35 protein-coding genes and 2 pseudogenes are annotated in these 40729 nt (G+C 59.7%); 23 read left to right on the top strand and 14 right to left on the bottom strand.

Annotated elements, in window-relative coordinates; all coding sequences use genetic code 11:
- Nucleotides 1-1189 precede the first annotated feature (1189 nt).
- Nucleotides 1190-2467: an NAD(P)/FAD-dependent oxidoreductase gene (locus N181_RS06680; RefSeq protein ID WP_037400004.1), complete on the top strand. Its 1278-nt coding sequence runs from the start codon at nt 1190-1192 to the stop codon at nt 2465-2467.
- Nucleotides 2468-2606: 139 nt separating this feature from the next.
- Here the strand turns inward: N181_RS06680 and N181_RS06685 are convergent, their stop codons facing one another.
- From N181_RS06685 to N181_RS06695, 3 genes are all read right to left on the bottom strand, one after another.
- On the bottom strand, nt 2607-3290 hold the full coding sequence (locus N181_RS06685) for a GntR family transcriptional regulator (RefSeq protein ID WP_037400000.1): 684 nt from the start codon (nt 3288-3290) through the stop codon (nt 2607-2609).
- A gap of 104 nt (nt 3291-3394) precedes the next feature.
- Nucleotides 3395-4765 (bottom strand): aspartate aminotransferase family protein, encoded by a 1371-nt coding sequence (locus tag N181_RS06690; RefSeq protein ID WP_037399997.1) that lies wholly within the window; start codon nt 4763-4765, stop codon nt 3395-3397.
- 8 nt (nt 4766-4773) lie between these two features.
- On the bottom strand, nt 4774-5775 hold the full coding sequence (locus N181_RS06695) for a phosphotransferase (RefSeq protein ID WP_080577730.1): 1002 nt from the start codon (nt 5773-5775) through the stop codon (nt 4774-4776).
- Between the two features lie 612 nt (nt 5776-6387).
- Here N181_RS06695 and N181_RS06700 point away from each other — a divergent pair.
- Nucleotides 6388-7077 carry a haloacid dehalogenase type II gene (locus N181_RS06700; RefSeq protein ID WP_037399991.1) on the top strand — a complete coding sequence of 230 codons (690 nt, stop codon included), beginning with the start codon at nt 6388-6390 and terminating at the stop codon, nt 7075-7077.
- Between the two features lie 471 nt (nt 7078-7548).
- On the opposite strand, the gene N181_RS06705 is transcribed toward N181_RS06700, so the two are convergent.
- A complete protein-coding gene (locus tag N181_RS06705; RefSeq protein ID WP_174839371.1) occupies nt 7549-8526 on the bottom strand; it encodes a threonine/serine dehydratase family protein in 978 nt (325 codons plus the stop codon).
- Complete coding sequence (locus N181_RS06710; RefSeq protein ID WP_037399988.1) at nt 8526-9518, bottom strand: ornithine cyclodeaminase family protein; 993 nt, start codon at nt 9516-9518, stop codon at nt 8526-8528. Before N181_RS06710 ends, N181_RS06705 begins: the two co-directional genes overlap by 1 nt.
- Nucleotides 9519-9852: 334 nt before the next feature.
- Here N181_RS06710 and N181_RS06715 point away from each other — a divergent pair, with 334 nt between their 5' ends.
- Entirely contained in the window at nt 9853-10695 is an 843-nt protein-coding gene (locus N181_RS06715) for a GNAT family N-acetyltransferase (protein ID WP_037399985.1), read from the top strand.
- Nucleotides 10696-10936: 241 nt separating this feature from the next.
- Here N181_RS06715 and N181_RS06720 read toward each other — a convergent pair whose 3' ends face one another.
- On the bottom strand, nt 10937-11419 hold the full coding sequence (locus N181_RS06720) for a GNAT family N-acetyltransferase (protein WP_037400006.1): 483 nt from the start codon (nt 11417-11419) through the stop codon (nt 10937-10939).
- A gap of 267 nt (nt 11420-11686) precedes the next feature.
- On the opposite strand from N181_RS06720, the gene N181_RS06725 reads away from it, so the two are divergent.
- Both N181_RS06725 and N181_RS06730 read left to right on the top strand, forming a co-directional pair.
- The gene (locus N181_RS06725; protein WP_037399982.1) at nt 11687-12355 is read left to right on the top strand and encodes a haloacid dehalogenase type II; all 669 of its coding nucleotides are present in this window, start codon (nt 11687-11689) and stop codon (nt 12353-12355) included.
- 30 nt (nt 12356-12385) lie between these two features.
- Nucleotides 12386-14208 (top strand): annotated as a pseudogene (locus N181_RS06730) (methyl-accepting chemotaxis protein).
- A 92-nt stretch (nt 14209-14300) separates the two neighbouring features.
- Here N181_RS06730 and N181_RS06735 read toward each other — a convergent pair.
- Genes N181_RS06735 through N181_RS06745 form a run of 3 tightly spaced genes read right to left on the bottom strand, consistent with a single transcriptional unit; the run spans nt 14301 to nt 17164 of the window.
- Nucleotides 14301-14999: a beta/alpha barrel domain-containing protein gene (locus tag N181_RS06735; protein ID WP_037399978.1), complete on the bottom strand. Its 699-nt coding sequence runs from the start codon at nt 14997-14999 to the stop codon at nt 14301-14303.
- Between the two features lie 9 nt (nt 15000-15008).
- Nucleotides 15009-15998 carry a 4-hydroxythreonine-4-phosphate dehydrogenase PdxA gene (gene pdxA / locus N181_RS06740; RefSeq protein ID WP_037399975.1) on the bottom strand — a complete coding sequence of 330 codons (990 nt, stop codon included), beginning with the start codon at nt 15996-15998 and terminating at the stop codon, nt 15009-15011.
- Nucleotides 15995-17164 (bottom strand): four-carbon acid sugar kinase family protein, encoded by a 1170-nt coding sequence (locus tag N181_RS06745; protein WP_037399973.1) that lies wholly within the window; start codon nt 17162-17164, stop codon nt 15995-15997. The genes pdxA and N181_RS06745 overlap by 4 nt, the downstream gene beginning before the upstream one ends.
- Nucleotides 17165-17239: 75 nt before the next feature.
- Here N181_RS06745 and N181_RS06750 point away from each other — a divergent pair, with 75 nt between their 5' ends.
- Entirely contained in the window at nt 17240-18124 is an 885-nt protein-coding gene (locus N181_RS06750; RefSeq protein ID WP_037399969.1) for a LysR substrate-binding domain-containing protein, read from the top strand.
- A 94-nt stretch (nt 18125-18218) separates the two neighbouring features.
- On the opposite strand, the gene N181_RS06755 is transcribed toward N181_RS06750, so the two are convergent.
- Nucleotides 18219-18887 carry a FadR/GntR family transcriptional regulator gene (locus N181_RS06755; RefSeq protein WP_014332686.1) on the bottom strand — a complete coding sequence of 223 codons (669 nt, stop codon included), beginning with the start codon at nt 18885-18887 and terminating at the stop codon, nt 18219-18221.
- Between the two features lie 225 nt (nt 18888-19112).
- Here N181_RS06755 and N181_RS06760 point away from each other — a divergent pair, with 225 nt between their 5' ends.
- The 7 genes and pseudogenes from N181_RS06760 (at nt 19113) to N181_RS06790 (ending at nt 27902) form a co-directional block, all read left to right on the top strand.
- A complete protein-coding gene (locus tag N181_RS06760; protein ID WP_037399966.1) occupies nt 19113-20777 on the top strand; it encodes an ABC transporter ATP-binding protein in 1665 nt (554 codons plus the stop codon).
- 36 nt (nt 20778-20813) lie between these two features.
- Nucleotides 20814-22478, top strand: a complete 1665-nt coding sequence (locus N181_RS06765) for a peptide ABC transporter substrate-binding protein (RefSeq protein ID WP_037399962.1) — start codon at nt 20814-20816, stop codon at nt 22476-22478.
- A 70-nt stretch (nt 22479-22548) separates the two neighbouring features.
- A complete protein-coding gene (locus N181_RS06770; protein WP_014332683.1) occupies nt 22549-23499 on the top strand; it encodes an ABC transporter permease in 951 nt (316 codons plus the stop codon).
- A gap of 34 nt (nt 23500-23533) precedes the next feature.
- Complete coding sequence (locus N181_RS06775; RefSeq protein WP_014332682.1) at nt 23534-24412, top strand: ABC transporter permease; 879 nt, start codon at nt 23534-23536, stop codon at nt 24410-24412.
- A 180-nt stretch (nt 24413-24592) separates the two neighbouring features.
- Nucleotides 24593-25902 (top strand): annotated as a pseudogene (locus N181_RS06780) (NAD(P)/FAD-dependent oxidoreductase).
- 75 nt (nt 25903-25977) lie between these two features.
- Nucleotides 25978-27312: an NAD(P)/FAD-dependent oxidoreductase gene (locus N181_RS06785; RefSeq protein WP_037399949.1), complete on the top strand. Its 1335-nt coding sequence runs from the start codon at nt 25978-25980 to the stop codon at nt 27310-27312.
- 113 nt (nt 27313-27425) lie between these two features.
- Nucleotides 27426-27902 carry an Lrp/AsnC family transcriptional regulator gene (locus N181_RS06790; RefSeq protein WP_037399932.1) on the top strand — a complete coding sequence of 159 codons (477 nt, stop codon included), beginning with the start codon at nt 27426-27428 and terminating at the stop codon, nt 27900-27902.
- A gap of 127 nt (nt 27903-28029) precedes the next feature.
- On the opposite strand, the gene N181_RS06795 is transcribed toward N181_RS06790, so the two are convergent.
- Nucleotides 28030-28503 carry an Lrp/AsnC family transcriptional regulator gene (locus N181_RS06795; RefSeq protein ID WP_037399940.1) on the bottom strand — a complete coding sequence of 158 codons (474 nt, stop codon included), beginning with the start codon at nt 28501-28503 and terminating at the stop codon, nt 28030-28032.
- A gap of 523 nt (nt 28504-29026) precedes the next feature.
- On the opposite strand from N181_RS06795, the gene N181_RS06805 reads away from it, so the two are divergent.
- The 10 genes from N181_RS06805 to N181_RS06850 all read left to right on the top strand — a co-directional run bounded on the left by N181_RS06805 (nt 29027) and on the right by N181_RS06850 (nt 38281).
- Nucleotides 29027-30427 carry an aspartate aminotransferase family protein gene (locus N181_RS06805; RefSeq protein WP_037399924.1) on the top strand — a complete coding sequence of 467 codons (1401 nt, stop codon included), beginning with the start codon at nt 29027-29029 and terminating at the stop codon, nt 30425-30427.
- A 16-nt stretch (nt 30428-30443) separates the two neighbouring features.
- Nucleotides 30444-31223, top strand: coding sequence for an amino acid ABC transporter ATP-binding protein (locus tag N181_RS06810; protein WP_037399921.1), 780 nt, complete (start codon nt 30444-30446; stop codon nt 31221-31223).
- A gap of 34 nt (nt 31224-31257) precedes the next feature.
- Nucleotides 31258-32073 (top strand): transporter substrate-binding domain-containing protein, encoded by an 816-nt coding sequence (locus tag N181_RS06815; RefSeq protein ID WP_060563304.1) that lies wholly within the window; start codon nt 31258-31260, stop codon nt 32071-32073.
- Nucleotides 32074-32133: 60 nt separating this feature from the next.
- On the top strand, nt 32134-32847 hold the full coding sequence (locus N181_RS06820; protein WP_037399916.1) for an ABC transporter permease subunit: 714 nt from the start codon (nt 32134-32136) through the stop codon (nt 32845-32847).
- A 1-nt stretch (nt 32848) separates the two neighbouring features.
- Complete coding sequence (locus N181_RS06825) at nt 32849-33529, top strand: ABC transporter permease (RefSeq protein WP_037399913.1); 681 nt, start codon at nt 32849-32851, stop codon at nt 33527-33529.
- 23 nt (nt 33530-33552) lie between these two features.
- A complete protein-coding gene (locus tag N181_RS06830) occupies nt 33553-33906 on the top strand; it encodes a cupin domain-containing protein (protein WP_037399910.1) in 354 nt (117 codons plus the stop codon).
- A gap of 272 nt (nt 33907-34178) precedes the next feature.
- Nucleotides 34179-35150, top strand: coding sequence for a hydroxyectoine utilization dehydratase EutB (gene eutB / locus N181_RS06835; protein ID WP_037399907.1), 972 nt, complete (start codon nt 34179-34181; stop codon nt 35148-35150).
- A 9-nt stretch (nt 35151-35159) separates the two neighbouring features.
- Complete coding sequence (locus tag N181_RS06840) at nt 35160-36155, top strand: cyclodeaminase (protein WP_037399903.1); 996 nt, start codon at nt 35160-35162, stop codon at nt 36153-36155.
- A 169-nt stretch (nt 36156-36324) separates the two neighbouring features.
- A complete protein-coding gene (locus N181_RS06845) occupies nt 36325-37821 on the top strand; it encodes an NAD-dependent succinate-semialdehyde dehydrogenase (RefSeq protein ID WP_060563306.1) in 1497 nt (498 codons plus the stop codon).
- 106 nt (nt 37822-37927) lie between these two features.
- Nucleotides 37928-38281, top strand: coding sequence for a cupin domain-containing protein (locus N181_RS06850; RefSeq protein WP_037399900.1), 354 nt, complete (start codon nt 37928-37930; stop codon nt 38279-38281).
- Between the two features lie 179 nt (nt 38282-38460).
- Here N181_RS06850 and N181_RS06855 read toward each other — a convergent pair whose 3' ends face one another.
- The 3 genes from N181_RS06855 to N181_RS06865 form a co-directional block, all read right to left on the bottom strand.
- Nucleotides 38461-39300 (bottom strand): GNAT family N-acetyltransferase, encoded by an 840-nt coding sequence (locus tag N181_RS06855; protein ID WP_037399935.1) that lies wholly within the window; start codon nt 39298-39300, stop codon nt 38461-38463.
- A gap of 291 nt (nt 39301-39591) precedes the next feature.
- Nucleotides 39592-39945 carry a cupin domain-containing protein gene (locus N181_RS06860; protein ID WP_037399897.1) on the bottom strand — a complete coding sequence of 118 codons (354 nt, stop codon included), beginning with the start codon at nt 39943-39945 and terminating at the stop codon, nt 39592-39594.
- Between the two features lie 133 nt (nt 39946-40078).
- The coding region (locus tag N181_RS06865; RefSeq protein ID WP_155621606.1) for an NAD(P)/FAD-dependent oxidoreductase at nt 40079-40729 on the bottom strand (651 nt) is incomplete at its 5' end.

A 40729-nucleotide genomic window follows, 5' to 3' on the forward strand; every position in this document is an offset into this window, starting at 1 on the left:
TAATGGCGATGCTTCCATCAGCGAGGCGTTCGGTTACACCCGGCCCGTGGGTCTTTCGGCGATACTTCTTCTTCACTTTCATGAGTCTCATTGCCTGCCTCCCCGCGGTACAACCAGGAGTCCGAGGGTTGCATAGGGCACGCGCTAGTCAAGGATTACAAGCAAAATCAATGGGATAACAATAGGTTGGGCTAAGACCTCTGGCCCATTTCCTGTTGGACTAAGGTCCTAGGAGAGCTTCGATACGTTCGCTCGGCCGTAGCCCGACGTGCGGTTTATGGCGGGTGAAGCGCTAAACATCCGGAGGGCGGCCGCCCGATCGGGTTACGACGCAACAAAAAAGGCCGGGTAACCCGACCTTCCGTGGTCGCCTCCCGCCGCTGCCAGTACATCCGTGGCAGCGACGTGAGGCGTATGTGCCTCTAATGTAGGCGCTGTTTGAAATTTAATCAAATCGGAAATCAAAGGGTCTCTTTGCCAAGGGCGAGGTTCAGTGAACCTAAAGAGCACTACGTAAAAAGGCCTCTCGATTTCTCGAAAAGGCCCTTTAAATCGGAAACTTGGATGGTGGGCGTGACAAGGATCGAACTTGTGACCCCTACGATGTCAACAAAGCGGCTAACCCAGTAAAGCTCGGTTTCCCTTCAGGTGACATAGACAAGAAATCGACCTTCTTCATAGAGGTTTTCGCAAAGCTTGGGCAATTCTTGGGCAGCTTCAGCGGCGCGTGGAAAGCCGAATCTCGGAAGGAACCTGCATCTGGTGCCTACGGGTAGTGGTGAAATCTGACGCTTGGTACGCCACACAAACTCTCGCTTTGGGTGGCAAGCGGAAGTTCGGCACGCGCTCGGCACGGGTCCGGTTTGTGGACTTTCCGGACGCTTGGGGACACCACGTCTAACGTCGTGAGTGGGCCGAAGAACGCTTCGCGGGAAGGCGCCCGCGGTTGAGGTAGAGTTCAACATTTGTTGCTGCGCCAGTGGCTGAAGGTCGGGCGGCAGCATCGAAGGGCATCAAGAGCACGAGACCAAGGCGTGCGGAAGCTGCGCCGCCACCGGATTTCCTGCGGTTTCCGCCGCACAGGACGAACGATTGTAGCGGGCCCATGGCAAGGGCCGCATCTCACAGCGCAGGAGCGGAACTACACTTCATGCAGTCGGCGACCTGACGAGCGCGAGAGGTCTTCAAAATGAAGTTTGCTTCCTATTGGCATGAAACGTCAAAAGCCTTTGCTAGGGCGAACCGCGACCCCCTTTCAGGCGATTTCGAAGTCGCCGTTGTTGGGGCGGGCTTCACTGGTCTCAATGCCGCCCGCAAACTGGCCAAGTCTGGCGTAAAGGTCGCCCTCGTCGAGGCTGAGCATGTCGGGTATGGTGCATCGGGGCGCAATGGCGGGCACCTCAACAGTGGTCACTTCGCCAGTTTTAGCGCGGCCAAGGCCCACTTTGGGGAAACTAAGGCGCGTCGGTTCTGGCGCTCTTACGATGATTCAATCGACATGATCGAAGCCATCATCGCAGAAGAGGGCATCGACTGCAGCTTCCGCAGAGGCGGCAAGCTCAAGCTTGCATCCAAGCCATCGCATGTGAAAAAGCTGCAGGCCATGTGCGAGGAGCTTCGCTGCGAGGTGGACTCTTCGGTAGAGTGGCTCTCACGTGACGACGTCCGCAAGGAGCTGGGTTCGGAAGCCTTTCACGGGGCGGTGCTCTCACCAAAGTCGGCTATGATGCATATGGGCCAATACGCCAATGGCATGGCAGACGCCGCCGCGCGCCATGGCGCAACAATTTGGGAGCACAATCCGGTCCAGTCCTGCATCCGGACGGCAGATGGCTGGCGGATCACTTCGCCGACCGGCTCGCTCGCTGCTCGCCAGGTCATTCTCGCGACGGACGCCTATACAACTGAGAACTTTGACTACTATCGGCGACGCATGATGCCAATTGCGTCTTTCATTGTCGTGACGCGCCCCCTTACCCCCGAAGAGGTCGCCGCAACCCTACCGGGCAATCGGAACTACACCAACTCGCTCAACATCGCCAATTACTTCCGGCTTACCCCGGACAACCGGCTATTGTTCGGCGGGCGCGCTAAGTTCTCGGCCACGTCGAACCAGAAGACAGACGTGAGTTCCGGAGAGCTTTTGCGCAAGCAGATGATCGATGTGTTCCCGCAACTGGCCGATGTCGAAATTGACTATTGCTGGGGCGGGCTCGTCGGCTGCACGCAGGATCGCTATCCCCGGGCCGGCACCGCCGACGGCCTGATCTACGGCATGGGCTATTCGGGCCATGGCGCGCAGCTCTCGACGCTGATCGGAAGTGTTCTGGCGGACATTGCCATGGGCCGCACGGATACCAATCCGATCGATGGCATGGGGTGGAATGCAGTCCCGCTGCATACCGGCAAGCCGTGGTTCCTTCCGATGGTGGGCACCTACTATCGGCTGAAGGACATGCTTCCCTGATCGCGTCGAGCGCCAATGCGGCCGACCGACACCGACGATCTCGGCGCGTGCTTTTCGGGCCGGCGCTGGGCAAGGCCCGACGAAAGCGCCGCCTGGCAGGTTATCCTTCCGAGCTGTCAAATTCCGCAGGGAGCGCTGGTCAGCGTTGATCGAGCAATTTGATCTGGAGATCTTGCCAGTGCTCCTTGAACGCTTCCCGCGCCGTATCGTAGTGGCGGCTTCTCAAGCTGTTGATGAGCCGCTCGTGTTCTTCCGCCATTTCTTCGGCAGTGGCGTAGAAATCCTGCCGCTGTGCGAGGAGAAGCTCGATCTCGCCCTCGAGGCCTGAATAGGTTCGCTTCAGCCGAGCGCTGCCGCTAGCGGCGATGATCGCGCGGTGGAAGTCACGGTCCGCAGCAACCAGCAGGGATCTGTCGGAGGATAGGGTCGACGTGTGCATAACCTCGACCGCCTCCAGCGCCTGAGATGGGATGACCCCGGTCAGCACGATCAGACGAATGGCCTCGCCCTCGATGGCGCCGCGCACGCGTGTGATATCGACAATATCGTCGGGCCCGAATTCGGGCACCACAAAGCCTCGGTTCGGTATCTGACGCAGCAGGCCCTGCGTGACGAGCACCTGGGCTGCTGTACGGAATGTGTGCCGCGAGGTCGAATGCTCCTCGCACATCTTCACGTCGCGGAGGAACTCGCCCGGTCGGAAATCTCCCGACAAGATGCGCCGTCGCAAGGCGTGGGTCAGAATTTCCACCGCGCTAGCGGGCAAAGGCTCGACATTCATCTCAAGATCTTCGGCTTGATTCTTGGCGTGCAGCGGCGGCATGGCTTTGGCTTTGCTCGTTGATTTTGTTTGCATACCTACGCCACATGCGGCGGCGTAGGGCAAGGGACATGATATTGTGCCTCCCGGCTGCATGGTGGCGGGTCCTAGATCTGCACGGACCGAAGCGCCTCGTCGACGCCCTCGAGCAGACGCGCCGCGTTGGCCGATGTGAAGATGAGCGGGGGCCTGATCTTCAGGATATGCGCGTCCGCTCCCGTCGCGGAAATGAGGATGCGCCGGTCGCGCAAGGCATTGACGGCTGCAAGCGCGCGGTCCATGTCCGGGGTTTTCCGGTCCCTATCCTTAACGAGTTCGACGGCGAAATAGAGGCCGGCCCCGCGAACATCGCCGACGAATTCATATTCCTTCTGTAGGTCCCGGAGGCCGTCGAGGATTTCGCCGCCGACCTTGGCGGCGTTGTCCATCAAGCCCTCTTCGAGGATCGTGTCGAGCACGGCCTGCGCAGCGGCGATAGCGACGGAGTTGCCGCCGAACGTGTTGAAGTAGCGCATGCTGGATCCGAATTCGGCGACGAGTTCGGGCCGCAGGACTACGCCTGCAACGGGATAACCGTTGCCCATGGGCTTTCCCATGGTGACGATGTCCGGATCAATCTTGTGACGGCGGTGACCCCAAAGGTGGGTGCCGGTCCGCCCGAACCCGGATTGCACCTCGTCGGCGATGAACAGGCCGCCCGCCTTGCGCACAACTTCCGCCACCTGCGCCAATACGTCCGTCGGATCGACGTAGAGACCATCGGAGGAGAAGACGGAGTCGGCGATGAAGGCCGCTAGGCCGCCGCCATGCCGCTCCATGTCGGCGATCTGCCGCGCGACATCCTCCGCCATCCGCCGGCCGATTTCCTCGACGGGCAGGCGATAGGAATCCGGCGCGGCGACCGTGCGAAGATAGGGATCCAGGGCCGACTTCTTGCCGAGCGAGGGCGAGATTGCCGCCACCGCGCCGCTGTTGCCGTGATACGCTTCGGCCGTGACGATGACGCCGGTCTTGCGTGTGTGGTAACGCGCGATACGCAAGGCGAGATCGTTGGCTTCCGAGCCCGTGCATGTGAACATCGCGCATCCGGTCCGGCCGAGTTCGCCACCGAACGTATTGATCAGGGCTTCGGCATAGTCCAGCAGGGGCTCCTGCATGTAACGCGTGTGGGTACAGAGTAACTCGAGCTGCTTCTGGATCGCCTCGACGACACGCGGATGAGAGTGACCCAGCGATACCACGTTGTTGTAGGCGTCGAGATATTCGTTGCCGTGCTTGTCATAGAGGAAGACGCCCTTGGCACGGGAGATCTCAACCGGCGACTTGTAGAAGAGCCGGTAAGCGGGCCCGAGCAGCCTTTGCCGCCTGGCGACATGCGCCAGATCTTCACTTGTGAGATGAGACGTGTCCTGAGGGTTGAAGCCATTTGGCATGTCGCCACGGAAGCCCTTGGGCAGGGTAGTCGCTTGCTTGGACATTACGGTTCCTATCGTGTCAGAAGATCGGATATCTGTGCGGTCGAAATCGAGTGGAACCACTCGAGGTGGGCCCAGCCGGCTTCGGTATTGCGCAGGATATAGCGGCTATTCTCGGGGAAGATTTCGGCGCGCCAGCACGTCAGCAGCGCACGGACCGCAAGACGGCCCATCGAAAGGAAGGGGATGAGCCGGAGTTCCTCGTCCGTCAGTTCGGCGTGGCGGAGATAGCCGCGCAGAACGTCGCGCGGTTCGTCGAACAGGTCACGCCGGTTCGCATGGTCGAAGGTTTTTGGCATCTGATTCATCAACGCCGTGGAGACATCGACGGCGATGGCGGTACGGACCGCATCGCCGAAGTCGATGACGCCGGTCAGGAACTGCGGGCTGGCGTGATCGACGACCAGGTTCGACGTATTGAAGTCGTTGTGAAGCACTTGCCGCCGGCACAGGTCGAGCCTCGGCTTGACTTCGGCAAACCGCTCGAGCGCGCGGACGGTCCAGGCCCGCTTGCCGCCCCCTGGGATGAAGCTCAACAGATCGGAGAGATCGAGCAGATGGGTGACGTCCCATGCCAGCGCCCGGTTGTCTGCGGGATGCGAGAAATCGGCCATGGAATGACGCAGCTTTGCCAGGATTTCGCCGATCCATTCGCGCTGTGGGGCTGTGGAAGATGTCCGGTCGAGCGGAGTACCGGGGAGGAAGGTGATGAGCCGCACCACTCGCCGCTCGCCGGCACTGGTAGTGACGATGGGCAAATCCGCGCCGTCGACGTCGCGAAGTGCACGGGCGATGGGTAGATCAGGGGCCTGCTGCTCGAGATGACGCATCAGCGCGACCTGGAAATCGAGCTCCTCCATCCGCTCAGAAGGATGAGCGATCTTTAGCACGAACTTCCCCCGGGCCGCGCAGTCGAGGAGGAAAGTGTCGTCTTTCTCGGTTTCAAAGCGCGTGGCCGAGCCACGCGCGCCATATAGCCGTTCGGCGATTTCTTCGGCTTCCGCAGCGCCCACGGGATGGCACGCCTCGGAAAGCTCAGAGACGCGGGCTGGCCCAGACTGATGCTTGTGACCCATCTTCAACTCATTCAGATCCTGCCTCGAGAATGGGCAGCTCGAAGGCCTCAGTATCTCAAATTCCAAATGTTGTACAACAATTTATTCGTTTGGATCGATCTGTTCTGCCGAATGGCGGTTGGCCACAGCGCAGGACGTTCTGATGAATCCGTACCAAAACTTGCGCAAATATTGAGGATTCTCAGCCACATATCCGAGTAATTTGTTGTTGTTTGAATGGCGACGCACTCAAGCTGTCGGCAAGTAGCAGGACGATTGATCATCCAAGAATTGTTGGACAATCTCTTGCCATCGCCACAAAGTTATGCTTTTGTGCTCCGACTGGCCGGAATGCAACAAGCAAGTTGGAGTGCTCCGCCTGGGTGGATTGGCCAGATATCAAGAAAGAGGCAAATGAAATGAACTGATCAGATACGGACTCTTAAAGGTACCTGCGTCGCTGCCGCATTGCGGTCTATCGGCACCGCGACCTCTTTAGACAAGCGGCATGCCACTACGATGACCTTGTATAGGCACACTGTGCCGTGAAAATTGGAAGGAATACACGCCATGACCCAATTTCGACCGAAGTACGTCACCTTCGACTGCTACGGCACGCTCACCAATTTCGATATGGCCGGCGCTGCGCGGCGCGTCTACGGCGAGCGTCTCTCCCCAGAAGCGATGGCCGGCTTGGTCGAGGCTTTTAGAGGCTATCGCCTTGACGAGGTGCTAGGGCCATGGAAACCTTTCCTCGAAGTGGTGCACAATTCCATCGAACGCAGCTGCAAACGCATCGGTATCCCGTTCAAACCCGAAGACGCCCAACGCATCTATGACGAAGTGCCAACCTGGGGTCCGCACCCGGACGTCCCGGCTGGCCTGTCCAGGGTGGCCAAGGAAATTCCGCTGGTCATCCTGTCGAACTCCATGAACAGCCTGATCATGTCGAACGTGGAAAAGCTGGGCGCGCCCGTCCATATGGTAATCACGGCAGAAGAAGTCGGGGCATACAAACCTCTGATGAAGGGCTTCGAATACATGCTCGACAAGCTCGGCTGCGGGCCCGAAGACATTACCCATGTGTCCTCATCCTTCCGCTACGACCTGATGACCGCCTATGACCTGGGCATCAAGAGCAAGGTCTGGGTCAACCGCGGCCATGAGCCGGCAAATCCCTATTACGAATACACCGAGATCAAGGATATCGGCGGGTTAGCTGCCGCCGTTGGCCTGGAGCCAGCCCTCAAGCGCGCCTGAAAAACTAGCGCTCAGGCGCTGTTGCTACTATGAGACCGGGGCGGTTCATTCGCCCCTTCTCTTTATCGTTCGAAGGGGAGCAAGCATGGCCTTTCGGGGACCCCTTCCGCACGAGTGACCTGCTGGCGTTAGAGGACGGTGTGATCCGAACGTGACGCAACGGGGCGCGTTTGTTACGCGGCCGCTATCGATGCTTTCGAGTAACCGGGGCTGGTTCCTCAACGACCGATTTGGGGCGCACAACGGTCGTTCGTCAGCAAGCGGCGCTTTAGCGTTCAACCTTCAAGCTGCCAATCGTACTCCTCTTAACCCTTCGGGTGGCAAGTTAACCCTTCGGGTGGCAAGCGGTCGCCGCCATCGCCGAATGACGTGTTCGGGCCACATTCCGGACCGGTGGATTCTTGCTTGGCGATGAGGATCGCAGACGTTCAACTGCGATCGCGCTGGTGACCTGACCGAAGCTGGAACTGACTACTCCGCTACGTTGTATATCTCGGCAAGGTCGCGTAGATCCCAGTTCCCGCCAGACAACACCGCACAGACTTTTTCATCGGGCTTGACGTCTATGCTGCCCGCCAACAGTGCTCCGACGCCAATTGAGGCGGCTGGTTCAGCGATCAATTTCGCATCCTTGGCAAGAGCACGCATCCCGGCGATGATGTGCTCGTCTTCAACAAGAACAATCTCGTCCACATACTTTTCGATAATCGGATACGGGTTTTGACCCGGAACGCTTATCCTCAAGCCATCCGCAATAGTGTTCTTCAAGGGAAGCGATGTGCGTTCCTTGTTTATCCGGCTGTGAAAATACTTCGGTGTCAAGGCAGGCTCTGCCCCGATAACGCGCACCGACGGCTTCGTTTCTTTTATGGCGGTAGCGATTCCCGAGATCAGGCCTCCGCCGCCTAAGGGAACAATGACCGTGTCCACATCGTCCAGGTCTTCGAGTATCTCGCACCCGATCGTTCCCTGGCCAGCCATTACAACGGGGTCCTCGAAGCCGTGAATAACCGCATACTTGTTTCCTTCAGCGATTTCGTAGACCTTTTTCCATCTAGCAGCATTATCACCATCAAAAAGAATGACTTCCGCACCAAGGGCTTTTGTATTTTCAATCTTGATCTTGGGCGTGGTGACCGGAAGTACCAATATCACTTTTACGCCGAGCATCCTGGCCGCGTAAGAAAGCCCCTGGGCATGATTGCCCGACGACGTCGCGATAATGCCGTTTGCGATCTCTTCTCTCGAGAGCGAGAGAGCCTTGTTCAGGGCGCCGCGGATCTTGAAGGCGCCAGTAATCTGCAGGGTTTCCGGTTTGAGATAAAGCTGACAGCCAGCGGCCTTCTCGATTTTCTCCGCACGCAATAGCGGCGTGTGCCTGACGTGCGGCTTCAGCCGTTCCTGAGCTTCACGGATGTCCTGAATGGTGGGGTAATTGCGCATGGTCATCACTCGAAAAACTGAAAGAAGGTGCCGACGTTATTGGCGATGGCGTTCTGATAGATTTTGCTGGCTGTCGTATTGTCTTGTATGGCCATCCCGGTGGAATCGAAGATCGTGATTTCGTCATCACTTTCTCGCCCAGGCTTCCGTTCCAACAATACCTCGCCGATTTCGCCATGGATGTCGTCTCTGGTGATGATGTTTTTAATCAGCGGGTGCCAGGTCTCGCCCTTTTCTGTGCATTGGGAGCTCGAGTCGACGATGATTTTCGCGTTCCTGAAGAGCTCCGGATCCAGCTCCTGCTTGCCGCGTTGATCTGTGCCGATTGCAACGATGTGTGTACCGGGCTTCACCCAATCCGCCGCCACAAGCTCCCCTTTTCCCCGGGTCGTCGTAATCAAGATATCGGCCTGCTCAACCGCTTCCTTCTTGGAGCTTGCGACGATGACGGGAATGCCGAATTCGCGTTCGATGTCCGTCTTGTATTTGGAAAGCGTTTCCGGGGTGCGGCTCCAGGCGTGGATCTCTTCGATCTTCATGATCTCGTTGATCGCCCGGATTTGCATTCTCGCCTGATTGCCTGTGCCGATCGATGCGATCGTCCTGGCGTTCTTCCTCGCCAGGGCTTTGACGGAGACGGCTCCAGACGCTCCCGTTCTGAGGCCGGTGATCAAGCTTCCATCCATGATGCAAATTAACGCGCAGCTCCTGGCATCAAACAGGAGAATGGTGCCCATGCTGTTCGGCACGCCATGTTCTGCCGGGTTGCTGGTGAAGCCTCCAGAGTGCGCTTTCATTGAGATGATTTCATTGGCTTTGTAGTAGCCAAGCTTGAAGTCGATTTCTCCACGGAGAGAGGGGAGATGTATCCCGATATAGGCAGGTTGTTCCACCTGATCGCTGCTGAAGGCCTTGTAAGCCTCTTCCACCGCGTCGATGACTTCCGTCATACCGATTAGCCGTCTTACTTCCTCCTTCTTAAGCAGCAGCGTTTTCATGCATGACCTCCCTATTTTCGTAGTTATGGGACACATCGACACAGCACGGCCTGTGCCGCAATCACCATAGTGGGCGAGCGGGGAGAATAGTGGCCGCATTCGCCGCGACCGGAAGCAGATTCCTTTGTATCGCATGGGGGCTTTGGCAGAGAATTGCGGCAGGCGCCTTTCCGAGCTTAGGCGTCAGCGCGTCGGCTCCGCCACGGTCGGCACAAGATGCGGCGCGGGCGGCAAAGGTTAGCGCAAACGCGTCGCGCATGGCCGTGCGTCGAGAGGAACTGCTGTCTTCTGCGGTTTACCGTGAACCCCTGAAGACACAGGCCGGAACCGCATCATGACCACCCAAGAGATCATTCTCGAAAAGATGACGCCAAAGCATCTGGACGGTGCGTTGGAACTGTCCCGCCAGGTCCAATGGCCGCATCGGCGCGAGGATTGGGAACTGGTCCAGTCGATCAGCCAGGGAATCGTCGCACTCGAAGAGGAGCGTCTCGTCGCGACCATCATCATGACGCCCTATGGCGATGACACCGCCACCATCAACATGGTCATCGTCGATGCCGCCATGCGCGGCCGCGGTCTCGGCCGGAAGATGTTGGAAGAGGCGCTTGCCGAGGCGGGAGAGCGTACCTGCTATCTGGTGGCGACGCAGGAAGGTCTTCCGCTCTATGAGAAGGTGGGTTTCGCTGCGACCGGCGAGACCGTGCAGCACCAGGGCGAGCCGTTGCCGGTTGAGGTGCCGGGTCACGTAACATGGAGCGAGAGCGGCGATCATGCCCACTTGGTAACGCTGGATCGCGCGGCACACGGCCATGACCGTTCGGCATTGATGGAGATTCTGCGCAAGCGGGCGAAGTTCGCTGTCATTCGCGATGCGGGCGAGATCCAAGCCTTCGCGGCGATCCGGTCTTTTGGCCGTGGGCTGGTCATCGGCCCGGTCGTGGCGAGGAACGATTCCGAAGCCCGGGCCCTGATCGATTTCCTGCTCGCCCATCACCAGGGCAGGTTCGTCCGTATCGACACGGATGTCTCCACGAATCTTGCAGGATGGCTCACCGGGCGCGGGCTCGATCACGCCGGCTGTGGGATCACGATGCGACGTTCCGGGGCCGCGCGCAAGGAAGGCAAGCCCACGTATCACCGCAGCTACGCGCTGGTCAGTCAGGCACTCGGTTGATGTCGGTAGAAAAATGCGGGGACTCGCTTGCCGAACTCGACGGTGCCATCTGGTTCATCCCCTCGCCCTCCTATCGCGGCCATGAGGCGGCGGGCGGGTGCTGAGATCGGCCAAGGGCGCGACTGTCACCGACGCGACCGGGATATAAGCTGCTCGACGGGTTCGCGGGGTCGGTGGGGCGTCAATGCCCGATACGGGGCAGGACGGCATCGTCATCCAAGGTCGCGAACGCCAACTTCGTCTACAGCGCTTGATACATGACGAAGGCGTCAACATAGCCATGGGTCGGGTGCCTGAACGCGCCGGGCAATGTGCCCACGACTTCAAAACCCATTTTCTGCCATAGCGAAATGGCGCGCTGGTTGGTGCTCGCCACGAAGTTGAACTGCATTGCCAGGTACCCGTGGGCGCGGGCGGTTACCAATGAGTGCTCGCACATACCGCGTGCGACGCCCCTACCCGTCGCATCAGGCGCTGTGACGTATCCACAGTTGCAAACATGCCGACCACCGCCAGCCTGATTGGGGCGCATGTAATAGGTGCCGAGGATGGCGCCCGCTTGCTCGGCAACGAAGACTTCCTTGTCTGCTCCCATCCAGTAGGCGAGAGCCTCTTCCCGGCTCAGGTTACGGTGAAGCGTATAGGTTTCTCCCGCTCGGATCACGGGCTCGATGATCGACCAGACGGCGGGAGCGTCAGCAGATGAGGCGGGGCGAATATCCATGGCGGCATGATTAACGTTTGCGGCAGGTCCTGAAAAGCGAGCTATAGCCTTTTTATCCATGGTTGACTGGGAAATGGCGGCCCCGCCTTCCGCGTTCGGCTTCTCGACGGTCGGATCACCGTCCATCCGCAATCAAAAGGGCTAACCTGACCTATACTCCAGAATTTTCTGCTGACGAGCCTAGGAATCCGGCCAGAAGGGCGGCTGAGGCGGACCTATCATTGCTCATAACGGAAACAGATCCCCGCCAAGAAAAGGACGAAGCGCATGGCCACTTTCCGCCCGAAATACATCACCTTCGACTGCCACGGCACGCTGATCAACTTTCAGATGGCGGAGGCGGCACGCGATCTTTACGGCGACCGCATGAGCGAACAGAAAATGCTGCAATTCATCGCAGACTTCTCTGCGTACCGGCTCGATGAAGTGATGGCCGACTGGAAGCCCTATGCGGAGGTGGTCCATAACGCACTAGCGAGGACCTGCAAACGCAACGGCATCCACTTCAGGGACGAAGACGCCCAGATGGTATACGAACGCGTTCCCACCTGGGGGCCGCATCCGGACGTTCCGGCTGGTCTTGCCAAGGTCGCCAAGGAGATTCCGCTGGTCATCCTGTCAAATGCAATGAACTCGCAGATCATGTCGAACGTCGAGAAGCTCGGCGCGCCTTTCCACGCCGTTTACACCGCCGAAGAGGCTCAGGCCTACAAGCCGCACTTCCGGGCCTTCGAATATATGCTCGACATGCTTGGCTGCGGTCCGGAGGACATACTGCATTGCTCCTCCTCGTTCCGCTACGATCTGATGTCCGCACATGACCTCGGGATCAAGAACAAGGTTTGGGTCAATCGCGGTCACGAGCCGGCCAATCCCTATTACGGCTATACCGAGATCGCCGGCATCTCGGAATTGCCTGGCGTTGTCGGGCTCTGAGAATCCGCCGGCATCTTGCTGATGGTAGCAATGATCGGGGAGCGCTGGACCCTTGATCAAACCGTGACCGATGCAATCACCGCCGCCCGCGTTCAGCTTGAGACTTCCCGCGATCTCGTCGATGCTAAGGCCTCGGTCCGGGGCATGCAGACGGCCACGGGCGACATGCGCCTTGCGCAGTCAACCGTAGAAATGGAAGCAGCGCGCGCCTCGCTGGAAGCGCGAAAGAAGTCGGCTCTCAAATATCTCGAACTTGCGCTTTCATCACAGGTGGTGAAGGACAACAAGCAGCGCATCGCCACCATTCAGAAGCTTGTCGGCGAATACTACCAGAGTGCCGTCACGCTGGAACAATCGCTTCTGGCCAAGTCGCACGATCAAACCGCCGCCCTGGTGAAACAGATGCAAAAGCTCGCGGACGACATGGCGCCGCTGATCGATGACGGCGTCGAGGTTTCCAAGTCGATTGCAGGAAAGGCGGTCCAGGCGCGGCAAACGACACAGCAAATCGCAGCTGTCGTCAATAACAGCGTGGCAGCAGCGATGGTGCTTCTCTTGCTCGGATCGGCAATGTTCGGAGCCCGGGCCATGGCGAGGCCGATTGGCCGTATCACCGCCAGCATGAGCGTTCTTGCCTCCGGCGATCTCGACGCAGAGGTACCCTTTGGGGAGCGGCGGGACGAGATCGGCGAGATGGCCCGGGCTGTCGGGGTGTGCAGGTGCGCGAGCTTAACGCGCAGGAGGCGGCGCTGCAGGCGAAAAGCGCCGACCTGCAGTCGAGCATCGGCGAGGTGGTGGCGGCGGCCGTGGCCGGCGACTTCACTCGGCGCATCAGCAAGGACTACGACAACGCCGATCTCAACCGCTTCGCCACCCGGGTCAACGAACTGGTGACGTCGGTCGATCGCGGCGTCGCCGAAACCGGCCGGGTCATCTCGGCGCTGGCGGAAGGCGATCTCACCCAGACCATGCGCGGCGAGTTCCAGGGCGCCTTCGGCGACCTGCAGCAGAACGTCAACCAGACGCTGGCCAATCTCAGCTCGGTGCTCGGCGAGGTGCGTTCGGCGATCGACACGATCAACGGCGGCGCCGGCGAAATGCGCACCGCTTCGGGCGACCTGTCGAAGCGGAGCACCGAACAGTCGAGCGCCGTCGTCCGGCAGGCGGTGACGGCGATGGGGCGGATCGAGGAGGCCTCCGGCGAGATCGGCCAGATCATCAACGTCATCGACGAGATCGCCTTCCAGACCAACCTCCTGGCGCTCAATGCCGGGGTTGAAGCAGCGCGTGCGGGAGACGCCGGCAAGGGCTTTGCCGTCGTCGCGCAGGAAGTGCGAGAGCTCGCCCAGCGCTCGGCCAATGCCGCCAAGGACATCAAGGCGCTGATCTCGCGCTCGGGCGAGGAGGTCAGTTCCGGCGTGAAGCTGGTGACGGCGACCGGCGAGGCGCTGGCGCTGATCGAGGGGCATGTGGTCAAGATCAACGAGCACGTGCATTCGATCGCCACCGCGGCGCGGGAGCAGTCGACCGGGCTTTCCGAGGTCTCGATCGCGGTCAACCAGATGGACCAGGTGACGCAGCAAAACGCCGCGATGGTCGAGGAATCGACGGCGGCGACCAGCCGGCTGGCCGACGAGGCAGCGAACCTGGCGCGGCTGATCGCCCGCTTCAAGCTCGAGGGCGGCATGGCCCCGCGTGCGGCCGCGCCGGACAGCCGTCCGGTCGCCTCGCCGGCCGCGCAAGCACGGCAGCCGCTGCTGAGGATGGGGAAGGTCTTGATCGAAGCCCGAAGTTGGGTGGAAGCGCGTAATGAAAAAGCAATAAACGCTACCTTGCCCGGCTCGCGCCGTTAGCCGCTACCATGATGAAAAACGGCGCGTTTGAGCAGAATGGTGCGATTTGCCAGTGGTCGGCGAGACGGGCGGTCTCCAGGTATTGCTGGATGCTACTGCTCGATTAGCGCTTTCGCCTGGTTCTTTATGGAAGTGATCGTCAGGAGCTGATGCATCAAGCCTGGAACGGTTGCAGGGAAGCGGCCCTCCAGGGCGGCGGTGCCGACCGTGAAGCCGGCGGCCCGGCCGCTGACGACAGCATGGATGCGTTCGACGCGGTCGATCGAGCCTGCGACGATAACGGGTTTCGCGACGGCGTCGCAGACGGCCCGGATGAGGTCTGCGACATCGACATCGGCGCGATAGGCAAGGAGATCGAGGCCGTGGACGCCCTCGCGGGCCGCAAGGTCTTTTGCGCTTGCAACGATCTCCGTCGTGGAACCCTCAAGAACGCTGGGATGACCCGCAATGCGGCCGGGGAAGGGGTAGTAGCGGATACCGCTTCCCTTGAGGAGGGGAAGGACGTCATCGGCATGGGTGCCGCCAAGCAGATAGTCGACGCCGAGCGTGAGGGCGGCGCGCACCGAGGCGATTTCGCTGGCGCGGTCGAGTGAAACCACTTCGAGATAGCTCTTCGCGCCCGCGGCCCGGATTTCCCGGTTGAGCCCTGAAAGCACCTCGAAGGGCAGGCCGATATCCTTGAAGCCGATATGCCGGACACCCGCAGAAAGCACCAAGGGAAGCTGCGCCAGGGCATCCGGGATCGTCCGGTCGTTGCGGGTCAGCATGAAGATGAAATCGATGGGGGGCATGTCATTCTCCTAGTCGCACGGTGACTTCGCCAGTCGGCGGGCGTAGTCGATTGCTGTTTCGAGACTCCTCGGATCGGCAATGCCACGGCCGGCGATATCGAAGGCGGTGCCGTGGTCGGGGCTTGTGCGCACGAAGGGCAGGCCGAGCGTGATGTTCACGCCCTTTTCCAGACCGAGATATTTGACCGGGATAAGCCCCTGGTCGTGATACTGCGCGACGACCACGTCAAAGCGGCCGTTTCGCGCCTGCATGAAAACCGTATCGCCTGGCCAGGGGCCGCTGGCGTCTATGCCCTCCGCACGGGCTGCCGCGATGGCGGGCGCGATGATGCGGATTTCCTCATCTCCGAAGAGACCACCTTCGCCGGCATGCGGATTGAGCCCCGCAACGGCGATGCGGGGGCGGGCGATTCCCAACGCACGACCCCCCTGGTGGGCAAGGCGTATCGCGGACATCTGTGCCGGAAAATCCGCCTGGCGGATCGCCTCTGCCAGCGAACAGTGAATCGTGACCAACACGGAGCGAATATCGTCATTGGCGAGCATCATCGCCACGCGCCCGGCGCCACCTTTTTCCGCGAGGATTTCCGTATGGCCGGGGTAGGGAAGCCCTGCAGCGGCGAGCGCCTCCTTGTGGATCGGCGCCGTCACGATGCCGGCGACTTTGCCGGTTCTGGCGAGATCGATCGCCGCAACGACGGCATCGTAGGCCATGCGGCCGCTGGTGGCGCTCACCTTGCCGAGTGCTGGTGGGGTTTCGACGCGGGACGCGGCGAGCATATTCAGGGCGCCATCCGGCTTCGCGTCGGCGATGTCATGGATCTCGTTCAGTTGCAGACCGCCGCCGAGGCTAGCGATGGCCTTCGTCATCACGGCCGGATCGCCGATGACGACACTGCGACGGAGGTCGGTGCGGGCAAGCATCGTCTTTGCCACGATCTCCGGCCCGATGCCGGATGGATCGCCCATGGTGACGGCGAGCGGCAGGGAGGTGTTCATGCGAGCTCCTTTCCAATTCGGCGAATGATGTCGGCGGCATTGCGCAGCGTCATGGCGGAACCGAAGCCGCCTGCCTTCATGGCGAGCAGCACCATTCGTCCATCGGCAAGACGCGCGCAGCCGAGAGGAAAGCCGGGCTCGAGTTCGCGGATCAAATCGAAGGCGTGAATGGAGAGTCGTTCCAAAAGGGCGTGCATCGTTTCGCCGCCCGTTGCGACGACGGCGTCGTATCGATGCCGCAACAAAGCGATCTCGGCCTCGTCCACCAGGGTGGCGAGAGCCTTCGCCGGGTCGCTGGTTCGGATATGCGGTGTACGGATACAGACGACAGAAGCTGCCTCGTCGATATCCGTCGCACTCATTGCGACTGAAGCACCTGTCGCGGCCAATGCGTCGCACTGCGAATGGCTGACAGGGTTCGCGCTGCCGACAAGCACGAGAACACGGCGCGGCGTGGCTTCGGGCGTGAAGGTGTGCTGGCCTGTGCGCCGCTCGACCACCGTGGCCAGCGCCTCGGCCATGCCTGGCGAGCCGACCCACAGCACCGGGCCGTGCTTCTGGATCTCCGCAACCCGACGATTCAGCATGACCTGGTCGCATGCATCGATGATGACCACCGGAGCGTGGCCAATGGCATTGCCGATATCCCCGTCCTCGGTGCAGGTGGAAACTCTAGCGATCCGGCCGAGGCCGGGCTCGATCAACTCTTCGATGCGCGACGTGCGGGCGGGATGGACAGGGTCGCGGCTGTACGCGGTTTGGGCAACCGGCTCGCCGTGCAACAATTGAATGCCGTCGATCGTCGTGCGCCCGGCAGCGGGAAAAGCAGGCGCGATGACCAAACGTGGCCGGCCGCTGGCCACAAATGCGGCGGCAATTTCCACACGGATATGGCCACGCAGGGTGGAGTCAATCGTCTTATAGAGGAATGTCCTGTCTGCAAGCGTGGTTACCGCCTGGCGCGTCACATGCGCTGCATCGGTTTCATCTAGCGCGCGGCTGCCGGTGTCGATGGAGACGAGACTGGCATGGGTATTGTCCGATCCCATCCTGCAGATGCGAGGGACATAGCCGCGTTTCAGGAAAGCGATTGCGCCGTCCGCCGCACTTGTCAGGTCGTCTGCGACGACGCCAATGTGTTTGATTTGGTCAATGGTTTCTGCCATGACCTCAAGCTATTCTTTAAATCTCGGGACGAAAATCGATATGATTTCACGGGTATTGGTGATACATTATCACCAATGAAGCGTTCGGACCTTCCTTCCCTCGATGATCTGCGTGCCTTTGAGGTCGTTGCCCGCCTGGGTTCCGTGCGTTCGGCCGCATCTGAGTTAAACTTGACGCATGGGGCCGTCAGCCGGCGCGTTTCGAAACTCTCCGAACACCTCCAAATCCGGTTGCTAGAACCGGAAGGGCGCGGCCTAAGGCTGACGGGAGAGGGCACGCGGCTCGCTCAGGCGACGACGAACGCGCTGTCGCTTGTTGCATCGGCTTTGGAGGATATTCGCAAAGTCGACGTGTCACCGCCGATTGTCGTTTCCTGCGAACGGTCCATCGCCATGCGCTGGCTGATCCCGCGGCTCTCGGAATTCCAGGATCGCCATCCCCAGATCGACCTTCACCTCTCCGTTGGTGGTGGGAACTTCGATTTTGCGCGCGACCGTATCACGCTCGCGATCCGCAGGCTCGATTTCGCGATCGATGCGAACTGGCAGGTCGAACGGTTGATCGAAGAGGAAGTCGGTCCCGTCATGCATCCCGCCATGGCGGATCGGTTTGCGGCCGGTGGTTATGTTGCGCTTGCTGCAAAGACCCGGCCGGATGCCTGGCAGAAGTGGTCCGCCGCCCATCCGGACGCGCCGAAGCCGCGCTCGACGCGCTTTCTTGACCATCATTTCCTGATGGTGGAGGCCGCAGCCGGAGGTCTGGGCGTAGCTATGTGCCCAAAGATCATTGCCATCGACGATATCCGCAAAGGCCGCCTCGTCGCGCCACTAGGCTTTCAGCCTGATGGCTCACATTACGGCATCATTCGTTCGGCGCTGGCGAAGAAGACGGCTGGGATCGATCAATTTGTGTCTTGGCTTCTCGCCACCATTCAAGAAGATTTCTATGCTGCGCCTTGAGTCAACACACCGTCGCGGTGCCCAACCTGACTTAAAACCGGTCAAGCATTGGAAGTGCAACAACACGCTTCAATACCAGACCGATATGAGGTGCTCAGGTATTGGGGCCAAGTATATTTGCTCTGGCTTCGACGATGTGGTCGTACATGTTTCGCTCGGCCTCTCTGCTGTCGCGATCTTTGATGGCGTCAAGAGTGGCCTGATGCTTGGCGATATAGGCCTTCATGCGCTCAGGGGTTAGGGACTGCTCCTTCATTTTCCCCCAGAGGTTTCCCGCCCGCACTGTGTGAATACCTTCATAGAGCGAGGCGAGGAGACCATTGCGGGCCGCTCCGACGATGATGCGGTGAAAGACAGCGTCCCATTTCTCGAATTCGACCAGGGTTTCCGCCGCGCTGCCCCGATCGATCGATTTCTGCATTTCATCGATCTCCTGCCTGGTTGCCCGTAACGCCGCCAAGGCGGCGATCTTGGGCTCCATGATCAGCCGAGCCTCGAAAACTTCGGCCGGATAGGTGCGCAACGCGTCTCCGGTGCTGCCTGGCGGGCGACGCAGCGCCGTCGAGTTAACCCCGCTGCCAGCGATGAATGTCCCCCTGCCCACGTGCCTGATGAGCCGACCCTCCTTCTCGAGAGAAGCGAGCATCCGTCGAAGTGCGGTGCGGGGCAGCCCGAGTTTGAGCGCCAAGTCGCGCTCTGGCGGTAACCGATCTCCGGGCTCCAGACCTTCCGCCTCGATGAAATCCTTCAACACTACGCTCATGAGCCCTCGCTAATTATTTTCTGCAACCAAATTGATCTATATTGACACCAATTGCAAGACCAATCTTATATTGATTGCGCGTCAAGCCCTGATTGGTAGCGAATGGCGCTGAGAACCGGGGCATGCATGCTGCGCACTGCCTGCAGAACGATTGTGATGGCAGCACGTATTGAGCAGCGAGTAAAATCGCAAAGTAACGGCTCCGTTGAAAAGGGAGGAATCTCGATGGCCGCTAGAACAGAGGCTGTTTCTGGAGACGACGCAGCGCTTTCGGTGCGTGGCCTGACAGTCGACTTGCCGAAAGGCATGGAACGGACCCATGCCGTCGAGAACATCTCGTTTGATCTCAAGCGGGGTCAGATCCTGTGCATTATCGGCGAGTCCGGCTCAGGCAAGTCGGTAACGGCCAACACAATCATGGGGCTCTTGCCGAAGCTGATCCCCGTCTCGTCCGGCGCCATTCATGTCGATGGTTCGGCCATCATCGGCGCACCGGCGAAAAAACTGCGAGGACTGCGCGGCCGCGTCGTATCGATGATTTTCCAGGATCCGCTCTCGGCGCTCAACCCCCTGATGACCGTCGGCGAGCAGATTACCGAAGTCCTGACGGCACATGGCGTCGGCACGAAGGCGTCGCGGCGCAAGCGCGCCATCGAGCTGCTGACGGAAGTCGGTCTGCCCGATCCGGAGCTCATGTATTACCAGTATCCGTTCCGGCTTTCGGGCGGGCAGCGTCAGCGGGTCATGATCGCCATGGCGTTGGCGCTTGAACCCACGGTCCTGATCGCCGACGAACCTACCACGGCCCTCGACGTCACCACGCAGGCGCAGATCCTGAAACTGATTCGTGACATTCAGCGCCGCAAGGGCATGAGCGTGATGTTCATCACCCACGACTTCGGTGTTGTGGCTGAGATCGCCGACAGTGTCGTGGTGATGGAAAAGGGCCGCGTTGTCGAGCAAGGCAGCGCCGAGCAGGTTCTGAAATCCCCCACCCACCCCTATACCCAGCGCCTGATTGCCGCCGTCCCGCACCTTACGGGCAAGGATCGAGCAGTTCGGGAGAAGGCGAGCAACGAGACAATCCTGAAGATTGAAGGATTGTCCAAGACTTATCGCAGCGGGAGTGCCCTGTTCGGCAGCCAACGCATCGTGCCTGCGGTGAAGGACGTATCATTCGATCTGACTGCGGGACGCACGCTAGGCGTTGTCGGCGAAAGCGGTTCCGGCAAGTCATCGCTCGGAAGGCTTTTGATCAAGCTGCAGGACAGTGATGGCGGTCGGATTCTCTTCGAAGGCCGAGACATCGCAAAGCTTTCGGAATCGGAGTTCCGTCCGCTGCGGCCGCGGATTCAAATGATCTTCCAGGATCCCTTCGCGTCGCTCAACCCGCGTTCGACCATTGGACAAATTCTTACCGTCGGTCCCGTCGCGCACGGCATGCCTTATGCTCAGGCGCGTGAGGAGGCGCGAGCGTTGCTGGCCCATGTCGGTCTCGATGCCGGCGCCTTCGGCCGCTATCCGCACGAGTTTTCCGGGGGGCAACGCCAGCGCATCGGCATCGCCCGGGCTTTGATGTTCAAGCCCAAGCTGCTGATTGCCGACGAGGCGGTCTCTGCGCTCGACGTGTCCATCCAGGCGCAGATCCTCAAGCTGCTCGACCAGATCCAGCGGGAAACCGGCGTTTCAATGATCTTCATCACCCACGATCTGCGCGTCGCCAGCCAGATCTGCGACGAAATCGCCGTGATGCAGAAGGGGCAGATCGTCGAGCGCGGCCCGCCATCTCAAATCTTTCTGGACCCGCGATCGGCCTACACGCGCGAGCTGGTGGCCGCGATTCCCGGGGAGCGACCGAGGGACACTCGACCGATTGCCGTTAACTCTTGAGAGCTACGGCGGAAATACCACTAGGGAGGAAATATCATGACGAAAGATTCTACAACGAAATCGGGCTATTCACGGCGCGACGCGTTACGCTTAATGGCAGCGGGCGGCGTTGCGTGCTTTGCCGCACCAAACCTGCTCGGCAAGCCTGCCTTTGCCGATACCGCTAACCCGACCGGCCGCGTCGTCGTCGGGCTTTCGCAAGAACCCACCGTCTTCAATCCGCTGATGGCACATATCGAGGTAGACGACGCTGTCCATTTCTCCCTGTTCGACGCCCTCTTCCGCATCGATCCGAAGGGTGTTCTTCAGCCCAATCTTGCAGCCGAAGTGCCAACACAGCAGAACGGCGGCATTTCAGAGGACGGTCTGAAGTGGCGCGTCCGCTTGCGTGACGACGTTCGCTGGCACGACGGCGAGCCCTTCACGGCAGAGGATGTGAAGTTCACACTCGAGCTCATCACCAACCCGAACTTCCGCGCCTGGCGCACGGGTGGGCATTCCCTGGTGCGGGATATCACGGTGGTTTCGCCGACTGAGATCACCTGGCGCATGGAGAAGGCTTTCGCCCCCTACCTGTCGTTTCTCGCCGAAACCTTCATGGTGCCCAAGCACATTCTCGAGAAAGAGGCAGATCCCAACGCCGGGGCTTTCAGCCAGGCGCCTGTCGGCACCGGTGCATTCAAATGGGCGAAACGGGTTGCTGGCGACCATCTCGAACTCGTTGCGAACCCTCAATATTTCGGGGATGGTCCCTACGTCGAGCGGATCGTCTTCAAATACATTCCTGACATGACTGTGCTCTACACCCAATTCAAGAGCGGCGACATTGACCTTACAGACCAGGCATACATTACCGCCGACCACTACGAAGAAGCCAGGACATTGCCGGACCGTGTGGTGACCCTGGTATCTGGTGCATCAGTCGAGTCGATCTATCTCAATCTCGAGAAGCCGCAATTCAAGGACCCGGCTGTCCGCAAGGCGCTCTATGCCGCGATGGACAGAAAAGCCATTATCGACGCGATCTACTACGGCGTCGGTACGCTCACAGAAACGTTCGTGCCGAAGCAGTCCTACTACTACAATCCAAACCTGCCGGCGCAGGAGTATAACCTCGACCTGGCGCGCAAGATCCTCGACGAGGCGGGCTGGGTACCGGGATCGGATGGGATCCGTGCGAAGGATGGAGTGCGGCTGTCTTTCGCCAACTCTACGACAGCGGGCAACAATCTGCGGGAACAGGTGCAACAGTTCCTGCAGCAAACCTTTGCAGACATTGGCGTCGAGATGACCATCTCGAATCTGCCGGCGGCAGTCATGTTTGGCGAATTTTGGCTCAAGTCGCAGTTCGACTCGGCGATCGCCGGCGTCACCCATCTCATCGCGGCGGATCCGGACGCCACCAACCGCCTTCACACCAGCGCAATTGCTGCTAAGGGCGGAAAGGGCTCTAACGTCGGCCAGTATTCCAATCCGGAAGTTGATGCGCTGCTCGAAAAAGGTACCCAAACCTTCGATCCCGAGGCACGCCGCGAAATCTACCACCGTGTGCAGGAGATCGTCCGCCAAGACCTGCCGTTCCTGCCGCTGTTTGCCGCAACCTATGTGGTCGGGCGCAAGGAAGGTCTCGAGGGCTTCGAGTCTAACACCAACACCCGCACGGCATCCTGGCATGCCGCAGCCTGGCGTTGGCAAAGCTGACATACGCTGCCGCCGTCGCGAGTTGCGGCGGCGGCCTATCCATTGATGCTGTCATGAAGGAGGAGAGCCAATGCGCGGCTTCCTGCTCAATCGCCTTTCACAAAGCCTCGTCCTGCTCCTGATCGTTTCGGTCATCGGGTTCGTCGTCCTGAACCTCATTCCGGGTGGCCCGTTGGCGCAATTCGGACTTGATCCCAGCATGACCCAGGATGATCTCAATCGTCTGAAGGAGCAGCTGGGGCTCAACCGCCCCCTGTGGATGCAATATCTCGACTGGGCCTGGCGCCTCGTACAGGGCGACTGGGGTCACTCCTTCCGCGACGGCGCGCCGGTCCTGGACGTGATTGGCCGTCACCTCGTTGCAACGCTGTTGTTGATGGGTTCATCCACCGTCATCGCGATCGCCATCGGCACATGGATCGGCATTCGTGGCGCCACGCACCGATATTCGGTCTTCGACTATCTGGCGACAGTCGGTGCCATGGTGGCGTTGTCGATCCCGACCTTCTGGTTTGGGCTTGTCGGCATCTACGTGTTCTCCCTCCGGTTGGGCTGGCTGCCGGCTGGCAATATGTACACGATAGGCGACGGCTCGGCCCTGAATTACCTCCATCACCTGATCATGCCGAGTATTGTGCTGGCGCTGGTCCATGTCGCCATCTGGAGCCGCTACATGCGCACGGCGACGCTTGACGTCATCAGCCAGGAATTCGTCAAGACAGCCCGCGCCAAGGGGCTGAGTGAGCGTCGGATCCTGATGAAGCATGTCGTGGGCAATGCGCTCCTGCCAATGATCACGCTTGCGGGAATGCAGCTTCCCAGCGTTCTGACGGGTGCTCTGGTCACCGAGACTGTGTTTACCTGGCCGGGAATGGGCCGGCTCTTCCTCGACAGCCTCGGCTACAGCGACTACCCGGTGGTGATGGGATTGCTCATGTTCTCGGCAATACTCGTCGTGCTTTGCAACCTGATCGCCGACATCGTCGTCGCCATCATCGATCCCCGTATCCGTTTGAGCTAATCGCCTCATGGACGCTCAACAGGAGGCCACCATTATGACCGCCATTGTCGCAAACTCACGCCAGGAGCGTTGGTGGAACAGCCGAACTGCACACCGCTTCATGAACCACCATCTGGCTCTGCTCGGGATGGTGATGATCGCCGTCCTGACGCTCGCGTGCGTCCTGGGCCCGTACCTGCTGCCCTATGATTCACTCTATATCGATCTGCGCGCCCGCTTTGCTCCGCCGTTCACCGGCCACCATTATCTGGGCACCGATCCGCTAGGACGGGACTTGGCGGCACGGCTCTTCATGGCAGGGCGGATTTCCCTGCTGGTCGGCTTCTCCGCGATGCTGTTGTCGACGCTGATCGGAACCCTCGTCGGCGTGCTCGCGGGCTACCGGGGCGGCTGGATCGGCACGACGCTGATGCGCACGGTGGATGGGTTCCTGTCGTTTCCGTCGATCTTCCTGGTGCTGGCGCTTGCCGCGGCGCTGAAGCCCAGCCCCATGATGATTACCGTTGTCATCGCTGCCACCAGCTGGATGGAGGTTGCCCGGATCGTCGAGGCCGAGGTCCGCTCCCTTCGCGAGCGGGAATTCGTCCAGGCCGGTCGCATGCTGGGGTTGAGCGGAACGCATATCATGTTCCGCGAGATCCTTCCCAATGCCGTCGGTCCGATCATCGTCGCGGCCACCCTGACCGTCGCCCGCGCCATCCTCATGGAGGCCTATATCAGCTTCCTCGGCTATGGAATTCAGCCACCGCTACCCAGTTGGGGCAATATGCTGAACGGTGCGCAGCAATATCTGGGGAGCGCGCCGTGGCTGGCGATCATTCCTGGTGCGGCCATTACCATCGCTGTAACCAGCTTCAACTTCATCGGCGACGGGCTTCGAGACGCGTTCGATGTCCGCGGTGATCACACCTGACGGCAATGGCGTCCGGCCGGTCGCGGCAGCTTTAGGGGAAGGCCCGCTCGTGGATGGGTTCAAAAAGGGCGAACCGTAGCTGCTGCACTTGATCAAAGCGTATCATGGTCGAACGCCGCCTCCCGTCTTTGTCAGCAATCTCAGAAGCTCCTTGGCCGAACGCAATGAGAAGTTAGTTCAATGGAAGAATCCAGAATCGCAGACAAGAACACGCCCTACTGGTGGGAAGAGGCACCCGTCAAACCGCTGCCGCGGCAGCCGCTCGCCAAGAAGGTCGACGTGGCGATCATAGGCGCCGGATACACCGGGCTGTCGGCGGGTCTCGTTCTGGCGCGCGAGGGCCGTTCGGTCGCAGCCTTTGACGCAATGAATCCGGGCGAGGGGGCCTCGACGCGCAACGGCGGAATCACCAGCGGAAGCATTCGGCCGGATTACGCCACGATTACCCGGCGCTTCGGCGAAGAGAAGGCGAATGCAATCGAGGCGGAGGGCAAGATCGCCCGCGAGTTCCTTTATGACTTCATCAGGACCGAAGGGCTCGATTGCGACTTTCAGCTGGTTGGCCAGTTCAAGGGCGTAATCGGATATGACGATTACGAGAAGACGGCCCGGAGCGCCGAAGTGCTGGCGAAGAGACTGGGGATCGAGGCCTATGCAGTGCCGTATGCCGAACAGCGTAACTACATCGGCACGGATTTCTACCGCGGCGGCATGGCGCGGATGGATATCGGTGGGCTGCACCCGGCCAAGTTCCACGCCGAGCTCCTGCGGGTCGCTCTCGCTTCGGGACTGACGGTCCATTCGGAGACCCACGTTAACTCTATAGAGAAAGACGGCTCCGGGTTCCGGGTCGTGACTTCGGCCGGAACGGTTCAGGCGCGGCAGTCCTTGTCTGCACGAACGGTTATACTGACGGCGCGGTTCCCTTCTTGCGCCGCCGGCTGGTCCCGGTTCGCAGCCGGATCATCGTCACCGAGGAGCTCGCGCCGGACGTGATGGCGCGGCTGATGCCGAAGCGGATGATGATGATTGAGGGGCGGCAACTGGGCTTCTATTACCGCCCGACGCCCGACGGCAAACGCATTCTGTTGGGCGGGCGCGACAGCTCTCGCGTAGGCGATCCCGCCGCGCCGAAGCTGTTTCTGCGCCGGGGACTGGTGAACCTTTTTCCGGAACTGGAGAACGTTCGCCTGTCGCACACCTGGTTTGGTAATGTGGCGATGCACCGCGACATGCTGCCCCGCATCTTCGAGAAGGACGGCGTCGTATATGCAACCGGCTTCTGCGGTTCGGGCGTAGTCTGGGCGCCATGGATCGGAACGCGGGCGGCTCACAAGCTGCTGGGACATGGCGAGCAGGCGCGCACAGCCTTCGACTTCCGGCCGCCTGCGTTCATCCCCCTTTACCGTGGCAATCCTTGGTTCATGCCGGCCATCATCCAGGGCTATCGGATGCAGGACCGCATCGCCCTGTACCGCGCCCGCCGATAGAGCTTAACCGTTGAGGAATTCAGCGCTCCTGCGGGGGGCGAGAATCTCAAGCATTATTGCAGAGGAATACAGATCATGCCGGTCGAGGTTCAGAAAGTCCGAGACAGCGCCTCTTTTCCAACCCAGGTGGATGTCGTCGTCATCGGGGCAGGGATCGTCGGTACATGCACGGCCTATGAACTCTCCCGCCAAGGGGTCTCCGTGGCTCTGCTCGAAAAGGGCATCGTCGGCGGCGAGCAGTCAAGCCGCAACTGGGGTTGGGTCCGTCAGCAGAACCGCGATCTCCATGAGCTTGCCCTTGCCATGTACAGTCTGCGGCGCTGGGAGGAATTGGGCACCGAGATCGGCCGCGATCTCGGGTTCCGGCGAAGCGGGATACTGTACTGCTCCAAGAACGAGGCGGATGTCGCCCGCTGGGAAAAGTGGGGCCTGGCCGCACGCGTCCAGGGATTTCACAGCGAGATACTCACGGCTTCCGAGGCGAACGAGCGGGCCTCGGGCGGCACGTCCTCCTGGGTCGGCGGCGTCTGGTCTCCGACCGACGGGAGGGCGGAACCGAGCCTTGCCGTGCCTGCCATCGCCGAGGCGGCGAAGGAAAAGGGCGTGTCGGTCCACCAGAACTGCGCCGTTCGAGGCCTCGACATTACCAAGGGCCGGGTAACAGGGGTGTGGACGGAGCGGGGAATTGTAAAGGCGAGCACTGTTGTTTGCGCCGGCGGGGCATGGGCTTCCCGCTTTTCTCATCGCTACGGCATCGAACTTCCAGTCGCCAACATCGCCGGGACGGCGATCAAGACGACCCCGGCGCCCGAAATCGTTCAAGCAGGCTGCCTATCGGCTTCGAACGTCGTGTTGCGGCGTCGGATTGACGGCTCCTACACCATTGCCGTACCCGGACATGGTACGCTCGACATCACGCCGCGGGGAATGCGATATGCGTTCAAATTCTACGAGATGTATCGCAGCAAGATCGGCAAGAAGCTCAAATACCGCCTCAACAGCAGCTTCTGGAATGGTCCCGATGCCTTCGGCAACTGGGAGAACGACGAGATCTCGCCGTTTGAAAAGAGCCGCATTCTGGATCCGGCGCCCGACGCGGAACTCGTCAAGCTCGCAGTGAAGAACCTTGAGAGCGAATACCCTGCGCTTAAAGGGATCGGGGTCGAGCGCGCCTGGGGCGGGCTCATCGATACCTCTCCGGACCTCGTGCCGGTTATCTCGCGAGTGGAGGAACTTCCCGGCTACGTAATCGCAGCAGGCTTCAGCGGACACGGTTTCGCGATCGGACCGGGGGCTGGCCGGCTGGTGAGCGAGATCGTCTTGAATAAGGAACCACTGACCGACATCTCGCCTTACAGGCTGAGCCGGTTCAACGATGGCTCGGCGATCCGAAGACCGGAAATGATGTAGCCGTTAGATCGGCTGCCGTTTGGAACCCAAGGGATTATTGTCACCGAGCCTCGTCCACTGACGAGACTCCCACCGCTCATGCAAAGGTCGTGGCAACAACCGGGTGGGCGCACATGAAACTGGACAGAATTGACATCAAGATCCTCTCCGAGCTCCAGAAGAACGGACGTATGACTTATGTCGAACTCGCTGAGCTAGTTAACCTATCCGCAACCCCTTGTCTCGTGCGAGTGAAGAAGCTGCAGGCAGAAGGCTATATCGGCGGCTATTCTGCGATGATCAACATGGGAAAGCTTGGCCAGGTTCTGACTGTATTTACAGAGATGACTCTGAGGAACCATCGCCAGGCCGACATCGCCCGCTTCATGTCCGCCATCCAAAATATAGAGCAGGTTATCGAATGCCACGTCGTCTCGGGCGACTACGACTATCTCGTCAAGTTCGTGGCGAGCAGCATAGGAGAATACCAGTCGCTGATGGAGCGGCTGATAGAAATGGACATCGGAATCGAGAAATACTTCAGTTTCGTCGTGCTCAAATCGCCGATCACGAAGTACCACATCCCCCTGACGAATCTGTTCGACATTTAGTGAGCCGTGGGTCGACTGGACAGCTCCCTTGATGGAGAGTGGTCTATCAAGCATTTGTCGATAACACCTCGCAAGGCGCAGCCGCAGTACCAAGCCAGCAGACCTGCTTACGCTGAACGAAACAGACTCAGAAGGCAGTAAGGTCGATTGGCAATGCAAAGCCGACCTTCACTCTGTCCATTATCACCATTGTCTTAAATCCCTTGATATCCGGATTCTCATAGAAGAACTTTCGCGTAAACACCTCATAGTCCTCCATGCTCCGTGCTGTCACGATCAAGACAAAGTCCGACTCGCCGGTAATATAATAACCGTTCATCACCTCAGCTGTTTGGCGGATGGATTGCTTGAAGCGGTCCACTATGTCGGCGCGTTCCCGCTCCAAGGACACAAGCACCAGCATGGCGATCGGCCGGCCGATCATCTTCGGCTTCACAATCGAGACATCCGCCTCGATTACCCCCTGCTCCCTCAGGCGTCTTACACGTCTCTGCACGGCCGTCGGCGACAGCCCCACCAGTTCACCGAGCACCTCGTAGTTGTGCCGGTTGTTTGTCTGCAAAACACTCAGGAGCCGAGCGTCTAGCCTGTCGAGTTCCACCATACACTCCCTATGCAGTTTATCTTCGCTAGAGCGCCACAAAAGCAGGATTCCTGCGAGCGGGGACCTCAGTCCGTTAAAATCGATCGCTCGGATGCACATAAGCTCTCGTTCATTGGACACGCCAATCCGAGAGAAAATATGCTGAATAATGGGCCATCGGCGCTGGATGCGCTGAAAATAATGAGCAATCCGACGCTTTTCCGCACCCGGACTTTTGTCGCGGGTAGATGGGGTGGGTCGGGTGCCACCGCGGTCGTGCCCGCAAGCGAGCGGAAAATCGCCGATGTCGACGACTGCGACCTTACCCTCTTTAGCGAGGCGATCGAGCGCGGCCGGATACGCGGTGTCTCTGTACAGCAGCACTAAACGCGCAATGCGCCTCTCTTCGGCGAGGTCAGAGTCAACGCGGCGACGCGTGCACCAATCCCCTTTGGCTTTTTTTAAGCAATCGGGTCCGGCAGGCATTCATCAAACCTGAATTTGTGTGTTTAGGCGGTCTGCGCCGCCTGAGGAAGTCGCAATGAAAACTGTTGTCGAAATAAGCGAAATGGATCGGCGATCTGTTCTGCATCCATTCACATATCTGAAGGACTACGCCGAAGGTGCGACCGCGCCGACCATTGTGGAAACCGGCAAGGGTGTTCGCATCAAGGATGCGAGTGGGCGCGAATATATCGATGGTTTTGCCGGTCTTTACTGCGTAAACGTCGGCTATGGTCGAACCGAGGTCGCCGAAGCCATTGCTCGTCAGGCCTACAAGCTGGCCTATTATCACTCCTACGCCGCCCATACCACGGAAGAACTCGCCAGGCTTTCCGATCGGCTTGTGAAAATGGCGCCGGGGCGCATGTCCAAGGTCTTCTTTGGCCTTTCCGGGTCGGACGCCAATGAGACGCAAGCTAAGATCGTTTGGTATTACAACAATCTTCGCGGCAAGCCCGCGAAGAAGAAGATCATTGCGCGCGAACGCGGCTATCACGGATGCTCCGTAGTGTCGGGCTCGATGACCGGGCTCAGCTTCTACCACGACCACATGGACCTGCCCGTAGCCGGCATACTGCGCACCGGCGTGCCCCATCATTATCGCGGCGCATTACCGGGCGAGACGGAAGAGGCGTTTTCTGAACGTCGCGCGCGTGAGCTTGAAGCACTTATCCTGGCCGAAGGCCCGGAAACGGTGGCCGCACTCATCGCTGAACCGGTGCTCGGCACCGGCGGCATTATCCCGCCGCCGTCAGGCTACTGGCCAAGAATCCAGGCCGTGCTGAAGAAGTACGACGTCCTGTTGATTGCTGACGAGGTGATCTGTGGTTTTGGCCGCACGGGAGCAATGTTCGGCTCCGATTTGTACGGCATTGTGCCGGACCTCGTCACGGTCGCGAAGGGGTTGACATCAGCATACGTGCCGCTTTCGGCCGCGATCGTATCCGAACAGCTTTACGACGTCATGCGGGAGGCTACGCCTCAAGTGGGCGCCTTCTCGCACGGCTACACCTATTCCGGCCACCCGATCGGCGCAGCAGCCGCAAACGCGGTCCTTGACATCGTGGAGCGCGACGACCTCCCCGGGCAGGCGGCGAAGAAGGGAGCCTATCTCCTGAGCCGGCTCAAAGCCGAATTGGAACAGAACCCAATCGTCGGCGAAGTGCGCGGCGTGGGCATGATGGCGGCGGTCGAATTTGTCCTCGACCGCGGCGCGAAAGTGCCATTCAGTCCCGCGTTGAAGGTCGGCGCGCGTATTTCTCAAGCCGCGCGCAACCGGAACCTCATCGCTCGCGCCATGCCCCATGGCGACATCCTGGGCTTCGCACCACCGCTTACCATGAGCGAAGCGGAGATCGATGAGATGGTCTTCATCGCAAAGGCGGCGGTGGAAGAAGTCCTGCGCGAACTTTTCGCGCAGGGTGCGGTGAAAGGCTGAGGACACGGCATTGGTTATGACAGGAAATGTGCTGAAGGTCCGTGAACTCTGCAAGAGTTTCGGGTCGACCAAGGTTTTGAACGGCGTCAGCTTTCGAATGACCGAGGGCGAGGTCATTTCGCTGGTTGGATCGTCCGGTTCAGGCAAGAGCACGGCGCTACGCTGCGTGAATTTCCTCGAGACGCCGACCTCCGGTGAAATCGAGGTCATGGGTGACGCCGTTTCGGCGGCCGTGAACCATCATGGCAAGACCGAGATCCAAAGTGCTCACCACATAAGGAACTTCCGCCGTCGGATCGGCATGGTGTTCCAGAACTTCAATCTGTGGCCGCACCAGACTGTGCTTGGCAATGTGACCCTGGCGTTGCTCCACGTGCTCGGAAAGAACAAGCGCGACGCGAAGGAGATCGCGCTCTCGGCACTCGCGAAGGTCGGCATGGCCGATTTTCGCGACCGCTATCCCCATCAACTCTCCGGCGGCCAGCAACAGCGTGTAGCGATCGCCCGCGTGCTCGCGATGAGCCCGAAGATCATGCTTTTCGACGAACCCACCTCCGCACTTGATCCGGAGCTGGTCGGGGAGGTTCTGAGGGTCATCAGAGGGCTTGCAGATGAGGGAGCCACCATCCTCCTCGTCACCCACGAGATGCGGTTCGCGCGAGACGTCTCGAACCGAATGATCTTCCTGCACAAAGGTGAAATTGAGCAGGACGGTACGCCGGAAGAATTGCTTCGCAATCCAGCGTCGGACGCTGTGGCGCGATTCCTTTCCAGCGTGATGCCACTGGCCGCCTGACGGCCGCTATCAAACGAAAAGAGGGGTAACTCCAATGTCGACAATTACGAAACTTCGCTCAGTTCTCGCATCCGGTCTCTTCCTGTTCTCAGCCGCGGCATCGCAAGCGGAAGAAGGGGTACTGCGGATCGGCACTGAAGGAGACGCGCCACTGTTCAGCATGACCGACGCTGACGGTAACGTTACCGGCTTCGATGCCGACATAGCGAACGGCATCTGCGCTGAGCTCAAGTTGAAGTGCAAGTTCGTTGTCCAATCCTTCAGTACGCTCGTGCCTTCCATGGACAGCGACCGGTTTGACGTCATCATCTCCGGTCTGGGCATCACGGCGGAACGTCAGAAGAAAATCGACTACTCCATTCCGTACGCCACCACGCCTCTCTATTTTGTGGTGGCGAAGGATTCTCCTCTCGCCGGCCTCAAGAGCCTGGATGAGATCGTAAAGGCGCTCGACGGGAAGAGCCTGGGCGTGGTGACTGGAACCACATACGCCAAGTTCATCCAAAAACACGTCCCCAGCGCAGAGCTGAAAACCTACGACGCAACGACGCAGCAGACGGCTGATCTCGCTGCAGGTCGCCTTGACGCCGCCTTCGGCGACTCCCCGACCTGGGCGGATTTCCTCGCCACGCCGGACGGGACAGGGTTCACCCGTGTCAACGTCAAGATCATGGCGATGGATGATCCAGCGTCGCTCGGTCACGGCATGGGCGTCGGCATGCGCAAGGGCAATGCCGAGCGCAAGGCAAAACTGGATGCGGCGCTCTGCAAGATGATCACAGAAGGCAAGGTGAAGAATGCCAGCCTCCATTGGTTCAAGGACGATTACAGCATTCCCTGCACGAAGTGAGGCTGAGATCGACACGTCGTCGCGGCCGAAGTCGCGACGACGTCACGGGAGATATGTCTGATGTCTTTTGACCTATGGGTTCTTCTGGTCGAGCGGGGGTGGGGATTTGCCCTTTTCCGCGGCGCCACAGTGACACTGGCGGTCGGCCTGCTCGGGATGCTCGCCGGGGTCATCATGGCGGTGCCGCTGGCTCTTTTGCGGTGGCGACGCCTTCCCATATTTTCGCAGGCGGTGGACGGCTACAGCATTCTTGTGCGCGGTGTTCCGGGACTGCTCGTCATCTATCTCTTGTTCTTCGGCTCGATCGAGTGGGTTCAAAGACTGGCGACCGCTTTCGGATACCAAAATAGCGCCGACAGCGCTTATCCCTTCGTCATCGGTGTTGTTGCGATCGCGGCAATATCATGTGCCTATTCGATCGAAGTGCTCCGCGGCGCGCTCGACGCCGTGCCGGTGGGCTTGCTGGAAGCTGCAAAATCCCTTGCCCTGCCGACCCACGTCACCTTCTTCCGCGTCACTCTGCCTATCGCTCTGCGACTCGCGCTCGGCGGCCTCAACAATGTTTGGCAGATGACCATCAAGGACACCTCGCTGGTGTCGGTCGTGGGTATGCAGGAACTGATGCGCTCCGCGGCGATCGCCGCCGGCATCACTCGCTCTCCGCTGTTGTTCTACTGCGCTGCTGCCGGGATGTTTTTTGCGCTGACGGCAATCAGCCAGACGCTCTTCAGTCATACGGAGCGGTTCTTCAACCGTGGCTTCAGTCGGGGATAAGATGGAACTAGACCTTGTCACATACGCGGTTCCGTTCCTTCTGGTCGGCGCCAAGACCACCTTGCTGATCAGCGTCTTCGGCGTCGCTCTGGGATTGCCGTTCGGCATTGCATTGGCTGTCATCCGTACATCCAAAAACCGAATGGTGAGCAGGAGTGCGGATATCTACTGCGCGGTCTTTCGCGGCACGCCCATGCTGGTGCAGATCTTCGTGATCTACTATGGACTGGGCCAGCTCAGCGCCATTCGAAGCAACCCGGTGATCTGGTGGATCGTCGGCGACAGCCTGCATGCGGCGATCCTGGCCGTCGTACTCAACACAGGTGCCTACACTGCGGAAATCTTCCGTACCGCACTCCTTTCCCTTCCGCGGGGTCTGATCGAGGCGTCGCAGGCCTGTGGCCTGTCGGTGTGGGCAACTTTTCGCCACGTCAAATTTCCGCTGGCGGTTAGGCAAGCCTTGCCTGCCTATAGCAGCGAAGTTGCCATCATCGTCAAGGAATCAAGCCTCGCATCGACGATCACGGTTCTTGAGATCACCGGCCATGCCAAACGGTTGATGAGCGAAACCTTCGCCATCATGGACATCTTCATCATCACATCGGCGTTTTACCTGATGATGAACGTTGTCAGCTTAACTTCGCTAAAGTTGATCGAAAGAAAACTGTCCTTTGCAAAGTAATCTTCACAGTAGAACGGTGATCCATGTCAAAACTAACCTTCATCGACCAGAACAATCTCCCGACGCCCCGTAAAGGCGCGCCGCTTCCCGAGCGGCTGGTCGACGGAATGCCGCAGTTTCTTACCTGGGACATCGCCGCGACCGCAGACGGAAAGATGCGGTCGGGCGTATGGGAGGCAACTCCAGGCGCCTACCGTTCGATCAAGGGCGAGACCTTTGAATTCTGCGTCATACTTTCCGGCGTGTCCGAACTCACTGAGGATGGAGGCGAGCCCCGCAGGATCAGCGCTGGTGACGCTTTTGTGATGCATCCCGGCTTCGTCGGCACATGGCGGGTTATCGAGACCACACGCAAACTTTGGGTCGCGCGCGACTGAGCGCGCCGACATCCGCTTGTCTCCGAAATCGGTGAAGTGCGCGCAACTGCCATCTTGTGAAAGGCGGCGCGCGCAATGACCTGAGCCTGTTTCTACAGGAGGCTGCTTGTTATTACGTCCCTTCTGGCTGTTCGACGGTGCCGCCAACTCGGTTCAGTACGATCAACTGGGCCGCCGCGTCGAGTTGCGGCATCGGCACCTCCGATGAAGGGAGCGGCCCGCGATCACTCCGCCGATCGTGACGGTTTTTGAAGCAGGTGAAATTAAATAGTATGATTAGCCAAGACCTGATCGAGCAGAGACGTGAGCGCATCGCCAGTCACGTCCTGCGCACCCCTCTAACGATATCGACTTCCCTATCCGAACACATCGGAGCGCAGGTCTGCTTGAAGCTCGAGCATCGCCAATTGACGGGTAGCTTTAAGCTCCGGGGTGCAACAAGTGCAGTTCTTCAACTCAGCCAATTGGAGCGCGATCGCGGCGTCATCGCAGCCTCAACCGGCAATCACGGGAGAGCACTTTCCTATGCTGCCCGGGCAGTCGGTTCTTGCGCGACCATTTGCATGTCGCGTCTGGTACCGGAGAACAAGGTCTCGGAAATCCGACGGCTGGGCGCAACAGTACGCATAGTGGGTTCTTCGCAGGACGACGCACAAGCGGAAGTCGAGCGGCTGGTTGCAGAAGACGGGCTCAGCATGATCCCGCCTTTTGATCATCCCCACGTCATCGCCGGCCAGGGAACGGTTGGGCTTGAAATCGCCGAGGAGATGCCCGAGGTCGCGACCGTTCTCGTTCCTCTTTCTGGAGGTGGGTTGGCCGCAGGCGTCGCGGCAGCCGTAAAGGCCTTGCGACCCCAGGCCAAGGTAATCGGCGTGACTATGGATCGGGGGGCAGCCATGAAGGCTAGCATCGACGCCGGCCACCCGGTGCAAGTGAAGGAGTATCGCAGTCTGGCCGACTCGCTCGGCGGTGGAATCGGGTTGGGCAACGCTTGGACATTCCCGATGTGCAAAACCCTTCTCGACGACATCGTCCTCGTCAATGAACGCGAGATAGCTGCCGGTATCCGGCACGCTTACGAGCATGAGCGTGAGATAGTCGAGGGCGCTGGCGCAGTTGGTATCGCGGCGCTGCTTTCCGGCAAGCTGGCTCATGCCAAAGGTCCGGTAGCAGTTATATTGTCGGGCCAAAATATCGACACGACGTTGCATCGAGAAATCATCAACGGACTATATAGCGACTGAGGTGGACTGATGCCTATTATTAGAATACTTACCGAGCCTGAGCTCAGACACATCATTCCGCTCGACGTCGACGCGGTTAAATGCACGGAAGGCGCGTTTCGTGCGCTGGTGGTCGACAATGCGGTGGAGATGCCGCCCATTCTGCGTCTGGATGTGCCTGAGAGCAGAGGCGAAGTCGATGTGAAAACCGCCTATATTCCAGGCTTGAGCGGCTTCGCGATCAAAATCAGCCCCGGTTTCTTTGACAATCCGAAGCTCGGCCTTGCGAGTACAAACGGGATGATGGTTTTGCTCTCAAGTAAAACCGGACTGATTCAGGCGCTTCTTCTGGACAATGGTTACCTGACCGACGTCAGGACAGCAGCCGCTGGTGCAGTTGCGGCAAAACATCTGTCGCGAGATGGTGCTTCGATCGCAACCATCTTCGGCGCCGGTGTTCAGGCGAGACTGCAACTTCAAGCGCTCACTCTGGTGAGACCAATCCAAGAAGTCCGTATTTGGGCGCGTGATCACCGCAAGGCGGAGGCGCTCGTCGAACAGTTGAAGCTCGAGCACAGCGTGTCGGTTAGAGCCTTCGCCGATCCGAAGGAGGCAGTATCGGGTTCTCATATCATCGTGACAACGACACCCGCAGACCGCCCCGTTCTTCATGCCTCCTGGCTTGAACCCGGGCAGCACGTGACAGCCATGGGCTCCGACGCCGAACATAAGAACGAGATCGATCCGATCGCGATTGCCCGCGCAGACCTTTATGTGGCGGACAGCCTGAAACAGACGCGGAGGCTCGGGGAACTTCATCATGCCATAGAGGCTGGGCTGGTTGCGAGCGACGCGGATTTTCAGGAACTCGGCGAAATCATTGCAGGCGGGAAGGAGGGACGTACTCGCGATGCTGACATTACGATAGCCGATCTTACCGGTACAGGTGTTCAGGACACCGCGATCGCCACGTTGGCCCTTCAACGCGCCGAGGAACTCAACGCCGGCAAGATGTTCGAGTGCTGAGGCGGCCGTGTCTTTGCGCAACGCTCATGTTCGGACACCCACCGACTGCCGCCTCAAAGGACCTTCGCAGATTATTACCGCAACCAATTTGATCTATATTGACACCAATTGCAAAACCAATCTTATATTGATCGCGTGTCCAACCTGATTGGTAGCGAAGGTGCTGAACGTGAAGCCAACTCCCGCGCAAAAAACAACTCCGCTTGTCTCTCCCGCCTCGGCTGCCGTAGTCCGCGATGCTCCTACGCAACTGTTCATCGGCGGCGAATGGGTTTCTGCAAAAGAAGACCGCACCTTTGAAGTGGTCGACCCCTCGACCGGAGATGTGATCGCCACCGTTTCCGACGGTGATATCGGCGATGGAATATCTGCGGTCGACGCAGCGGAAAAGGCCGCTGCGGTTTGGAAGGCGACCTCGCCGCGGCGTCGCTCGGACGTTTTGATGAAGTGTTTTCACCTAGTGCTCGAACAGGCCGAATGGCTGGCGCAACTGATCACCATGGAAAACGGCAAGGCACTCGCGGACGCCAGGTCGGAGGTCTCCTATGCCGCCGAGTTTTTCCGCTGGTACGCGGAGGAAGCTGTACGGGCACCGGGCGAATTCGGACCTGCACCTTCCGGCGCCAATCAGATCATCGTCAACCATGAGCCGATTGGTATCGCCGTGTTGGTGACGCCCTGGAACTTCCCGGCGGCAATGGCGACCCGAAAGATGGCACCCGCACTGGCCGCGGGCTGCACGTGCGTCCTGAAGCCCGCAGCGGAGACCCCGCTTACGGCACTGGCGATCGGCGAAATTATGCGGCAGGCAGGCGTTCCGGCCGGAGTGGTCAACATCGTGACAACGAGGAAAGCAGGCCCCGTGGTCAGCGCCATGCTGCATGACAAGCGGGTACGGAAGCTCTCGTTTACAGGCTCGACAGGCGTCGGCCGTACACTGCTGCGCGAGGCTGCGGACCAGGTTGTCAGTTGTTCGATGGAACTCGGCGGCAATGCGCCCTTCGTTGTATTCGACGATGCCGACCTGGAGACGGCTGTCGCTGGAGCGATGGTTGCCAAGATGCGCAACGGCGGCGAGGCATGCACTGCCGCGAACCGCTTCTATGTGCAGAAGGGGATTCTGGGTGAGTTTACGCGGCGGTTTGCGGAAGAGATGGCCGCGCTCAAGGTCGGACCAGGACTGGCCCCGGACACGCAGCTTGGGCCACTGATCACCGAGGCCGCGGTCGCCAAGGTGGAACGCCTGGTTGACGACGCCGTTGCCAAGGGAGCCCGACTGGTTACCGGTGGCCGCCGGTTGAACGGGGACGGCTTCTACTATCCGCCTACCGTACTGGCAGACGTTTCTCCCGATGCCGAGGTACTTCGCGAAGAAATCTTCGGGCCGGTTGCGCCGGTCATTGCGTTTGAAACCGAGGACGAGGTCGTCCAGATGGCGAACGACACCGAATACGGGCTGGTGTCCTATGTGTTTACCGCGGACCTCAAGCGTGCGCTTGCGGTCGCCGGACGGCTGGAAAGCGGCATGGTCGGAATCAACCGAGGCGTCGTCTCCGACGCTGCCGCACCGTTTGGCGGCATGAAGCAGAGCGGCCTCGGCCGAGAGGGAAGCCACCACGGCATGCTCGAATATCTCGAAACAAAATACATCGCCGCAAGCTGGTAGGCACCCGGCGATTCCGAGCGCTCCCTACCCTTATTGACAATTTCATAACGAGGTCGGAGCCGACTTGCAGCCGTCTTCTAACGATCACGCAAAAATGGAGAACTAGATGTTACTACTCAAAACGATCGACCCGAATCCTTCGTTCGAACCGAAGCACGCGACCCCCGCGCCGGATCGCCTTATCGCGGGTGCACCCGCCTTCAAAACCTGGGCGCAGGACAGCGACAAAGAGGGCAAGGTGAATACCGGCGTCTGGGAGGCCACTCCCGGCGAGACGCACTCCATCAAGGGTGAAACCTTTGAGTTCTGCCATATCCTGCAGGGAGTGGTCGAGCTGACAGAGAACGGTAAGGAGCCGGTCATTTATCGCGCAGGCGACAGCTTCGTGATGAAACCTGGCTATGTCGGGGTCTGGAAAACGATCGAGACGGTACGGAAAATCTACGTCACCGTCACTTAATCGTTGCACCGAAGAGACCGCTCCGATGCATATTACTTCCTTTTTGTGGCGAGGACGGAGCGACTTGGCAGGGAGGTCTGCCGGTCGGCAATGCCCGAAAAACGGCTGGGCGATTATTCGCCCAAGCGTCTGCGAAACCCAGCTCGTGCTTCCAGCAGTATGCCCTAGAGATATTCAGGTCAGCCGAGAGCCTGGCTGGCCAGTACGAAAGTTCGAACCTCCGGCGTTTGCGACCCGCCTGTAGCACCTCGAGCCATCGCAACAACTCCGCCCTCGTGAGGGAGCCCCCAACCTTCGAGCAATGACGAAAGGCCGCTCTGTTCAGGGATGTCGATGCGCACGAAACGCCCTTCCTTACCGGAGAGGATGAAGGCGATCAAATCCCTCGCCTGTTCGGCGTTCTCTGCCACGACCGGCCCGACGACTTCGCCGATCCCGAAAGACCGCGTGGCCGCGAAGGCGACAATATTGTCACCGTTCCGGACAACGGCAAACGGCCCCTCCTTCGCCAGCGCATCGTGGAGCGCATCGCGATCGGCGCCGAAAGCCGCACGATCGAGCGCTTTGGTTGCCGGCAGGGCGTCGTCGGGCCTGATCCACCCAATATTTTCAGGTGTATCGACCTGACCAACGATACCCTGATGGCGTACGACTTGATGCGTCGCAACGAAGCCCAGCTTTTCGTAAAGAGGTAAGCCGTCGCTCGTCGCCGTCAAACGGCATTCCCGATCCCCGGCGAGTTCGATCACGGCGCTGGTCAATTGTCGTCCCAGCCCACGGCCGCGCTGGCTTTCGTCGACAATAATCATGTTGATCGCTGAACAGGTGTTGCCGAAGGGAGTCATGAGGGCCGTGCCCACCACACGGTCACCCGCGAGGGCAACACGTCCCTCGCTTATCGACCAAATCATTTTCCAGTCTTCTCTCCTGTGCGCCCAGCCCGCTGCACGCGACAGCGCCAGTGCACCATCCAGATGGTGAGCCTCGAAAGGCGCGAGAGTGACCGTTTCCGTTTGCATGGGTAGATCCATTTCGTTGGTCTCTAAGCTCATCTCGGCGGGTTGTCGCGATACCGGGTGAAATATTGAAGTTTCAGGCTGTACCCGCGACGACAGCGATGGGCGAGCCCTTCTTTGAAGGGGCTTCCGCTGCAAGCGCGAGCCCGGGTTTGGAAGACGGTATGGGCGGTTAAACCGCCCATCCAATTTCGGGATGGAGCCGATCGAAAGGCGTTGCCTGCCGGATCGGTCCGTTCCCGCCCTGAAATCAGGAGACAATGCACCTCGAAACGGCATCGCTCCCTCGAATGATCAGGTGACTGTGACGAAGATTTTCCGCACCGTCTCGATCGTTTTCCAGACTCCGACATAGCCGGGTTTCATGACGAAGCTCTCGCCCGCGCGATAAATGACCGGCTCCTTACCCTTCTCGGTCAATTCGATCACACCATGGACGAGATGGCAGAACTCAAACGTTTCGCCCTTGATGGAGTGCGTCTCGCCTGGCGTCGCCTCGAAAACGCCGGTATTGACTCTGCCCTCCTTGGCGGTGTCCTGCAACCAGGTCTTGAAAGCGGGGCTGCCTGCGATGAGGCGATCCAGCTCGGCAGTTCTATGCTTCGGTTCAAACGATGGATTCGGATCGATGGTTTTCAGTAGTGACATCTAGTTCTCCATTTTTTTACCTGAGTGAAAGCGACTCGGCGTGGTCATTAGGAAACCGATGCATCGTAATGCATTCTCCTAGGCCCCTTCCGCGCGTCGCCATAACGGCTTACTCCTGATCTGCCCTCCACGATCAGATTGCGCCGACTTTGACCTTGGAACCGTCAACGAAACGCGACAGGCGGAAGGGGGTGGGGTCGACACAGGGCGTATCATTGGCCACCAGGTCGGCCGCCAAGCGGCCGATGCCCGGCCCGAGCCCGAAGCCGTGGCCGGAACCGCCCGCTGCCAGGTAAAGGCCCTTCACACCATCGGCCGGCGAGATGACCGGCACCGCGTCCGGCGTGCAATCCACATAGGCTCCCCAGCTGTCGGCGACTTCGATGCCCGCCAACGCAGGAAACTGCTCCGTGACACCCTTCAGAATAGCCGCGATGGTGCGGCGGCTCGGCGTTGGGTCGAGAACGCGCATCCGCTCGAAGGGCGATTGCGCATCCTTTTTCCAACTCGCGAGCGCTTCCGGTCCACGGAACATGGATTTGCCGACACCGATCTGGATCGCTTTCAGACGCGCCAGGAACATCGGCATGAACCAGCGGGCGTAGCGAATGCCTTGTGGGGTGATATCCAGTGTAGCCCTGCCGCTGATCGCAAGCGTATAGCTGCCATCCAACCTACGGGTCAACGCACACTCCGGCGTATAGATCGCTTCGCCCAGATTCGCCGTGGGCCGCGTACGAAGCGCTGTCTGGCGCACGCTCGCCTGCGGGAACAGAACTCCGTA

It is taken from the genome of Sinorhizobium fredii USDA 205 (assembly GCF_001461695.1).
GTDB classification, from domain to species: domain Bacteria; phylum Pseudomonadota; class Alphaproteobacteria; order Rhizobiales; family Rhizobiaceae; genus Sinorhizobium; species Sinorhizobium fredii.

Bases quoted from the DNA above. Each gene is read 5' to 3' on its own strand.
- N181_RS06680 (WP_037400004.1), top strand. From the start codon at position 1,190: ATGAAGTTTGCTTCCTATTGGCATGAAACGTCAAAAGCCTTTGCTAGG.
- N181_RS06685 (WP_037400000.1), bottom strand. From the start codon at position 3,290: ATGCCGCCGCTGCACGCCAAGAATCAAGCCGAAGATCTTGAGATGAAT.
- N181_RS06690 (WP_037399997.1), bottom strand. From the start codon at position 4,765: ATGTCCAAGCAAGCGACTACCCTGCCCAAGGGCTTCCGTGGCGACATG.
- N181_RS06700 (WP_037399991.1), top strand. From the start codon at position 6,388: ATGACCCAATTTCGACCGAAGTACGTCACCTTCGACTGCTACGGCACG.
- N181_RS06705 (WP_174839371.1), bottom strand. From the start codon at position 8,526: ATGACCATGCGCAATTACCCCACCATTCAGGACATCCGTGAAGCTCAG.
- N181_RS06710 (WP_037399988.1), bottom strand. From the start codon at position 9,518: ATGAAAACGCTGCTGCTTAAGAAGGAGGAAGTAAGACGGCTAATCGGT.
- N181_RS06715 (WP_037399985.1), top strand. From the start codon at position 9,853: ATGACCACCCAAGAGATCATTCTCGAAAAGATGACGCCAAAGCATCTG.
- N181_RS06720 (WP_037400006.1), bottom strand. From the start codon at position 11,419: ATGGATATTCGCCCCGCCTCATCTGCTGACGCTCCCGCCGTCTGGTCG.
- N181_RS06725 (WP_037399982.1), top strand. From the start codon at position 11,687: ATGGCCACTTTCCGCCCGAAATACATCACCTTCGACTGCCACGGCACG.
- N181_RS06735 (WP_037399978.1), bottom strand. From the start codon at position 14,999: ATGCCCCCCATCGATTTCATCTTCATGCTGACCCGCAACGACCGGACG.
- pdxA (WP_037399975.1), bottom strand. From the start codon at position 15,998: ATGAACACCTCCCTGCCGCTCGCCGTCACCATGGGCGATCCATCCGGC.
- N181_RS06745 (WP_037399973.1), bottom strand. From the start codon at position 17,164: ATGGCAGAAACCATTGACCAAATCAAACACATTGGCGTCGTCGCAGAC.
- N181_RS06750 (WP_037399969.1), top strand. From the start codon at position 17,240: ATGAAGCGTTCGGACCTTCCTTCCCTCGATGATCTGCGTGCCTTTGAG.
- N181_RS06755 (WP_014332686.1), bottom strand. From the start codon at position 18,887: ATGAGCGTAGTGTTGAAGGATTTCATCGAGGCGGAAGGTCTGGAGCCC.
- N181_RS06760 (WP_037399966.1), top strand. From the start codon at position 19,113: ATGGCCGCTAGAACAGAGGCTGTTTCTGGAGACGACGCAGCGCTTTCG.
- N181_RS06765 (WP_037399962.1), top strand. From the start codon at position 20,814: ATGACGAAAGATTCTACAACGAAATCGGGCTATTCACGGCGCGACGCG.
- N181_RS06770 (WP_014332683.1), top strand. From the start codon at position 22,549: ATGCGCGGCTTCCTGCTCAATCGCCTTTCACAAAGCCTCGTCCTGCTC.
- N181_RS06775 (WP_014332682.1), top strand. From the start codon at position 23,534: ATGACCGCCATTGTCGCAAACTCACGCCAGGAGCGTTGGTGGAACAGC.
- N181_RS06785 (WP_037399949.1), top strand. From the start codon at position 25,978: ATGCCGGTCGAGGTTCAGAAAGTCCGAGACAGCGCCTCTTTTCCAACC.
- N181_RS06790 (WP_037399932.1), top strand. From the start codon at position 27,426: ATGAAACTGGACAGAATTGACATCAAGATCCTCTCCGAGCTCCAGAAG.
- N181_RS06805 (WP_037399924.1), top strand. From the start codon at position 29,027: ATGAAAACTGTTGTCGAAATAAGCGAAATGGATCGGCGATCTGTTCTG.
- N181_RS06810 (WP_037399921.1), top strand. From the start codon at position 30,444: ATGACAGGAAATGTGCTGAAGGTCCGTGAACTCTGCAAGAGTTTCGGG.
- N181_RS06815 (WP_060563304.1), top strand. From the start codon at position 31,258: ATGTCGACAATTACGAAACTTCGCTCAGTTCTCGCATCCGGTCTCTTC.
- N181_RS06820 (WP_037399916.1), top strand. From the start codon at position 32,134: ATGTCTTTTGACCTATGGGTTCTTCTGGTCGAGCGGGGGTGGGGATTT.
- N181_RS06825 (WP_037399913.1), top strand. From the start codon at position 32,849: ATGGAACTAGACCTTGTCACATACGCGGTTCCGTTCCTTCTGGTCGGC.
- N181_RS06830 (WP_037399910.1), top strand. From the start codon at position 33,553: ATGTCAAAACTAACCTTCATCGACCAGAACAATCTCCCGACGCCCCGT.
- eutB (WP_037399907.1), top strand. From the start codon at position 34,179: ATGATTAGCCAAGACCTGATCGAGCAGAGACGTGAGCGCATCGCCAGT.
- N181_RS06840 (WP_037399903.1), top strand. From the start codon at position 35,160: ATGCCTATTATTAGAATACTTACCGAGCCTGAGCTCAGACACATCATT.
- N181_RS06850 (WP_037399900.1), top strand. From the start codon at position 37,928: ATGTTACTACTCAAAACGATCGACCCGAATCCTTCGTTCGAACCGAAG.
- N181_RS06855 (WP_037399935.1), bottom strand. From the start codon at position 39,300: ATGCAAACGGAAACGGTCACTCTCGCGCCTTTCGAGGCTCACCATCTG.
- N181_RS06860 (WP_037399897.1), bottom strand. From the start codon at position 39,945: ATGTCACTACTGAAAACCATCGATCCGAATCCATCGTTTGAACCGAAG.